This is a genomic window from Streptomyces sp. NPDC053755 (genome assembly GCF_040677675.1).
Classification (GTDB): Bacteria; Actinomycetota; Actinomycetes; order Streptomycetales; family Streptomycetaceae; genus Streptomyces.
In genome coordinates, this window is sequence record NZ_JBFASK010000031.1 from 21,923 (window position 1) to 78,809 (window position 56,887).

The 56,887-nt window shown below is 73.7% G+C and carries 48 protein-coding genes and 1 riboswitch (1 of these 49 only partly in view); of the genes, 12 read left to right on the forward strand and 36 right to left on the reverse strand.

The window, feature by feature from the left end:
• Positions 1-376: 376 nt before the first annotated feature.
• Together AB0K65_RS25440 and AB0K65_RS25445 are read left to right on the forward strand one after the other, a co-directional pair.
• Positions 377-2,254, forward strand: coding sequence for an NAD-binding protein (locus AB0K65_RS25440; RefSeq protein WP_365720299.1), 1,878 nt, complete (start codon positions 377-379; stop codon positions 2,252-2,254).
• A gap of 164 nt (positions 2,255-2,418) precedes the next feature.
• On the forward strand, positions 2,419-3,642 hold the full coding sequence (locus tag AB0K65_RS25445) for a cytochrome P450 (protein WP_365720301.1): 1,224 nt from the start codon (positions 2,419-2,421) through the stop codon (positions 3,640-3,642).
• Between the two features lie 50 nt (positions 3,643-3,692).
• On the opposite strand, the gene AB0K65_RS25450 is transcribed toward AB0K65_RS25445, so the two are convergent.
• The 6 genes from AB0K65_RS25450 to AB0K65_RS25475 form a co-directional block, all read right to left on the reverse strand.
• The gene (locus tag AB0K65_RS25450; RefSeq protein WP_365720303.1) at positions 3,693-3,938 is read right to left on the reverse strand and encodes a hypothetical protein; all 246 of its coding nucleotides are present in this window, start codon (positions 3,936-3,938) and stop codon (positions 3,693-3,695) included.
• Positions 3,939-3,993: 55 nt separating this feature from the next.
• Positions 3,994-4,476 carry an NUDIX domain-containing protein gene (locus tag AB0K65_RS25455; RefSeq protein WP_365720305.1) on the reverse strand — a complete coding sequence of 161 codons (483 nt, stop codon included), beginning with the start codon at positions 4,474-4,476 and terminating at the stop codon, positions 3,994-3,996.
• 23 nt (positions 4,477-4,499) lie between these two features.
• Positions 4,500-5,234 (reverse strand): D-Ala-D-Ala carboxypeptidase family metallohydrolase, encoded by a 735-nt coding sequence (locus AB0K65_RS25460; protein WP_365720307.1) that lies wholly within the window; start codon positions 5,232-5,234, stop codon positions 4,500-4,502.
• A 103-nt stretch (positions 5,235-5,337) separates the two neighbouring features.
• The gene (locus AB0K65_RS25465; protein WP_365720309.1) at positions 5,338-6,567 is read right to left on the reverse strand and encodes an FAD-dependent oxidoreductase; all 1,230 of its coding nucleotides are present in this window, start codon (positions 6,565-6,567) and stop codon (positions 5,338-5,340) included.
• Entirely contained in the window at positions 6,564-8,099 is a 1,536-nt protein-coding gene (locus AB0K65_RS25470) for an NAD(P)/FAD-dependent oxidoreductase (RefSeq protein ID WP_365720311.1), read from the reverse strand. The genes AB0K65_RS25465 and AB0K65_RS25470 overlap by 4 nt, the downstream gene beginning before the upstream one ends.
• A 68-nt stretch (positions 8,100-8,167) precedes the next feature.
• Positions 8,168-9,619 (reverse strand): FGGY family carbohydrate kinase, encoded by a 1,452-nt coding sequence (locus tag AB0K65_RS25475; RefSeq protein WP_365720313.1) that lies wholly within the window; start codon positions 9,617-9,619, stop codon positions 8,168-8,170.
• Positions 9,620-10,015: 396 nt separating this feature from the next.
• On the opposite strand from AB0K65_RS25475, the gene AB0K65_RS25480 reads away from it, so the two are divergent.
• A complete protein-coding gene (locus tag AB0K65_RS25480) occupies positions 10,016-11,005 on the forward strand; it encodes a hypothetical protein (protein WP_365720315.1) in 990 nt (329 codons plus the stop codon).
• 68 nt (positions 11,006-11,073) lie between these two features.
• On the forward strand, positions 11,074-12,603 hold the full coding sequence (locus AB0K65_RS25485) for an amino acid permease (RefSeq protein WP_365720317.1): 1,530 nt from the start codon (positions 11,074-11,076) through the stop codon (positions 12,601-12,603).
• Between the two features lie 12 nt (positions 12,604-12,615).
• Here AB0K65_RS25485 and AB0K65_RS25490 read toward each other — a convergent pair whose 3' ends face one another.
• Entirely contained in the window at positions 12,616-13,368 is a 753-nt protein-coding gene (locus AB0K65_RS25490) for a GntR family transcriptional regulator (protein ID WP_365720319.1), read from the reverse strand.
• A gap of 170 nt (positions 13,369-13,538) precedes the next feature.
• Between AB0K65_RS25490 and AB0K65_RS25495 the strand changes: the two genes are divergently transcribed.
• Positions 13,539-14,876, forward strand: coding sequence for a DUF2252 domain-containing protein (locus AB0K65_RS25495; RefSeq protein WP_365720321.1), 1,338 nt, complete (start codon positions 13,539-13,541; stop codon positions 14,874-14,876).
• 147 nt (positions 14,877-15,023) lie between these two features.
• Here the strand turns inward: AB0K65_RS25495 and AB0K65_RS25500 are convergent, their stop codons facing one another.
• Together AB0K65_RS25500 and AB0K65_RS25505 are read right to left on the reverse strand one after the other, a co-directional pair.
• Entirely contained in the window at positions 15,024-16,424 is a 1,401-nt protein-coding gene (locus AB0K65_RS25500; protein ID WP_365720323.1) for an FAD-dependent monooxygenase, read from the reverse strand.
• 24 nt (positions 16,425-16,448) lie between these two features.
• Positions 16,449-16,826 (reverse strand): metalloregulator ArsR/SmtB family transcription factor, encoded by a 378-nt coding sequence (locus AB0K65_RS25505; RefSeq protein WP_365720325.1) that lies wholly within the window; start codon positions 16,824-16,826, stop codon positions 16,449-16,451.
• A gap of 137 nt (positions 16,827-16,963) precedes the next feature.
• On the opposite strand from AB0K65_RS25505, the gene AB0K65_RS25510 reads away from it, so the two are divergent.
• The gene (locus AB0K65_RS25510; protein ID WP_365720327.1) at positions 16,964-18,889 is read left to right on the forward strand and encodes a heavy metal translocating P-type ATPase; all 1,926 of its coding nucleotides are present in this window, start codon (positions 16,964-16,966) and stop codon (positions 18,887-18,889) included.
• Between the two features lie 57 nt (positions 18,890-18,946).
• Here AB0K65_RS25510 and AB0K65_RS25515 read toward each other — a convergent pair whose 3' ends face one another.
• The 10 genes from AB0K65_RS25515 to AB0K65_RS25560 form a co-directional block, all read right to left on the reverse strand.
• Positions 18,947-19,480 carry a helix-turn-helix transcriptional regulator gene (locus AB0K65_RS25515; protein WP_365720328.1) on the reverse strand — a complete coding sequence of 178 codons (534 nt, stop codon included), beginning with the start codon at positions 19,478-19,480 and terminating at the stop codon, positions 18,947-18,949.
• 76 nt (positions 19,481-19,556) lie between these two features.
• Complete coding sequence (locus AB0K65_RS25520; protein ID WP_365720330.1) at positions 19,557-21,581, reverse strand: NADPH-dependent 2,4-dienoyl-CoA reductase; 2,025 nt, start codon at positions 21,579-21,581, stop codon at positions 19,557-19,559.
• Between the two features lie 422 nt (positions 21,582-22,003).
• Positions 22,004-22,849: an ATP-binding cassette domain-containing protein gene (locus AB0K65_RS25525; protein ID WP_365720332.1), complete on the reverse strand. Its 846-nt coding sequence runs from the start codon at positions 22,847-22,849 to the stop codon at positions 22,004-22,006.
• A complete protein-coding gene (gene cbiQ, locus AB0K65_RS25530) occupies positions 22,846-23,595 on the reverse strand; it encodes a cobalt ECF transporter T component CbiQ (RefSeq protein ID WP_365720335.1) in 750 nt (249 codons plus the stop codon). Before cbiQ ends, AB0K65_RS25525 begins: the two co-directional genes overlap by 4 nt.
• Positions 23,596-23,601: 6 nt before the next feature.
• Positions 23,602-23,943: an energy-coupling factor ABC transporter substrate-binding protein gene (locus AB0K65_RS25535; protein ID WP_365720337.1), complete on the reverse strand. Its 342-nt coding sequence runs from the start codon at positions 23,941-23,943 to the stop codon at positions 23,602-23,604.
• On the reverse strand, positions 23,943-24,641 hold the full coding sequence (locus AB0K65_RS25540; RefSeq protein ID WP_365720339.1) for an energy-coupling factor ABC transporter permease: 699 nt from the start codon (positions 24,639-24,641) through the stop codon (positions 23,943-23,945). The genes AB0K65_RS25535 and AB0K65_RS25540 overlap by 1 nt, the downstream gene beginning before the upstream one ends.
• 28 nt (positions 24,642-24,669) lie before the next feature.
• Positions 24,670-24,910: riboswitch (cobalamin riboswitch) on the reverse strand.
• Between the two features lie 43 nt (positions 24,911-24,953).
• Positions 24,954-25,361: a PTS fructose transporter subunit IIA gene (locus AB0K65_RS25545; protein ID WP_365720341.1), complete on the reverse strand. Its 408-nt coding sequence runs from the start codon at positions 25,359-25,361 to the stop codon at positions 24,954-24,956.
• Positions 25,358-25,933 carry a dihydroxyacetone kinase subunit DhaL gene (dhaL, locus tag AB0K65_RS25550; RefSeq protein ID WP_365720393.1) on the reverse strand — a complete coding sequence of 192 codons (576 nt, stop codon included), beginning with the start codon at positions 25,931-25,933 and terminating at the stop codon, positions 25,358-25,360. Before dhaL ends, AB0K65_RS25545 begins: the two co-directional genes overlap by 4 nt.
• Positions 25,934-26,094: 161 nt before the next feature.
• Entirely contained in the window at positions 26,095-27,087 is a 993-nt protein-coding gene (gene dhaK / locus AB0K65_RS25555; protein WP_365720343.1) for a dihydroxyacetone kinase subunit DhaK, read from the reverse strand.
• A 285-nt stretch (positions 27,088-27,372) separates the two neighbouring features.
• Positions 27,373-30,702, reverse strand: a complete 3,330-nt coding sequence (locus AB0K65_RS25560) for an ALF repeat-containing protein (RefSeq protein ID WP_365720345.1) — start codon at positions 30,700-30,702, stop codon at positions 27,373-27,375.
• 666 nt (positions 30,703-31,368) lie between these two features.
• Between AB0K65_RS25560 and AB0K65_RS25565 the strand changes: the two genes are divergently transcribed.
• Positions 31,369-31,890: a hypothetical protein gene (locus tag AB0K65_RS25565; protein WP_365720347.1), complete on the forward strand. Its 522-nt coding sequence runs from the start codon at positions 31,369-31,371 to the stop codon at positions 31,888-31,890.
• Positions 31,891-32,104: 214 nt separating this feature from the next.
• The gene (locus AB0K65_RS25570) at positions 32,105-33,937 is read left to right on the forward strand and encodes a trypsin-like serine protease (protein ID WP_365720349.1); all 1,833 of its coding nucleotides are present in this window, start codon (positions 32,105-32,107) and stop codon (positions 33,935-33,937) included.
• A gap of 150 nt (positions 33,938-34,087) precedes the next feature.
• Here the strand turns inward: AB0K65_RS25570 and AB0K65_RS25575 are convergent, their stop codons facing one another.
• From AB0K65_RS25575 to AB0K65_RS25610, 8 genes are all read right to left on the reverse strand, one after another.
• The gene (locus tag AB0K65_RS25575; RefSeq protein WP_365720351.1) at positions 34,088-35,437 is read right to left on the reverse strand and encodes a DUF6545 domain-containing protein; all 1,350 of its coding nucleotides are present in this window, start codon (positions 35,435-35,437) and stop codon (positions 34,088-34,090) included.
• Positions 35,434-35,946: a toxin-antitoxin system, toxin component gene (locus tag AB0K65_RS25580; protein ID WP_365720353.1), complete on the reverse strand. Its 513-nt coding sequence runs from the start codon at positions 35,944-35,946 to the stop codon at positions 35,434-35,436. Before AB0K65_RS25580 ends, AB0K65_RS25575 begins: the two co-directional genes overlap by 4 nt.
• Positions 35,947-36,070: 124 nt before the next feature.
• Entirely contained in the window at positions 36,071-36,796 is a 726-nt protein-coding gene (locus AB0K65_RS25585; RefSeq protein ID WP_365720355.1) for a hypothetical protein, read from the reverse strand.
• 117 nt (positions 36,797-36,913) lie between these two features.
• Positions 36,914-37,276: a DUF952 domain-containing protein gene (locus AB0K65_RS25590; protein WP_365720357.1), complete on the reverse strand. Its 363-nt coding sequence runs from the start codon at positions 37,274-37,276 to the stop codon at positions 36,914-36,916.
• Positions 37,277-37,385: 109 nt separating this feature from the next.
• Positions 37,386-37,856, reverse strand: coding sequence for a pyridoxamine 5'-phosphate oxidase family protein (locus AB0K65_RS25595; protein ID WP_365720359.1), 471 nt, complete (start codon positions 37,854-37,856; stop codon positions 37,386-37,388).
• A 95-nt stretch (positions 37,857-37,951) separates the two neighbouring features.
• Positions 37,952-38,587, reverse strand: a complete 636-nt coding sequence (locus AB0K65_RS25600) for a glyoxalase (protein WP_365720361.1) — start codon at positions 38,585-38,587, stop codon at positions 37,952-37,954.
• Between the two features lie 5 nt (positions 38,588-38,592).
• Complete coding sequence (locus AB0K65_RS25605; RefSeq protein WP_365720363.1) at positions 38,593-39,078, reverse strand: AraC family transcriptional regulator; 486 nt, start codon at positions 39,076-39,078, stop codon at positions 38,593-38,595.
• 103 nt (positions 39,079-39,181) lie between these two features.
• The gene (locus tag AB0K65_RS25610; protein WP_365720365.1) at positions 39,182-39,592 is read right to left on the reverse strand and encodes a VOC family protein; all 411 of its coding nucleotides are present in this window, start codon (positions 39,590-39,592) and stop codon (positions 39,182-39,184) included.
• A gap of 311 nt (positions 39,593-39,903) precedes the next feature.
• On the opposite strand from AB0K65_RS25610, the gene ctaD reads away from it, so the two are divergent.
• A complete protein-coding gene (gene ctaD / locus AB0K65_RS25615) occupies positions 39,904-41,643 on the forward strand; it encodes a cytochrome c oxidase subunit I (protein ID WP_365720367.1) in 1,740 nt (579 codons plus the stop codon).
• Between the two features lie 12 nt (positions 41,644-41,655).
• Positions 41,656-41,991: a hypothetical protein gene (locus AB0K65_RS25620; RefSeq protein ID WP_365720369.1), complete on the forward strand. Its 336-nt coding sequence runs from the start codon at positions 41,656-41,658 to the stop codon at positions 41,989-41,991.
• A gap of 204 nt (positions 41,992-42,195) precedes the next feature.
• On the opposite strand, the gene AB0K65_RS25625 is transcribed toward AB0K65_RS25620, so the two are convergent.
• From AB0K65_RS25625 to AB0K65_RS25635, 3 genes are all read right to left on the reverse strand, one after another.
• Entirely contained in the window at positions 42,196-42,501 is a 306-nt protein-coding gene (locus AB0K65_RS25625; RefSeq protein WP_365720371.1) for a hypothetical protein, read from the reverse strand.
• A 79-nt stretch (positions 42,502-42,580) separates the two neighbouring features.
• Positions 42,581-43,069: a DUF5709 domain-containing protein gene (locus tag AB0K65_RS25630; RefSeq protein WP_365720373.1), complete on the reverse strand. Its 489-nt coding sequence runs from the start codon at positions 43,067-43,069 to the stop codon at positions 42,581-42,583.
• Between the two features lie 235 nt (positions 43,070-43,304).
• Complete coding sequence (locus AB0K65_RS25635; protein ID WP_365720375.1) at positions 43,305-44,123, reverse strand: SDR family oxidoreductase; 819 nt, start codon at positions 44,121-44,123, stop codon at positions 43,305-43,307.
• A 101-nt stretch (positions 44,124-44,224) separates the two neighbouring features.
• On the opposite strand from AB0K65_RS25635, the gene AB0K65_RS25640 reads away from it, so the two are divergent.
• Positions 44,225-44,959: an SDR family oxidoreductase gene (locus AB0K65_RS25640; RefSeq protein ID WP_365720377.1), complete on the forward strand. Its 735-nt coding sequence runs from the start codon at positions 44,225-44,227 to the stop codon at positions 44,957-44,959.
• A gap of 133 nt (positions 44,960-45,092) precedes the next feature.
• Here the strand turns inward: AB0K65_RS25640 and AB0K65_RS25645 are convergent, their stop codons facing one another.
• The 6 genes from AB0K65_RS25645 to AB0K65_RS25670 all read right to left on the reverse strand — a co-directional run bounded on the left by AB0K65_RS25645 (position 45,093) and on the right by AB0K65_RS25670 (position 54,042).
• A complete protein-coding gene (locus tag AB0K65_RS25645; protein ID WP_365720379.1) occupies positions 45,093-46,304 on the reverse strand; it encodes a S8 family serine peptidase in 1,212 nt (403 codons plus the stop codon).
• 178 nt (positions 46,305-46,482) lie between these two features.
• Positions 46,483-49,407 (reverse strand): NHLP bacteriocin export ABC transporter permease/ATPase subunit, encoded by a 2,925-nt coding sequence (locus AB0K65_RS25650; protein WP_365720395.1) that lies wholly within the window; start codon positions 49,405-49,407, stop codon positions 46,483-46,485.
• Between the two features lie 88 nt (positions 49,408-49,495).
• Positions 49,496-51,778, reverse strand: a complete 2,283-nt coding sequence (locus AB0K65_RS25655) for an NHLP family bacteriocin export ABC transporter peptidase/permease/ATPase subunit (RefSeq protein ID WP_365720381.1) — start codon at positions 51,776-51,778, stop codon at positions 49,496-49,498.
• Positions 51,775-52,590, reverse strand: coding sequence for an HlyD family efflux transporter periplasmic adaptor subunit (locus AB0K65_RS25660; RefSeq protein WP_365720397.1), 816 nt, complete (start codon positions 52,588-52,590; stop codon positions 51,775-51,777). Before AB0K65_RS25660 ends, AB0K65_RS25655 begins: the two co-directional genes overlap by 4 nt.
• 180 nt (positions 52,591-52,770) lie before the next feature.
• Positions 52,771-53,001: a type A2 lantipeptide gene (locus AB0K65_RS25665; protein WP_365720383.1), complete on the reverse strand. Its 231-nt coding sequence runs from the start codon at positions 52,999-53,001 to the stop codon at positions 52,771-52,773.
• 579 nt (positions 53,002-53,580) lie between these two features.
• Positions 53,581-54,042: an Rrf2 family transcriptional regulator gene (locus AB0K65_RS25670; RefSeq protein WP_365720385.1), complete on the reverse strand. Its 462-nt coding sequence runs from the start codon at positions 54,040-54,042 to the stop codon at positions 53,581-53,583.
• 323 nt (positions 54,043-54,365) lie between these two features.
• Here AB0K65_RS25670 and AB0K65_RS25675 point away from each other — a divergent pair, with 323 nt between their 5' ends.
• Positions 54,366-56,887 carry the 5' portion of an FAD/NAD(P)-binding protein gene (locus AB0K65_RS25675; protein ID WP_365720387.1) on the forward strand. 175 nt of this gene lie beyond the right edge of the window, so only the first 2,522 of its 2,697 coding nucleotides appear in the window; it begins with the start codon at positions 54,366-54,368; its stop codon lies off the right edge, out of view.

The following is a 56,887-nucleotide window of genomic DNA, read 5'->3' on the forward strand; positions in this document are numbered from 1 at the left end:
TGTGTGGTGCGTGGGCCGTCCGCGATGCCGGCCTGTGTGGTGCGTGGGCCGTCCGCAACGCCGGCCCTTGTGGTGCGTGGGCCGTCCGCGATACCGCGGTATGCGCGCGGCCGCCACGGGGCCCGCGGCCGCTGTGGCGCCTGCGCCCTCTGCGGCCCCCTGGCACCCGGCCACCCGTGGTTCCCGAGGTGTCTGAGGAGCAAGGCATCCTGGTGACGTGTCCTCACACCCCTTTCCCCGCAGCCCCGTTCCCCCGGAGACCGCAGCTCCACGGGCCCCCGGTGCCCCCGTCGCCGCCGGTCCGGCCGGAGCGCCGTCAGGCGCGCCCGCGCCCCGGGCGGCGGACGGGCATCCCCGGTCCGCGCCGGCCGGTCACATGATCGTCTGTGGTGACGACGTGCTCGCCCACCGGCTCGCGGGGGAGCTCCACGACGTCTACGGTGAGCGGATCACCCTCCTGGTCCCCGCGCCCCGCGAGCCCGAGAGGCCGTCGGCCGGCCGGCCGGGGCTCGCCCAGGCGCTCTTCGGCAGGGTGACGGCGGCCGTCGTCCGGGGCACCGTGGGGGAGCAGCGGGGGGCCGCGCCGGCCCGCTCCGTCCGGGTCGTGGAGACCGCGGAGGTGGACGACGCCGTCCTCGTGGACGCGGGTGTCGAGCACGCGGCCGCGCTCGCCCTCGTGTACGACGACGACGAGACCAACATCCGCGCCGCGCTCGCCGCGCGCCGGCTCAATCCGCGGCTGCGGCTGGTGATCCGGCTCTACAACCGCAAGCTGGGCCAGCACCTGGAGACCCTCCTCGACCAGGCCGCGGCCGTCGCGGAGCCCTGCCTCGACCCCAGGCTCCTGGACGCGTCGACGACCGTCCTCTCCGACGCCGACACGGCCGCCCCGGCGCTCGCGGCCACCGCGATCGCCGGCACCAGCAAGGTGGTCCAGGCCGGGGGCCTCCTGCTCCACGCCGTGGAACGGACCCCGCCCGCCCGTGGCGAGGTCGCCGACCCGGGCCTGTGCACCCTCGCCCTGCTCTCGGCGACCACGAACGACCCGGCCGGCTGTGAGGGCTCCGAGCGCAGCGGCGACGAGGGACCCCAGCTCCTGCCCGACGACCAGGCCGTCGCGGCGGCTCCGGGCCGCGCCACGGTCGCCCTCGAAGCGGTCGCCTACGCCGGCCCCACGCTCTCCTCGAACCGCTTCGGCGCCTCCGCCCTGCCCGTCGCCTCGCTCTTCTCCCGCCGGCTGCGCTGGTCGCTGGCCGGCGTGACCGCCGCCGTCGCCGCGATCGCGCTCGCCACCTGGCTCACCACCGGCGACCACCCCCTGCACGCCGCCTATCTGACGCTGCTCGACCTCTTCGCCATCGGTGAGCCCGCCGTCGGCGAGACGACCAGCCGCCAGGTGCTGCAGCTCCTCGCCGGGCTGCTCGGGCTGCTCCTGCTGCCCGTCCTGATCGCCGGACTCCTCGAAGCCCTCGGCACGTTCCGTACGGCGACCTCGCTGCGCCGCCCGCCGCGGACACTGTCGGGCCATGTGGTGCTCCTGGGTCTCGGCAAGGTCGGTACGCGCGTCCTCGCGCGTCTGAGGCGGCTGAACATCCCCGTCGTCTGCGTCGAGTCCGACCCCGAGGCGCGCGGTGTGGCACTGGCCCGCCGGCTGCGCGTGCCGACGGTCATCGGCGACGTGACCGAGGAGGGAGTCCTGGAGGCGGCCCGCATCCACCGCGCCCATGCCCTGCTCGCCCTGACCAGTATCGACATCACCAATCTGGAGGCCGCGCTCTCGGCCCGCGCGGTCAAGGCCGACCTGCGCGTCGCCCTGCGCCTGTACGACGACGACTTCGCCACCGCCGTCTACCGCACTCTGCGCACCGCCCACCCGGACGCCCTCACCCGCAGCCGCAGCGTCTCGCACCTGGCGGCACCGGCCTTCGCCGGAGCCATGATGGGCCGCCGGATCCTGGGCGCCATCCCGGTGGAGCGCCGGGTGCTGCTCTTCGCGGCCGTGGAGGTGGCGGGCAACCCGCTCCTCGACGGCCGTACGGTGGCGGAGGCGTTCCGGCCGGGCGCCTGGCGGGTCATCGCCCTCGCCACCGGCTCAGCGCCGCTCGGGCGCCCGGGGGCGGGGCTCGTCTGGCAGCTCCACCCCGGCCAACTGCTCGCGCCCGGCGACCGGGTGGTGATCGCCGCGACCCGCCGCGGCCTGGCCGAGCTCCTGGGCCGGCGCCCCCGGCAGCCCGCCCCCGACACGATGGGCTGACGTGAGGCACGGGCGCGGGCCGCCCGGGCAGGCGACGTGACGGGAGGGGTCGGGCCGGTGCCGACCCCTCCCACCCTGGGCACGACGACCGTAGGATCCGACCGTTCAGCCGCTCTGACCGTTCCGTCGCCGATCCGGACCGCCTCGCCGTCAGGAGTGCACCCGTGAACGCCACGCCCCACCGTCTCGACCCCGCCGGGGGCTGCCCGCACGCCGCCAACGCCCGGCTGCTCGCCCGGGGCGCCGTGACCCCGGTTCTCCTGCCCGACGGCATCGAGGGAATGGCCGTCCTCGGCCACGACGCACTGCGCGAGTTCCTCTCCCACCCCGAAGTCGCCAAGGGGGCGCACCACTTCACGGCCCTCACCGAGGGGCGCGTCCCCGACGGCTGGCCGCTGCGCACCTTCGCCACCGTCCCCGGGATGACCACCGCCGACGACGCCGATCACCGGCGGCTGCGGTCCCTGGTCGGCACCGCGTTCACGCCCCGACGCGTCGAAGGGCTCCGTCCCCGGGTCGAGGCCGTCACCGCCGGGCTCCTGGACGGGCTCGCGGCGGCCGCCCGCGACGGCGACGGCGTCGCCGACCTGCGCCGCCACTACGCCCTGCCGTTGCCCCTCGGCGTGATCTGCGAACTCCTCGGCGTGGACGAGGAGTACCGGGACCGGCTGCACCACCTCTCCAACCAGGTCGTCGCCACCGACATCGGTCCCGAGCAGGCTCTTGCGGCCAACCGCGAACTCCTCGAGGTCATCGCCGCCGTCGTCGCCGCCCGCTCCGCGCGGCCGGGTGACGACCTCACCAGCGCCCTGATCGCCGCCCGCGACGAGGGCGGTGACCGGCTGAGCCCGCCCGAACTCATCGGCACCCTGATCCTGATGATCATCGCCGGGCACGAGACGACCCTGAACCTCATCACCAACGCCGTCCGCGCGCTCTGCGCGCACCGGGACCAGCTCACCCTCCTGCTGGACGGCCGGGTCCCCTGGCCGGACGCGGTCGAGGAGACCCTGCGGTGGGACAGCCCGGTGAGCTACTTCCCGTTCCGCTACCCCACCCGCGACCTCACGGTCGACGGCACGCTGATCCCGAAGGGCACCCCCGTCCTGGCGGGTTACTCGGCGGCGGGCCGCGACACGAAGGCCCACGGTCCGGACGCCGACCGCTTCGACCTCACTCGGAGACCGACGGCCAGGCATCTCTCCCTGGGCCACGGCCCCCACTACTGCCTGGGTGCCCCTCTCGCCCGCATGGAGGCCGCCATCGCCCTGGAGGCGCTCTTCACGCGCTTCCCGGACCTCACCCTCGCGACCCCCGAGTCCGGCCTTCCCCGCCACGCGAGTTTCGTCGGCAACAGCGTGCGCGTCCTCCCGGTCCGTACGGGCTGACCCGTCCCGATCCGCTCGCGTCGCCCCGCGGCCCGGCCCGGCGGCCGGGCCTACATCCGGCCGCGGTCCGCCGTCGTCGGGGAGGTGCGCAGGGCCGAGACGAGGTGGAGGAGGTGGGCCTCGTTGCCCGAGAACCCCGCGGCGCGGAGGGCCGCGTCGGCCTCGGCCATGGGGTGGGTGAGCATCGCCCCGGCGTACGGCGCGAGGTGCGGGTCGGTCAGGACCGCCTGGGTGGACTCCAGCAGACGGAGGTACGCCTGGGCGGCGGCGCGCTCACGGGCGGTGATCGTGGTCATGTCGGGCTCCCTCTCGACAGGTTGGCACTCCCACCCTCTCGTACGGGTCTGACAATCAGGGTTCGCCCCGCCCGTCCAGGTGTGTGGTGAGGCGGTCGAGGAAGACCCGCTGCCCCGCGACGAGCAGCGGAGCGGCCGCCACGGGGGTGAACCAGCCGACCCGGTCGATCTCCGGGAACTCCTGCTGGACGCCCGATCCGCGCGGCCACTCCATGGTGAACGTGCCCGGCACCACCCGCGTCGGGTCGAGGTCCGCCTCGACCGCCCAGATGACGACGGTCTTTCCGTTCCGCTGCCGTGCCTCACCGAGCGGGATGCGCTCGCCGTCCGGTGCCGGGAGTCCCAGCTCCTCCTCGAACTCGCGCCGGGCGGCGGCCTCCGGGGTCTCCTCGGGGCCGTACTCGCCCTTCGGGATCGACCAGGCCGAGACGTCCTTGGAGGACCAGAAGGGTCCACCCATATGGCCGATGAGTACCTCGGTGCCGCCGTCCGGTGTCCTGCGGAAGAGGAGGAGCCCAGCGCTGCGCTTGTCCGGCATGCCGTCCAGTGTCGCCGAGCCGGTCAGATTCCGCAGCTGCTCGCCGACCAGAAACGCGATGCCCGGGTGTCGACGTGGGCGTGGTCGCCGTGGCCCGGGTAGCCGGGGCCGAGGATCCCGTTGAACCCGTGGTTGCGCGCCTGCTTGGCCAGGGTGCACAGGGACGGCGATCCGGTGAGGTCGATGCCGTCGCCGTACAGATGGCGGCTGTCGGAGGCGCCGCCGACGGCGGAGTTGCAGGCGTAGGAGCGGAATCCGCTGCTCACGGAGATCGGTACGTCACCGAGCGCGTGGCGCAGGGCCTCCAGTTTCCACATCGCGCGCAGGGCGTTCGCCTTGGCGGTGGCCGCGCTGACGGCTCCGCCGGAGAAGTCGCCGTTGCACTTGTTGAGTTCGGCGTAGGTGAAGTGCGCGGGGGTGCAGTCGGCGTCCTGGAGCGCGTACAGCTTGGAGAAGGTGGCGGGGCCGGCGACGCCGTCCGCCGCCAGTCCGTACGCCTGCTGGAAGCGGGTCACGGCGGATTTCGTCGCCGGGCCGTAGGAACCGTCGACGGCGAGGACGGCGCCGTAGCCGGGGTAGCCGGCGACCCGGATCTGCAACTGGGTCACGTCCGCGCCGGACATGCCGGAGGACAGCGTGCGCCCCCAGGTGTAGCACTCGTCCGCGTGCGCCGTGCCCGCGGTCGCGACCGTGCCCGCGAGTGCGGCGACCACCAGCAGGAGCAGGGAGAGCAGGGATCTGATCGCGCGCCTGACCATGACACCTCCGTGTCGGAAGACGGAATTCCTGTCATGAGCATGAGGCCGACGGGAGGGGTGGTCAACGGCGCGTCGCACATGCCAGAGGACCAGGCCTCTGACGCTACGCGTCGAGGCTCACCACCACCGGACCGCCGGCCGGATCGACGTCCGCCGTCCACGCCGAGGGCAGCCGCACCGAACGGAACGGCCACACCGTGCCCGGCACGACGGCCCGGTGCAGGAGCCGGCCGTCCTGGACGACCTTGACCACCGGGCTCGTCAGCGGCGCGTCCGCACGCACCAGGACCGGTCCCGTCGGCACACCGTCCGCGATCCGGTTAGGGAGCGTCCACCGAAGCGGCCGCTCGGCCACCACCGGCGCCCCCGCCGGGGGCCAGGGTTCTCCCGCCAGCCGTCGCAGCACCGACTCCGCCGCCGCGCGCCCCTCCGCGGCGGCCGTGGCCGCCGACTCGACGCCCCGTAGGACGTCGCCCGCCGCGAAGACCCCCGCCGTGCCGGTACGGAGGAAGGCGTCGACCGCCGGCCCCCGGGTGCCGGCGTCCAGCGCCACCCCACCCGCGCGGGCCAGTTCGTGCTCGGGAATCCAGTCGCCGGTGAAGACCGCCGTGTCGCAGCGGATCGTCCCCCTGCGTCCGCCGCGGTCCAGCACCCCGATCCCGGTGAGGCGGCCCCGCCCCAGCAGCTCGGTCACCGTCGTGCCCGTGAGCAGGGGAGGAGGCGCCGTGCCGGAGGCCGCGGCGAGACGCCGGGGCCCGCGCACCCCGTCCGTCACCATCGCCACCACGTCGACACCGGCCCCGCGCAGCGTCCGCACCGCGTGGTGGGCGACGGGTTCGGCGCCGATCACCACCGCACGGCGCCCGAGCCGGTCCCCGCGTACTCCGTACCGCACCACCGACCGCTGGAGCTCCCCGGTCGTCAGGATCCCGGCCGGCCGGGTCCCCGGCACCAGCCGCGCGCTGCGCGGCCGCTCCCTGGCGCCCGTGGCGAGGACGACCGCCCTGGCCGTGATCCTCTCCAGCCCGGTGGGCGCGGTGACCTCCAGGGCCGACGGCCCGGCCCAGCCGGTGACCGATACGCCCGTGCGGATCGTCGCCCCGGCCCGTACCGCCGCCGCGACCGACCGGCGCGCGAACGCCGCTCCGTCCGTCGTCCGGCCCCACTCGCCCACGCCGAAGCCGCCGTGAGCGCAGAACCGCGGCACGCCGCCGGCCTCCTCGTCCCGTTCCAGGACCTCGACCCGGCCGGCGTCCGCCGCCGCCAGCCGGGCGGCCGCGGCGAGCCCGGCCGGACCGGCCCCGACGACCAGCACGTCGACCGACCGGATCACCGGCGCGCCTCCTCGAACATCGCCCGCACGGCCGGGCCGCAGGAGAACCCCTGGCAGCGCCCGCCGCAGGCCCGGGTCCGCCGCCGCAGCCCGTCGAGCGTGGCCGGCGCGATCGTGGACGAGAGCGCCTCCCGGATCTCGCCGCGGGTCACGCGCTCGCAGTGACAGACGACGGCCCCGAAGTCCGGCTCCCGGGCGATCCGATCGGCGTCGCGGTACGGACGGGGGAACGCCTCGCCGAGGTTCGGCATCCGGACCGGGGCGAGCGGCCGCCGCGCGCCGAGCTCCAGCCCTTCCCCGGCCAGCAGGCCCACGACGTGGTCGGCGAGCGCGAGGGAGGCGGTGAGCCCGGTGGACCGGATGCCGCCGACCGTGACGTACCGCTGCCCGGGATGGGCGGCCACCCGGAAGTCGTCGTCCTCGGTGGCGGCCCGCAGCCCGGCGTAGACGGCCGTCACCTCCTCGTCCAGGAGCGCCGGCAGGATCCGCCGGCCCTGGGCGCGAAGGGCGGCGAGCCCTTCGGCCGTCGAACCGGTGGCCGCCTTGTCGTCCACATCCTCCGCCGTCGGACCCAGCAGGACGTTCCCGTAGACCGTCGGGGCCACGAGCACCCCTTTGCCGAGCCGGCCCGGCACGGGCAGGAGGATGTGCCGGACGAGCCCGCGCGCGAACTTGTCGAAGACGATCAGCTGGCCCCGCCGGGGCGTCACGGTGAAGTCGTGCCGGCCGAACAGAGCGTCGAACTCGTCCGCGAACAGCCCGCAGGCGTTGACGACGTAGCGGGCCCGCAGCTCCCCGCGCCGGGTGACCAGCCGGTGCGGCCTCCCCGGACGGGCCGACTCGACCCGGCAGTGGAGGTGCAGGTCCACTCCGGAGCGGACCGCCTGGGTGGCGTACGCGAGCGTCGTCGTCCACGGGCAGACGACCGACTCCCCGGGCACCGCCAGCGCCCCGAGGGCGCCGGGTCCCAGGCGCGGCTCGCGCGCGGCGAGTTCGCCGGCCGCGATCACCCGCGTGGTCCGGTGACCGTTGCGGGCGGCCTTATCGGCGAGGGCGGGCAGGGCGGACAGCTGTTCGGCGTCCCAGGCGACCAGCAGCGCCCCGAGCGGCTCGACGGGAATGCCCGCCTCGTCCGCGTAGGCGAGGAGCCTCCGGCGCCCCTCCCGGACCAGCCTGCCTTCGAGCGAGCCCGGCACGGCGTCGAAACCGGTGTGCAGGATCGCGGTGTTCGCCTTGGACGTGCCGTCGCCGACATCTCCGGACGCCTCGACGAGCGCCACCCGCAGATCGTGGCACGCGAGTTCGCGCGCGAGGGCGCAGCCGACCACTCCGGCACCGACGACGGCCACGTCGTACTCCGCCCCCGGCGCGGAGGTGTCGGGAAGCGCGCCGGTGCGGGTCACCGTGCCGCGGGCCGGCGGCCCGCCCGCCGGGACGTTCCCGCGTGCCCCGGCCCCACCGGCCCCACCGGGCCCGGCCGGGACCGTCACGGACGTCCGCCCTCCCGCGCCGGTGCTTCCCGCACCTCGCATCCCGGCACCACGTCTCCCCGTGCCGCGCCCCTCCACGGCCCTTCTTCTCACGGCCCGTCTCTTCGCGGTCATGGGCGCGAGGGTCCGGGGGCGCCGTCGAGGAGCGCGCCCACCGCCGAGCGGAACCGGCCCATGCGCTCACTCGCCTCCGCGCCGCCGATCCGCGGCTCGTACACGGCCGACGGCTTCCACTCCGGTACGGCCTCGTCGACGCCGAGCGAGGGGTCGTGCCCCAGCCGGGCGACCGCCGCGACCCCCAGCGCGGTCGCGTCCGGCAAGGCCGAGACCTCGACGGGGCGCTGGAGGAGATCCGCCTGGGTCTGCATCAGCAGCGCGGACCGCGTGAGACCGCCGTCCACCCGCAGGGTGGCCGGCGGGGCGCCGAGGCCGACGGCCGCCGCGCCCGCCAGCTCGACCACCTGGGCCGCGATCCCCTCGCACAGGGCGCGGACCAGGTGGCCCGCCGTCGTGTCCAGGCCCAGACCGTGCAGGGAGCCGCGCACGTCCCCGCGCCACCAGGGCGCCGCGAGTCCGGCCAGGGCCGGTACGAAGGTCACGCCCCCGGCGTCCGGCACCGTCCCGCCCACGCGGTCCAGGTCCTCGGCGCCGGAGAGCACCCCGAGATCGGTCAGCCAGCGGACGGCCGACGCCGCCGTGAACACCTGGCCGTCCAGGCAGTAGCTCGTCCGGCCCCGCAGCCGCCACGCCACGCAGCTCACCAGACCGCCGTCGCCCCGGTGGGGGACCGGACCCGTCTGTGCGAGCAGGAACGCCCCCGTGCCGTAGGTGCACTTGGCGGCGCCCGGTTCGGTGACCCGCTGGGCGAGGAGCGCCGCCTGCTGGTCGACCAGGAGGCCGGTGACGGGCAACGGCGGTCCGAACGCGGTCGTCGTGCCGACCGGCGTGTCCGAGTCCACCAGCCGCGGCAGCCGTTCGCCGCCCAGCCCGAAGACGTCGAGGGCGGGCTCCGACCAGGACACCGTGTCCAGGTCGAGGAGTCCGGTGCGGCCCGCGGTGGAGGTGTCGGTGACGAACGCGCCGGTGAGCCGGTGTACCAGCCAGGCGTCGCTGGTGGTGACGACGCCCGCCCCGGTGAGACGGCGACGGATCCAGGCCATCTTGGGAGCGGCGAAGTAGGGGTCGAGGGGCAGTCCGGTCCAGCGACGCAACCGCTCGGCGTGGGCGGAGAGTTCGTCGCACAGCGCGGCGGCCCTGCGGTCCTGCCAGACCAGCGCGTCGGTCAGGGGGGCGCCGGTGGCGGGGTCCCAGGCGAGGACCGTCTCGCCCTGGTTGGCCAGACCCACGGCCACGACCGGAGTGTCCGCCGCCGCCAGTGCCGCGCGCCCGGCGGTGACCACGGAGGCGTACAGCTCCCGCGGATCGACCTCGACCAGGCCACCGGGCAGATGGCGGGGCCGCACGGGCGCCGCGCCGGTCCCGATGACGCCGCGGTCGGGGCAGACGACGAGCGCCTTGGTCCCCGAGGTGCCTTGGTCGACGGCGAGTACCGGCCCCGTCATCGTCGCGCTCCCGTCCTCGTGGCGGCGCACCCGGGCGTCCGGGTCGTCGCGCGTCGGCGCGTGCGCACACCGTCCACCGTGCCCCCCCGTGCGTCCGGTGGACCCGGGTGCACGCGCCGAGCCGGTGCCTCCGGTGCACCTGCCGCCCTTGATCACCGGAGCCGAAGCCTGGTGTACCCGCCTCGACGCGTCAAGCCGCGGCGGCCACCCTCGTCACCTTCGCCACCCTCGTTGACGCTTGGTCAAATTCAGTCTGTGGCTGGATAGTTACGATCGGAAGTGAAAGTGGACCGGGACGATCCAGCGGCCCTTATAGTGATCGCCGATCAACGGCCGGGATGTCCACCGGGGGCTGACCACCCCTCCACCCCACCGAGGACCCATGTCATCCACAGCATGCCCCGCCCCGTGAGAGGCGGGCACGGCTTCCGGCCCGTCTACCACCCGGCGGGCCACGACCACGCCCTGCGCCACGCCCTCCAGGACCTGCGGACGGGCCGCTGGGTGGCCATGGCCCGATTACTCGACGAGACGACGGGCTGGGCCGCCTGGACCCAGCGCACCCAGGTCCTGGCGGCCGTCGCCGCCGGTACCGACGTCGTCCAGGCGTGGCGCACCGAGCAGCCGGACAGCGCGCCCGCCACCGTGATGCACACCCGCGTCGCCGTCGAACGCGCCGTACGCGCCCACCGCGCGGGCCACCCCCGCTCCCGTGAACTGCGCCAGGAGGCACGGGCCGCCTGCCGCCACGCCGCCGGACGGTCCCCCGCCGACCCGGTGCCCTGGATCTGTCTGCTCGCCCTCGCCGCTCTCGACGACGCCTCGCACCGGGACGAGCACCGTCAGCGCCCGCCGGCGCCCATGCTCCCGCCCGGACCCTGGGCCCTCCTCGCCGAGGCCGAGAAGCGCGACCCGTACAACCGCGAGGCGCACCACCGCATGCTCCAGTTCTTCTACGCCCGCCGGCCGGGGCCGCTCTCCGAAGCCGTCAACTACGCCCAGTGGGCGGTCTCCGGCGCACCTCCCGGATCGGCGCTGCACGCCCTTCCGCTCTACGTCCGGGTCGAGCGCTACCGGCGCGAGCGGGGTCACGAGCACGCGCTCGACCTGCACTGGGTCGCCGAGGACGCCGTCCGGGACGCGCGGCGCGCCCTGGACGACTGGTTCCTCTTCTGCGCCACCGCCGAGGCGTCCCTCCTCGACCTGAACCATCTGGCCCATGCCCTCCACGGCGCCCTCCGCTTCGACGACGCCGCCCGGGTCTTCGACGCCCTCGGGCCCTACTACACGACGCTGCCCTGGGCGTACCGCACGGCGGACCCCGACGACCGCGCCCTCGCCGAAGAGGTGTTCCTGCGCGCCCGCGCCCGCTGTCTCGACCCCTGACCCGCTCGGCTTCCCCGCGCCCCGACCTGCGCATCCGCTCCCCCCACCCCTTCCGGAGGTAACCGGCCATGTCCCGCACCGTCCCCGTCGACGACATACGCGGCCCCGCCCAGGGCCAGGACGACGAGGCCCGGCTCAGAGAACTCGGCTACCAGCCGGTCCTGGCCCGCCGCATGGGCGGCTTCGGCAACTTCGCCATCAGCTTCTCCGTCATCTCCGTCCTCTCCGGATGCATGACCCTCTACGGCTTCGGCCTGGGCACCGGCGGCCCCGCCGTCATGATGTGGGGCTGGGCGGGCGTCGGCCTCTTCGTGCTCTGCGTGGGCATGGCGCTGGCCGAGGTCACCAGCGCCTATCCGACCTCCGGCGCGCTCTACTACATGGCCGACCGGCTCGGCGGACGCCGCTGGGGCTGGTACACCGGCTGGCTGAACCTGCTCGGGCTGCTCGGCGCCATCGCCGGCATCGACTACGGCGCCGCCCTCTTCACCGGCGCCTTCCTCAACCTCCAGTGGGGCATCGTGCCCACGGCCGGCTCCACCTTCCTGATCTTCCTCGCGATCCTGCTCCTGCACGCCGTGCTCAACCTCTTCGGCGTGCGCCTGGTCAGCGTGCTCAACTCGATCAGCGTCTGGTGGCACCTGACCGGTGTCGCCGTGATCGTCGGCGCTCTCGCCCTGGTTCCGGACCGCCACCAGTCCGCCGAGTTCGTCTTCACCGAGTTCGTGAACGACACCGGCTGGGCCAACCCGTTCTACGTCGCCGCCGTCGGTCTGCTCCTCGCGCAGTACACGTTCTCCGGCTACGACGCCTCCGCGCACCTCTCCGAGGAGACCTCCAACGCCTCCGTCAGCGCGGCCAAGGGCATCGTGCGCGCCATCTGGGTCTCCTGGATCGCCGGCTTCGCCCTGCTCGCCGGACTGACCTTCGCCATCCAGGACTACGCGGGCACGCAGAACAGCGCCACCGGCGTCCCGCCCGCCCAGATCCTGCTCGACGCGCTCGGCACCGGCGGTGCCACCGCGCTGCTCCTCGTGGTCATCGCCGCCCAGCTCTTCTGCGGCAACGCCGAGGTGGCCGCCGCCAGCCGGATGGTGTTCGCCTTCAGCCGCGACAACGCGCTGCCCGGCTCGGCGCTCTGGCGCAAGGTCAGCAGCCGCACCCAGACGCCGGTTCCGGCGGTCTGGCTCTCGGTGGCCGTCGCCGCCGTGCTGGCCGTGCCCTCGCTCTACTCGGCCACCGCCTATGGCGCGGTGACCGCCATCAACGTCATCGGCATCACCCCCGCCTACGCCATCCCGATCTACCTGCGCCTGCGGGCGGGCACGCGCTTCACCCCGGGGCCCTGGAACCTCGGCCGCTGGAGCCGGCCGATCGGCTGGACCGCCGTCGGCTGGGTGGCCGTGGTCACCGTCCTGTTCTGCCTGCCGCAGAAGTCGCCGGTGACCGTCGACTCCATGAACTACGCCGTCATCGCGCTCGCCGTGGTCCTGGTCCTCGCCACGCTCTGGTGGTACGTCGCCCGCCGTTCGTACGGGACCCCCTCGGCGTACGGCACCGCCCGCGAGGAGGCGGAGATCGCCGAGGGGATCGTGTAGGGAGCCCCGTGCTCAGGCGCTGAACTCGTACGTCCAGGCCGCCGCCTGGGCCGCGAAGTCGATGTCGGTGATCTCCAGCGCGTGGCCGTGCTGGTCGCTCACCACCCGGTGGACGATCAGCCGCGCCGCGCCGGCCCCGACTCCCGTGCCGGGGCCCGCCGGCACGCCGATCGACTCCCGTCTGGTCAGCCGCAGCCCGGCCTGGTGCATCCAGTGGTAGAGCAGCCGCAGGTCCGGCTGCTGGGCCGCGTCCTTGCCCCGGCGGTAGCGGGAGAGCTGGGGTATCTCCGTGAGCGCCTGCCGGGAGAACCAGGACACCGACCGTTGCAGGGGCGTCCCGGCCGGGCTCATCACCACGTGCCGGTGCACGAGCGTGGGCTCGCCCGGCACGAGCGACAGCCGGCTCGCGAGCGCCGCCGGGGGCGCCTCCCAGGCGAGGGCCGCCCGGACGAGCGCGTCCGCCGCCTCCGTACCGCCGGGGAAGGACTGCCGGCGTGCCGTCAGCAGCGGGACGTGCGCCTGCGGGCCACCGTCGACGGCGAACGTGCCGCGCCGGTCGGTCACCACCCGCCCCTCGTCGCGCAGCAGCTGGAGGGCGCTGCGCACGGTCTGGCGGTTGACGTGGTAGCGATGGGCGAGCGAGCGCTCGGAGGGCAGCCGGCTGCCGGGTGCGAGGCGTCGGTCGGCGAGGTCGTCCCGCAGGGCGGCGGCGACCCGGAGGTAGAGCGGTACCGCCGCCACCTGCTCGGGATCGGGCTCAGCCATGTTCGGACCCTTCTTTGCTCAGCGTGATCGTGTGGGCCGTGTGAGTGATCATTCCTATCATTGGTCTAAACCATTGGGGAAGGGGGTCCCCGTGAGAGTGGCCGAAACGAGCGAGTGCGCCTCTAATGAGTTCAACCGGTAGCGACGCTGGAAGAGGCGGGTGAGGCCGGATGCTGACACCGTACGAGCGAGCCGAAACGGGCCGGGCGGCCCGCAAGCGCGTCCCCCGGTCCTCGCACGGCCGCTGGATACCCTCCTCCCAGCGCCCCGATCCGCTGACCGTCCTGCAGAGACAGTCCGTCGACCGCGTGGCCGAACTCCTGCCCCTCCGGTACGGACGGATGGCCGTCTCGCCGTTCGCCTTCCTGCGGGGAGCCGCCGGCGTCATGGCCGCCGACCTGGCCGCCCAGCCCCACACCGGACTCACCGTCCAGCTCTGCGGGGACGCCCATCTGCTCAACTTCGGGGTCTACGCCTCACCCGAACGGACGCTTCTGTTCGACGTCAACGACTTCGACGAGACGCTGCCCGGCCCCTTCGAATGGGACGTCAAGCGGCTCGCCGCCAGCGTCGCCGTCGCCGCCCTCCAGAACGGCACCAGCAAGGCCAAGGCCCACCGCTCCGCGCTCGTCGCCACCGCGTCCTACCGCACGTCCCTGCGCCGCCTCGCGGGACTCGGCGAGCTCGCCGTCTGGTACGAGAGGATCGACGCCGAAGAGCTGGCGCCGCTGCTGCGGCACGGCCGTGCCCGCGTCGAGAACGCCCTCGCCCGCGCCCGCCGCCGCACCAGTCTCCAGGCCATCGCCCGCCTCACCGAGCGGGACGAGACCGGGGCCCGGCGCTTCGTCGACGCCCCGCCCCTCCTGCACCGCACCGCCGACCTCGACCGGGTGAACCTCGGGAAGGTCTTCAGCGACTACCGCAGCTCCCTCTCCGAGGAGCGGCGGGTACTCCTGGACCGGTACCGCTTCGTCGACGCGGCCCGCAAGGTCGTCGGTGTCGGCAGCGTCGGCACCCGCTGCTTCGTCCTCCTGCTCGAAGGACGCGACGAGAACGACCCGCTGGTCCTCCAGATCAAGGAGGCGGGCCGCTCGGTCCTGGAGGAGTACCTGGAGCCCAGCGCGTACGCCCACCAGGGGCGCCGGGTCGTCGCGGGCCAGCGCCTCGTCCAGGCCGCCGGCGACATCTTCCTCGGCTGGATGACGGGCCCCGAACAGCGCCACTTCTACTGGCGCCAGCTGCGCGACATGAAGGGCTCCGCGGAGGTCGAGACCATGTCGCCGTCCCTCCTGCGCGAGTACGCCGCTCTCTGCGGGCGCGCGCTGGCCCGCGCCCACGCCCGCTCGGGCGACCGCGTCGCCATCGCCGCCTACCTCGGCGGCTCGGACGTCTTCGACCGGGCGGTCGCGGACTTCGCGGTCCGTTACGCCGCCCAGAACGCGGACGACTACGCCCGTCTGAGCGCGGCGATCGCGGCCGGGGTCGTGGCGGCCTCCCCGGACGCGTGACGTCGGAAGCCCGCCCGCCCCGGCCCCCCGGGAGGGGGCGGGGAGAAGGCGTGAGCGGGGCGCGGCGGAGGAGAGGGGCGCCACCGGGCCCCGGGGTGCGCGCAGCGCCCGGCCTGGGCCCGGAGCCGCCGGGCCGCTACGGCCCGTTCACCCCTCGCGTCGCAGCGGCGGCTCGGGCGGTGTCCACGGGACCGGGCCGAAGAGGACGGACCGCGCCACCGCGGGGGCGAACAACGACGTCATGGGCGCCGTGAGCGTGAGGACGGACCGGAACGCCCGCCCGACCACCGGATCTCCGCCGTACCGCTGCTGCAACCGGCGGAGGTACCAGCCCACCGGCCTGTCCACGGCGCGGGTGCCCGTCGCGTTGCCGGTCGCGCCCGGCATCTTCTTGTCGGACCCGGCGGAGATGTCCCACGCCTGCCGGGAGGCGTCGAGCAGCGCCTTCTGCACCACCCGGGTGGTCGCCGTGCGACGGCGGTCGCCGAGCGCCTCGCGCAGCGCGACCGCGCTCATCGCGGCGACCGCCATGCCCTGGCCGTAGATCGGGTTGAAGGTGCACAGCGCGTCGCCGGTGGCCAGGAAGCCGGCCGGGCGACGACCCGGACGGTCGTACCTGCGACGGACGTTGGCGGTCCTGCGGAAGCCGAAGACCGGGGACACGGGCTCGGCCCGGGCCAGCCATTCGCCGATCACCGGGTGCGGCAGCCGGTTCGCGTACGCCTCGAAGCCGGCCTCGTCCGTGGGCGGTTCGTCGCCGCGCAGTCCGGACAGCGTCACCAGGTGCCGGCCGTCCCCGAGCGGGACCACCACCCCGCCGTACACCTGTTCCGGATTGGGGACGATGAAGTACCCGAGGGCGTCCGTCTTGTCGTTCTCCGGGGCCCGGTAGGTGCGGGTGGCGTAGGCGAGGCCGGTGTCGATGGTCTCCTCGTGCGGCGCCTCCGCGCCGATCGCGGCGAGCCAGTCGGGCGCGCGCGTCCCGCGGCCCGAGGCGTCGACCACCAGATCGGCCTCCAGACGGCGGGGCTCCCCGCCTTCGCCCGTCCCGGAGCCCACGCCGCGATCGCGCAGCAGCACGCCCCGGACGCGGGCGGAGTCGCCGATCAGGCCGACCGCCTCGACGCCTTGCGCGGTCTCGATCCGGGGGTCGGCCAGCACCCGTCGGCGCACCAGGGCTTCGAGCTTGGCGCGGTCGCCGGTGTAGAACGCGGTCGTGGCCGGGATCCGCCGGAACCACTGGCCGTTCTGCCACTGCACCATGTCCTGGGGCATGCCCACCCGGGGCGCCCCCTGCTCCGTGAGTTCGTCCATGAATCCGGGCAGCAGCTCGTCGAGCGCCCGCTGTCCGCCTTCGAGCAGGACGTGCGTGTGCCGGCTCTGCGGGACCCCGGGCCGGGCGTCCGGGCCCTCCGGGAAGCGGTCGCGCTCGACGACCGTGACCCTCTCCGCGTGCTCGCTCAGCACCCGCGCGGCCAGCAGTCCCGCGAGACTTCCCCCGATGACCACCGCGTGACGTGTCCCGCGGTGCCCCAAGTCGTCGGCCATCCCCGCCCTTTCCCGTCGATGGGTCTACGACTGCCCAGTATCCACGGTCTCCTGGGGTACGTCGCGGGTGCCGAGGCGCAGGTGCTCGATGTGGTAGACGGCCTCGTCGAGGAGTTGGGCCACGTGGTTGTCGTAGAGGCTGTACTCGATCCGGCGGCCCTGCCGGACGCCGGTGACCAGGCCCAGGGCGCGCAGCAGCCGCAGCTGGTGCGAGACGGCGGACTGCTCCATCTCGACGGCCGCGGCGAGCTGGGTGACGCCGCAGGGGCCCTGGCGGAGCTTGGTGAGGATCATCAGCCGGGAGGGCGTGGCGAGCGCCTGGAGGGTGGCGGCGATGGCGGCGGCCGAGTCCGCGTCCAGGTGGGTCGCGGGGGTCGTCCCGCCGTGCGCTCCGTGTCCCATGGGCTCATCGTAGCGGCGCTCATATGTAGATAGATGAAGACCTCTTCATGTGTTCGGGTATGGTGGGTCCGCTGCTGTGGCCGCACCCCTATCCGCTCGTCCCCGCACCCCCGTGCCGTCCGAAGAGGTGGACTCCCATGGCTTCCCCGGTGCTCGACAGCCCGGCCGCCCAGGCCGCGCCGGCCCCGCCGGCCCGCAGGACCCGTGTGACCGACCTGCCCGAGGTCCGCTGGGCGGCGCTCTCCGCCCTCGCCTTCCTCTGCGCGCTGCCGCTCGACCTGGCCGGTGCCCCGGCCTGGGCCTGGGGACCGCTCTACGCCGTCTGCTACGCCGCCGGGGGTTGGGAGCCGGGCTGGGCGGGGCTGCGGGCGCTGCGCGAGCGCTCCCTGGACGTCGACCTGCTCATGGTCGTCGCGGCCCTCGGCGCCGCGGCGATCGGCCAGTACCTCGACGGCGGACTGCTGATCGTCATCTTCGCCTGCTCCGGCGCCCTGGAGGCGCTCGCCACCCGACGCACCGCCGACTCCGTACGGGGCCTGCTCGACCTCGCCCCCGAGAAGGCCGTCCGGCTCACCGGCGGCGGGCCCGACGGCCGCGCCGCGACCGAGGAGCCGGTGGACGTGGCCGAGCTGCGGATCGGTGACACCGTGCTCGTACGGCCGGGGGAGCGGCTGCCCGCCGACGGGACGGTGCTCCACGGCGTGAGCGACGTCGACCAGGCCACCATCACCGGCGAGTCGCTGCCCGCCGCCAAGATTCCCGGCGACGAGGTCTTCGCCGGCACTTTGAACGGCACGGGCGCCCTGCGCGTGCGCGTCGACAGGGACGCGCGGGACTCCGTCATCGCCCGCATCGTCGCCCTCGTCGCCGAGGCCAGCGCCACCAAGGCGCCCACCCAGCTGTTCATCGAGAAGGTCGAACAGCGCTACTCGGTCGGCGTCGTGGTGGCCACCCTCGCGCTCTTCGCCGTCCCGCTCGCCTTCGGGGCCGACGTCACCACCACCCTGCTGCGTGCCATGACCTTCATGATCGTGGCATCGCCCTGCGCGGTCGTCCTCGCCACCATGCCGCCGCTCCTCTCCGCCATCGCCACCGCCGGACGCCACGGCGTCCTCGTCAAGTCCGCGGTGGTCATGGAACGCCTCGGCGCCGTCGACCGGGTCGCCCTCGACAAGACGGGCACGCTGACCGAGGGCGCGCCCCGCCTCCTCGACGTGCGGGGCGACGAGAGCGCGCTGGCGTGGGCCGCGGCGGCCGAACTGCCCAGCGAACACCCCCTGGCGCGCGCCGTGGTGGCCGCGGCGCGCGAACGCGGCCTGCGGATCCCCGCGGCGAGCGACTTCGCCTCCGTACCGGGGGAGGGCGTGCGGGCGACGGTGGAAGGCCGCGAGGTGAGGGTCCGCCGGGCCGCGGGCGCGCACACCGACACGGCGGTCGAGGTCGTGGCCGACGGGAGGCCGGTCGCGGTCCTCACCTTCGCCGACCGGATCCGCGACGGCGCCCCGGAGGCGGTCGCCGCCCTGACCCGGCTCACCGGCACCGCCCCCACCCTTCTGACCGGCGACAACGCGGGCGCCGCCGCCCGGGTCGCCGAAGGGACCGGCATCACGGACGTGCGTTCCGGGCTGCTGCCCGCGGACAAGGTGGCGGCCGTGCGCGCCTGGGAGCGGGCCGGGGCCACGGTGCTCGTCGTCGGGGACGGCGTCAACGACGCCCCGGCCCTGGCCGCCGCGCACACCGGCATCGCCATGGGCCGGGCCGGTTCGGATCTGGCCCTGGAGACCGCCGACGCCGTCGTCGTACGCGACGAACTGGCCACCGTCCCCGCCGTTGTGGCCCTGTCCCGCCGCGCCCGCCGGCTGGTCGTCCAGAACCTGGTGATCGCCGGCACCTGCATCGGCGCCCTGGTGGTCTGGGACCTGGCGGGCCACCTGCCGCTGCCGCTCGGCGTGGCGGGCCACGAGGGCTCCACGGTCCTGGTCGGGCTCAACGGGCTGCGGCTGCTGCGCGACGCGGCCTGGCGCAGGGCCACGGAGGAGGGGAGCACCGGGCGTTCGCGGTGAGGCGGAGGGCGGAGGGGGGAACGCCGTCCGCTCCCGTGCCCGGCGCCGTCCTGCGTGCTACCGCTCCAGCTCCGCCAGGGCGTGGGTCAGCCACTCCACCCAGAACCGCTCCAGATCGATCCCGCCGCGCAGCACGAGGTGCCGCAGCCGGTCGGGCTCGCTCTCCCGGCGCGCCGGCGGGAAGTCGCGCGCCTCGATGTCGAGGTACTCCTCCAACTGGCCTCGGTGCAGGTCGAGATGGCGACTCAGCTCGTCGGCCATCCCGGGGGCCCCGACGACCGCGGCGGCCCGCATCCGCAGCAGCAGCGCGGAGCGCAGGGGTTTGGGGTCCTCGGTCCTGGCCACCCAGTCGGTCAGCTCGGCGCGGCCCGCGGGCAGGACCTCGTACTCCTTCTTCTGCCCGCGGGCCGGAGACCGGGCGGGCAGGGCACGGATGTGCCCCGCCTGCTCCAGCTTGCCCAGCTCGCGGTAGATCTGCTGATGCGTGGCCGACCAGAAATAGCCGATCGACTTGTCGAAGCGGCGCGTCAGCTCGAGGCCGGAGGACGGCTTCTCGAGCAGCGCGGTCAGGATCGCGTGCGGCAGGGACATGCGCGCAATGTTAGGGAGGGCCCGGAAGGTGTCGGCGCCCGCCCGGAGGGCGTTGCCGACACGAGCCGGATGCGGGTCACAGAGCCGCCGCCAGGCGGGTGCCCTGGTCGATCGCGCGCTTGGCGTCCAGCTCGGCGGCGACGTCGGCGCCGCCGATGAGGTGCGCGGTACGGCCCGCGGCGATCAGCTCCTCGTACAGGCCGCGGCGCGGCTCCTGCCCGGTGCACAGGACGATCGTGTCGACGGGGACGGTCCGCGGCTCGCCGTCGACGGTGAGGTGGAGGCCCTCGTCGTCGATCCGCTCGTACGAGGCGCCGGCGACCATGGTCACGCCCCGGTGCTTCATCTCGGCGCGGTGGATCCAGCCCGTCGTCTTGCCCAGGCCGGCGCCGACCTTGGTCGACTTGCGCTGGAGCAGGTGCACCTGGCGCGGGGGCCGGGGGCGCTCGGGAGCGCGCAGCCCGCCACGGTCCGCGTAGCCGGTGTCGACGCCCCACTGGCGGAAGTACGTCTCCGCGTCCTGGCTCGCGCCCTCGCCCCCGTCGGTGAGGAACTCCGCGACGTCGAAGCCGATTCCGCCGGCGCCGATGATCGCGACCCGCTCGCCGACGGGCGCGCCGTCGCGCAGGACGTCGAGGTAGCTGACGACGCTGGGGTGGTCGATGCCCGGGATCTCGGGGGTGCGCGGGGTGACGCCGGTGGCGACGACCACCTCGTCGTACGCGGCGAGGAGGTCGGGCGTGGCCGTGGTGTCCAGCCTGACGTCGACGCCCCGGGCGTCGAGCTGGACGCGGAAGTAGCGGAGCGTCTCGTTGAACTCCTCCTTGCCCGGCACTCGCTTGGCGACGTTCAGCTGACCGCCGATCTCGGCGGCGCTGTCGAACAGGGTGACCGTGTGTCCCCGCTCGGCGGCCGAGACCGCGCAGGCGAGCCCGGCGGGCCCCGCGCCGACGACGGCGATCCGCTTGGCCCGGCGGGTGGGGGAGAGGACCAGTTCGGTCTCGTGGCAGGCGCGCGGGTTCACCAGGCAGGAGGTGATCTTGAGGCTGAACGTGTGGTCGAGGCAGGCCTGGTTGCAGCCGATGCAGGTGTTGATCGTGTCGGCGCGGTCGGCCGCGGCCTTGGCGACGAAGTCGGGGTCCGCGAGGAACGGCCGGGCCATGGAGACGATGTCCGCGCGTCCCTCGGCGAGGATCTGCTCGGCTACCTCGGGGGTGTTGATGCGGTTGCTGGTGACGAGGGGGATGCTCACCGCCCCCATCAGCTTCTTGGTGACCCAGGTGTAGGCGCCGCGGGGCACGGAGGTGGCGATGGTGGGGATGCGGGCCTCGTGCCAGCCGATGCCCGTGTTGATGATGGTGGCGCCGGCCGCCTCGATCTCCTTGGCGAGCGCGACGACCTCCTCCAGCGTCGAGCCGCCGGGGACGAGGTCGAGCATCGAGAGCCGGTAGACGAGGATGAAGTCCTCGCCGACGCGCTCGCGGATGCGTCGGACGATCTCCAGGGGGAAGCGGACCCGGTTCTCGTAAGGGCCGCCCCACCGGTCGGTGCGCCGGTTGGTGGCGGCCGCGATGAACTCGTTGATGAGGTAGCCCTCGGAGCCCATGACCTCGACGCCGTCGTATCCGGCGGCCTTGGCCAGCTCGGCGCAGCGGGCGTAGTCCTCGATCGTCTGCTCGACCTCGGCATCGGTCAGCTCGTTCGGTACGAAGGGGCTGATCGGCGCCTGGATCGGGCTGGGCGCGACGAGGGCGGGGTGGTAGGCGTACCGCCCGAAGTGCAGGATCTGCATCGCGATCCTGCCGCCGGCCTCGTGCACGGCGTCGGTGATGAGCCGGTGCTCGGCGACCTCCTCGTCGGTGCTGAGCTTGGCGCCGCCGTCCCAGGGGCGACCGGCCTCGTTCGGGGCGATGCCGCCGGTCACGATGAGGCCGACTCCGCCGCGGGCACGCTCGGCGTAGAAGGCGGCCATCCGCGCGAAGCCGTTCTCGGTCTCCTCGAGCCCGACGTGCATGGACCCCATGAGCACCCGGTTGGGAAGGGTGGTGAAGCCGAGGTCGAGCGGGCTCAGCAGGTGCGGGTACGGGGTGGTCGGGGCCATCGGGGCGCCTCCTCGCGCAGGATCGTCACGCCCTGTTGTAGACGACCCGAGGCGACTTGTGCAACAAGTTGCATAACGGTGGGGGCGTGATCTGCGCTACGTCCGGGCACGGACCCGGCCCGCCCCACGGACTGGGGGAGCCGACCCGCCCCGCCCCCACGAACGGACGGAGTCCACCCGCCCCGCCCCACGGACGGATGGCCCGCGGGCGGGTCCCCCAGCGACGGACGGGGGCCGGTGCGGGCCGGCCGCGGGCGGAAGGGCTCCGGGTCCCCACCGCCAGGGGTGGACGGACACGACCCCGTGCCGGCCGCCGCACACGGGCGGCGGGCGGGGTGGGACCCGTACCGGTCCCCCCGCCCGCTGAGGCGCTCGGACGGGCGCCCGTCCCGCTCAGCCCCGGCTCGGTCGGCGTCCGCCCGCTACGGCCTGCCCGCCCCCGCCCAGGCGTCCAGCTCCTCCGCCGTGCGGGGACCGTCGGCGTCGGCGGACAGCAGGCCGTGGGCGCGCAGCAGCCGGGCGACGGCCATGCCCCACGGCCGGCGGAGCCGTGCCGAGGAGAGCAGCGCGTCGTCCGCGAGGAGGTCGGTCACCGGCCCGGTCCGCAGGCCGTCCGGGGCGAGGACCGCCGCCTCGTCCGCCCAGCGCAGGGCCAGATCCACGTCATGGGTCGCCATGACCACCGTCGTCCCCGCGTCCCGCAGCCGCACCAGCACGTCGAGCAGCCGCTCCTGACCGTGCGGATCAAGCCCGGCCGTCGGCTCGTCCATGATCAGCACGCGCGGACGCATCGCCACCGCTCCCGCGATCGCCGCCCGCTTGCGCTGCCCGTACGACAGCAGATGCGTCGGCCGGTCCTCCAGGGCCGCGATGTCCAGCGCCTCCAGGGCCTCGCGCACCCGGAGCCGTACCTCCTCCTCCGGCAGCCCCAGGTTCATCGGCCCGAACGACACGTCCTGACCCACCGAGGCCGCGAACAGCTGGTCGTCCGGGTCCTGCACGACCAGCTGGACCGTCGTCCGCAGCCGGGTCAGCCCCTTGCGGTCGTACGACACCTCCTCGCCGTCCAGCCGCAGGGCGCCGCTCGCGCACCGCAGACCACCGCTGAGCAGGCGCAGCAGCGTCGTCTTGCCGCTGCCGTTCCTGCCGAGCAGGGCCAGCGACCGCCCCTCCGGCACGGCGAAGTCGATCCCGTCGAGGACCGCGGGCCCGTCCTCGTAGGCGAAGCCCGCCCTCACCAGCTCCACGACAGGGGAACGAAGACTCACGGCAGGGACCTTTCCAGTACGAGGGTGAGCGCGACGAGACCGACGAGCAGCCCGGCCGTAGCCGCCAGGAAGCGGCGCGAGACGGGGGCGGCGGGCACCAGGACCCGCAGGGTCCCGTCGTACCCGCGCCCCGCCAGCCCGGTCTGCAGGCGCTGCGCCCGGTCGAAGCTGCGCACGAACGCCGTCGCCCCGAGTCCGGCGAGCGAGCGCCAGGTCGCCGCCCGCGTGGTCAGCCCCAGTCGGGCCGTCTGCGCCTGGCGGATCTTCGCCATCGCGTCGAGGAGCAGGAAGCTGATCCGGTACATCACCAGGGCGACGTCCACGACGGGGGCCGGCACCCCCGCCCGGACCAGCCGGGGAAGCACGTCCGAGACGGGCGTGGTGAACGCGAACAGCAGCACCCCCAGGGAGGCGGCCGCGGTCCGCAGCAGCAGCTCGCCCGCGTGCGCGGGACCGTCCGGTGCCAGGGCGACGACACCGCGCGGACCGCCCACCTCGAACAGCAGCGGAACCGCGCCCGTCACGCAGAAGCCCAGCGGAACGCGGAACGCCCGCCACAGCCGGCGTCCCGGGACACCGGCCGGACCGAGGAGCACCGAGAGGGTGGCCGCGGCGACGAGCACGGCCCCCGGCCACGGCGGCAGGCACACCGCGCACAGCGTCAGGCCGAAACCCAGAGCCGCCTTCTCGCACGGATGACGGCGGCGCCAGCGACTGCTGTGCGCCGCCGCGTCGATCGGCAGCATCCGCGCCTACTCGTCGCCGGACGGCGTCGCCGGCGGCTTGGCCCCGGCCCGGGCCTCGCCCTGCCTGCGGCCCTTGCGCAGCCCGAAGTAGTAGGCGAGGACACCGGCGCCGAGGGCGGCCTGGAGCGAGAACAGCGCCGACTCGATCTCGCCGGACGGGGGCTCGTAGAGCGGGCTGAACCACGGCTCGTAGTCGGGAGCGATCTCCGTGATCGCCGCCTCCGCCTCGCCGTCGGCCCCGGCGAAGGGCTCCTCCTTGTGGTCCCCGAGCCCCAGCACCAGCGGGAGCACGGCCAGGGCGGCCACGACGAGCAGCAGCAGCGTGTTGATCTTCGCGTTACGGCTCATCACGCGCTCGCCTCCGCCTTCTCGGTCTTCCGGTCGCCCGGGAGCAGCACCCCGAGCCGGGTCAGGTCGCTCTTGCTCGACTGCGTCAGCAGCCGCATCACGAGCACCGTCAGCAGGCCCTCGCTGACCGCCAGCGGCAACTGCGTGACGGCGAAGATGGAGCCGAACTTGGCGAGCGCGCCCACGACGCCGCTTCCCGGGTCCGGGAAGGCCAGCGCGAGCTGCACGCTGGTAACGCAGTACGTGGACAGGTCGGCGACGAACGCTCCGAAGAAGACGCTCACCATCAGCGGCACGTCGAACCGCCGCAGCAGCCGGTACACCCCGTACCCGGCCCAGGGTCCGACGATCGCCATCGAGAAGACGTTGGCGCCGAGCGTGGTGAGCCCGCCGTGCGCGAGCAGCAGGGCCTGGAACAGCAGGGTGATCGTGCCGAGGACCGCCATCACCGGCGGCCGGAACAGGATCGCCCCCAGCCCCGTGCCGGTGGGGTGGGAGCAACTCCCCGTCACCGAGGGGAGCTTGAGAGCGGACAGAACGAAGGTGAACGCACCGGACGCACCCAGCAGCAGGGTGGACTCGGGATTGGCCTTGACCTCGCGGGTCAGGGCACGGACGCCGTGGACGACGAAGGGGGCGGACGCGACGCCCCAGGCGGCCGCGTGCACGGGGGGTAGATAGCCCTCGGCTATATGCATGATCGGGAGACCCTCTCCAGCACCTCGTGGATGGACAACGCACCTTGGCCGGTCTCCTGGCTGACGGGTCATGCCGTCGCGGCTCCGCCTTCCCACACCGCAACGGTCTCCCGCGGTGGTGCAGTGGCTCCCCTGAAGGGTCTTGCCCCCCAGAGGGTGGAGCCGGACTTCCCGATCACAGTGGCGAGGGCCGCACCGGTACCGCACCGGTTTCCCGTACACCAAGGCGCTGTGACATTAGTGGGTTGACCAGGCGCATCACAACACGGAGGCCCGTGCGGACGGTGTGTGACGAGTCTCTCGCGCCCTCTCTCACTCCTTTCGGTACGTGTACGCCTCCGCGGCCGCCGCCTCCACGGCGGCCAGATCCCCGCCGGCCGTGGCCGTGACGAGCGCGGCGATCGCCCCCTCGACGAAGGGCGCGTCCACGAGCCGCGCCCCCTCCGGAAGTTCGTCGCCGTCGGCGAGGAGCGCCTTGACGGTCAGCACGGCGCTGCCCAGGTCGACCAGCAGGGCGACACCGGCGCCCTGGTCGACCGCCTTCGCGGCCTCGGCGATCAGCGCGGAGCTGGTGCCGAGACCGCCGTCCGGGGTCCCTCCTGCGGGCAGGATCGGCGCGGTGGCGCCGCCACCGGAGAGTCCCCTGGCGAGTTCGGCGACGGCCGAGGCCACGGCGGCGCTGTGCGAGACGAGGACGATGCCGACCCGGCCGCCGGTCACGGGGCCACCTCCGCGAGGGCGGCGACCAGCAGCGCGGACGAGGCGGCACCCGGGTCCTGGTGCCCGATCGAGCGCTCGCCCAGATAGCCGGCGCGGCCTTTGCGCGCCCGGAGGGGCACGGTGGCCAGCGCGCCCTCCTCGGCCGCCGTCCGGGCCGCCTCGAAGGACTCGCGCAGGGCCTCGGCCGCCGGGACGAGCGCGTCCAGCATCGTCTTGTCGCCGACGTGCGCCCCACCGAGCTGCGCGACGGCGGCGACCCCGGCCGCCAGCGCTTCGGCGAACGCCTCGCGCGTCACGGTCGGGGCCTCGCCGAGCGCCTTGCCGGTACGGCGCAGGAGCGTCCCGTACAGCGGCCCCGAGGCGCCGCCGACGGTGGAGATCAGCTGTCGCCCCGCGGTGGTGAGCACGCCTCCCGGCGTCGCGGGGGGTTCCTTCTCCAGGAGGTCCGTCACGGCGGCGAAACCCCGCCTGAGGTTGGCTCCGTGGTCGGCGTCGCCGATCGCGGAGTCGAGATCGGTCAGTCGGTCCGCCTCCCGGTCGACGGCGGCCGCGGCGATCGCCAGCCACTGCAGGAAGAACGCGGCGTCGAGCGCGTCGGCCCCGTGGGCCGCCGGCGGTCGGGCGGCGTCGGCCGACGCGCGTGCCGCGGCGGCGCTGCCGGGGCCGGTCGGTGCGTTCGGTACGGGTCCAGCGGTCGGCTCGGTCGGTCCGGTCACTTCGGGCACTCTCCTTCTCACCGGCCCCAGCGCAGGGCAGCCGTCCGCACGGGCGCGTCCCACAGGCGTAGCAGTTCCTCGTCGGCCTCGCAGAGCGTCACCGAGCAGCCGGCCATGTCGAGGGAGGTCACGTAGTTCCCGACGAGGGTCCGGGCGACCGGGATCCGGCGCTCGCCGAGCACCCGCTGCACCTCGGCGTTGAACCCGTACAGCTCGAGCAGCGGCGTGGCCCCCATGCCGTTGACCAGCGCGAGGACGGGACCCGACGGCCGCAGGTCGTCCAGTACGGCATCGACGGCGAAGTCCGCGATCTCCCGCGAGGTCATCATCGCGCGCCGCTCCCGCCCCGGCTCGCCGTGGATGCCGATCCCCAACTCCAGCTCGCCCTGCGGCAGGTCGAAGGTGGGGCTGCCCTTCGCGGGTGTCGTGCAGGAGCTCAGCGCCACGCCGAAGGAGCGCGACCGCCCGTTCACCCGCCGGGCGAGGGCCTCGACGCGCTCCAGCGGAGCGCCCTCCTCGGCGGCGGCTCCCGCGATCTTCTCCACGAAGAGCGTCGCACCCGTCCCGCGCCGCCCGGCGGTGGAGAGGCCGTCCGTCACGGCCACGTCGTCGTCGACCAGGACCCGGGCGACCTGGATGCCCTCGTCCTCGGCGAGCTCGGCGGCCATCTCGAAGTTGAGCACGTCCCCGGTGTAGTTCTTGACGACGAACAGCACCCCCGCCCCGCTGTCCACCGCGGCGGCGGCCCGCACCATCTGGTCCGGCACGGGTGACGTGAAGACCTCGCCCGGGCACGCCGCCGCCAGCATCCCCGGCCCCACGAAACCCGCGTGCAACGGCTCGTGCCCGGACCCGCCCCCGGACACCAGGGCGACCTGCCCGGCGACCGGCGCGTCCCGCCGCAGGACCACACGGTTCTCGACGTCCACGACGAGCTCGGGATGCGCGGCCGCCATGCCCCGCAGCGCGTCGGCGACCACGGTCTCCGGGACGTTGATCAGCATTCTCATGGCTCTCTCCTGGCAGCGCTCGACGGTGCGGTTCCGGCTGTGTCCTTCCCCCGTCACCCTTCCCCAGGCGCGCGGCCCCCATCACCTGCCGTACCGCCTCGTGCCTGCCTCCGAGGCCCGTCGCCGCACCACCCCGGGGGACGACCCGCGTCCCGTCTCCCGTGACCGGGCGCGGTGCCGTGTCCTTCCCGGAAACCGGGTGCCGGGCATGCCGGAAAGGCGCCTGACCCGGGCACGTGCCGGATCAGGCGCCTTCCGCGCGAGCCGCCGCCCGCGCTCGGAGCGTCAGTGCTTCTTCTTCTTGCCGCTCAGCCAGCTGACGATCGGCGACACCGCCTCCTGCGCCACCTGGGAGACCTCGTGGAGCGCGTGGGCGCCCTTCTTGGAGAGGTGCGCGGCGCCGTGGATCCACCGGGACTGGCCGAGCATCAGGGCGCTCAGACCCGCGATCGCGGCCTGCTTCTTGAACTCCTTGCTCTTCCAGCCGTAGCCGACCCCGTAGAAGACCGCGCTGGTCACGTCGAGGATGGCGGCGCCGACACCGATCCCGAAGCCCGCGGCCACGATGAGCGCGCCGGCCGGAGGGTGGAAGAGGCCGACGCCGATACCGATGAGCCCCACGCCGACGCCCGCGAAGCCGGCGACCACGGCGGCCGAGTGGGTGTACTCGGCCCACCACTTCGCGCTGCCCAACTCCGGTTCGCTCTTGACGGAGTCGTAGTCGGCGACGTTGCACTGGTTGACCCCGGCCTGCTTGGCCGCCTGGGCCTCGACGGCGGCCTCCCGGGCCCTCGCGGCGACCTCGGCCTTTCGCTTCTCGCCCTCGATCTGCCAGGCCTGGCTCGCGGCCGTCGCCGCGGCCTCGGCGTTCTGGTTGGCCTGCCACTCCGAGGCACGGGCGCGGGCGGCCGAGGCCTGAGCGGAGTTGGCGGACGCGATCGCGCTGCGGGCCGAGGCGAGCGCACGGCTGGCCGCGAAGTTCGCCGAGCGTGCGGCGATGCGCGCGTTGGAGGCCGCGTACCTGGCCTTGTCGGCGGAGGCCTGCGCCTCCTTCGCGGACTGCTCGGCGTTGTTCGCCAGTACGTTCGCCTGCTGCGCCGCGGTAGCCGCCTGCGCCGCAGACTGCTGGGCCCTGTCGGCCCACTGCAACGCCTCGGCGGCCGCGTTTCGGGCCTTGGCCGCCGCCTCCTGGGCACGGGCGGCGTCCTCCTGCGCCTTGTGCGCGATCTTGGCCGCCGCGGCGATCGCGCCCTGCATGGCGGCGATGTGCGAGGAGGAGTCGTGATCGAGCTCGGCGGAGTCGTACTGCGCCGTGGCGACGAAGTTGCGACGCATCCACGCCGGGCCCTCCATCGCGACCTGGGCATGGGCCTTGGTGTAGTTCCCACCGGTGTGCAGGAGGGTGGAGGTGGCCACCGCGTCGTCCTCGCGCAGCGCCTTCTCGAGCTCCACGGCGAGGAAGTCGTACAGCGCCTGCGCGGTCCCGGCGTCCAGCGCCGCGTGCGCCGCCGCCGTCACCGCGCGCCCGGGATTCTCGGCCAGGACGCGGTTGACCGCGACGCGGTTGTCCGTCGCGGCGGCCTGCATCGCTCCGGTGGCGAGGAACGTCGCCACGGCATCCGGGTCGGTGCTCTCCAGCGCCGCGGTCGCGGCGAAGGCGACCGCCGGGGGAGAGGTCCTGGCGATGTAGAGGGTGGTCTCCCGGTCGTCCTGCCGCTGAGCGATCCGGCGGTCGACCTCGATCCACGCGTGCACCTCGGAGTCCGTGCCCGCCAGGGCGAACCGGGCGGCCTCCTGGGACCAGCTGCCCTTGGACTCCATCAGGGCGAGGGCGGCCTTGCGCCCGAGCGCGGCGGCGCCGGTGGCGTCCCCGGCCTTCAGCGCGGCCTCGGCCTGGGCGACGAGGTCCTTCGTGGCCTGGACGGTCTGCTCCGCCTGGGTCCGCTTCCGCTCCGTCTCGGCCCTCTCCTCGGCCTCGATCTGCGCGAGAAGGCGGACCTCCTCGATCGCGCGCTGCATGTCCTCGTCCAGCCGCTGCCACTCGGCCTCGCGCGCGGCCTTCTCCACCTCGACCGCCTTGACGACCGCTTCGGTGGCGTTGTTCGCGGCCGTGGTGGCCTCGTTGGCGAACTGCGTGGACTTGTTGGCGTAGTCCACGGCCTGGCCCGCGTACTGCACGGCCCACTCGGCGGCGTCCGCGGCCTTCTCGGCATGCGCGGCCGCGCTGTTGGCGGCGTCGCGCGCGGTCCGGGCGGCCGCCGCCGACGCGTTGGCCAGAGCCTGCGCCGTGCCGGCGGCGTTGGTGGCGATCGTGGCGTTCGTGGAGGCGATCTGCGCCTGCCGCTTGGCCTCCGCGGCCTGCGACTGGGCGGCGCCCGACGCCGCGGCGGCATCCGTCGAGGCCTTGGCGGCGGCCGCGGCGTTCCGTGCCGCGGACGCGGCGGCGGCCCCCGCTCCCGCAGAGGCCCGCGAGGCGTTGGCGGCGTGGTCGGCGGCCGCGGCCGCGTCGCGCGCCCTGGCCGCGGCGTTCCGGGCGGCGACGGCGGCTTCCTTGGCCCAGCCCGACTGGGTCGCGTCCCTGGAAGCGGCGATGGCGGCCTGGTAGGCGCGGGCGGCGGCGGATCCCGCGTTGGCGGCGGCCTGACTCGCGGCCGCGGCGGCGTACGAGGCGCGGCGCGACGCCTGGACGGCGGCGTGCGAGGCGTTGATCGCGACTCGGGCGGCGTCGGCCGCTCCCCTGGCCGCGTCCCCGGCCCTGCGCGCCGCCTTGCCGGCCTTGGCGACGTCGTCCTGCGCCTGCTGGGCCTCGGAGGCCGCCTTCTCGGCGGCCTCCCGGGCCTTGCTCGCGGCTTCGACGGCACGTGCGGAGGCCTCCTCGGCCTCCTTCGTCTTCGCGTCGGCCTTGTTGCCCTCGCGGGTGACGACGGCGACGAGCTCCTCGATCGTCGCGCGTTCCTGGTCACGGGCACGGGCGATGTGCTGCCCGGTCTCGAGGAACCACTCGACGTCGGACTCGGTGCCGGACAGCGCGCGGTCGGCGTACTTCTGCACCTCCGGACCCGCCTGCACCAGCATCCGGGAGACCTCGACGCGCATGTCCTGCAGCCGCGCGCTGTACTGGCCCTCCGTCAGGAACTTCTCGAGGGCCGCCTGGGAGCCGTCGTTCAGGGCGGCGTCGCCCGCGCGGTTCACTCCCTTGCCGCCCCGGCCCATCACCGTGGCGGTGGCCACCCTGAGGTCTTCCATGATGGCGGCTCTGAAGCCGCCCGCGAGATACGCGGAGATGGCGGCGTCGCCGCCGTTGATCGCCGCCGTGGCCTCTCGCCTGGTGCCCTTGCCACCCACCGCGAGGCCGCTCATGACGGTCGCGCGGTTATCCTCGGCGGTCTCGATGGCGAGCCTGACGTTCAGGAAGTTCTGTACGTCGGCGTCGGAGCCGGTCAGCGCCGCGGCGGCGGCGGCACGTACGGCCTGGCCGCCGAGCATCCACTCCTTGACGACCTTCGCCCGGTCGGTGTCCGGCAGCAGGAACGGGTCGCCGTCGTCGTCGCCGACGGGCGGCGTATCGGCCCACGCGGCCACGGGATTGAGGACGAGGCTGGACGTGGTGACCACGGCAGTCGTGGCCGCAATGGCGCCGAGAACGCGCCGTCTACTCCAATAGGTGGTGTCCAAAACGGTCCTTCGCTTTCGACGCCTGGCACGCCCGCAAAACAGTGCGGCCCGAGCCAGGACAGCAAGTGTGAATCGCGTTCTTATTCGTCGGGCCATGGCAGACATGCAAGACCCGAGGGGCGCGCGGCATGACCTTACGTGGCACGCGCGGCAATGACCAGACGCTAGTTGATGAGCAATCAACTTCCGTTTATTACCGGCGCTTGAACAAGCCACCTCATGGCTGAAACATGACTCGCGAATCGGGCGATAAAGCGGCAAGTCGCAGTGAAACGAACGGCGTTACCTCGGGGTGGATGTGAGGCAGGTCACGCGTGGCGGGTTCTCTGATCGCGTCATCGAGGGGCGCGTAACCGCCCTCCTGGCACGCTTCGGCCTCCGCACTTCGCGTGAGCCGGAAGTTCCCGCATTCCATTGACGGCACGTCATGCTTGTTTTCGCGGACTTGATTTGCGGGCCCGGTGTTCGGTTAGGATCCGGCTCGAAGTCGGGGGCTTTACGCCATCGAGATGCCATGGGCGCGTCTCCGGTTGGCTGGACACGAGCCTTCACATCAGTACGGCACACCTCTTCCGGGCAGGACCGGAACCGACGACTGGAACAGGCATGAAGGCACTCAGAACACTCGTCCGCACAGTGGCCGTGGCCACCGCCGCGGGCGCCCTGGCTTGGCTGGCGACCGCCGGCGGACCCACCGCGAACGCGGACGCCACGGACGCCGTCGCGATGAAGGCCGTCGCCGAGGAAGGCCCGGGCTACGCCGTCGAGGACTTCGGCTACCCGAACGCCGACAAGATCCTTGCCGAGAAGAACATCGTCCTGAAGCGCGGCGACGGTCACATCCTCCTCGCCGAGTGCGGCAGCGCCGCCGACCTGCTGGAGGTCTGGACGCGGCAGGACGAGGAGCGGTTCTGCTTCAAGGTCACGGGCACCCGGGGCTACCTCGCCCTGGAGCTCCCGTCCGTCTACTCGATCAAGGGCAACACCTACTCCACGGAAGTCGACATGACCGTCGGCGACGAGGAGAAGTCCTTCGACATCAGGAAGAACACCTGGACCCCGGTCGGTGAGAGCGTCGACCCGCAGGCCCGCGACTTCATGCTCATGGAGATCCGCACCACCAAGTAGGCGTCGACACCGCCCAGAAGGCGACCCGCGCCCGGAGGACGGCGACACGCCGATGCCGCCGCGGAACCGGCCGCCGGCCCCGCCGCGGAACCGGCCGCCGGCCCCGCCGCGGGACAGGACCGCCGGACCGGCCGCCGAGCCGGCCCGCCCGCCCCCGGCCCGGACGCGAGACGTCCCCGCCCCACAGCTCCCAGCCCTGCTTCCAGGAAGTGACATGAAGCGTCAGCACACCGCAAGACCCTCCATACGCGCCGCCCTCGGCGCGGCCCTCCTCTCCGCCCCCCTCGCGGTCACCGGCCTCGCCGGCACCGCTCAGGCCGCCGTCGGCGCCCCCGCCACCGCCGCCACGCTCGCGCACACCGTCCAGCTGACGGTCGGCGAGTGGCCCGACAACCGCGGCTGCACCGCGACCCTGGTGGACGAGCTCTGGCTGGCCACCGCCGCCAGCTGCTTCGCCGAACAGCCCGGCGAGGCCGTGCCCGCCGGAAAGCCCGCCCGCCCGACCACCGCCACCCTCGGCGGCGCCACGGTCCGCACCGTCGTCGAGCTGGCCCCGCGTACGGACCGGGACCTGGTCCTGGCCCGTCTGGACCGCTCGGTGCGGGACATCGCGCCGGTGAAGCTCGCCACGGCCGCTCCCGCCGCCGGGACCGCCCTGACGGCCTCCGGCTTCGGCCGCACCAAGACCGAGTGGGTCCCGGACAAGCTCCACACCGGCGCCTTCACCGTCACCAACGTCACCGCCGGCGACCTCGCCCTCGACTCCGCCAACGGCACCGACGTCCTGTGCAAGGGCGACACCGGCGGCCCGGTGCTCGACGCGGCCGGCAGGCTGGTCGCCGTCAACAGCCGTTCGTGGCAGGGCGGCTGCTTCGCCGCGCCGGCCACGGAGACCCGCAAGGGGGCCGTCGCCGCCCGCGCCGACGACCTCGCCTCGTGGATCGGGTCCGTCAAGCAGCGCCCCGTCGTCCTCAAGGCAGGCGACACGCTGCGGTCCGGTGAGACGATCTCGACGACGAACGCCAAGCTCGTCATGCAGTCCAACGGCGACCTGGTCCTCTACCACCGCGCCGGAGGCGAGAACCAGGGCGGCGCGCTCTGGATCTCCGGCACCAGCGGCAACCCCGGCGCGTACGCCAAGATGCAGGCCGACGGTAACTTCGTCGTCTACAAGAAGGACGCTCAGGAGACCGACCCCGCCGGCGCGTTGTGGTCGTCCAGGACGAACGGCAACCCCGGCGCGCGGCTGGCGCTGCAGCCCGACGCCAACCTCGTCCTGTCCACCGTCACCACCACGACCGGTGGCACGGGAGTCGTCAAGCTCCTGTGGCAGAGTGACACCTCCCCGCGCGGGGACAAGCTGACCCCCGGCGCCAAGCTGATGCCCGGCTCCTGGCTCACCAACGGCCAGACCGTGCTGATCATGGACATCCAGGGCAACGCCCTCGTCCGCGAGGCGGCCTCCGGCCGCGAGCTGTGGGGGAAGTACAGCTGGAGCTGGTACTCGTACCTGCACATGCAGGACGACGGCAACCTCGTCCTCTACCGTGCCGACGGTGGCCAGGGCCGCGGCGGCGACCTCTGGGTCACCGAGACCTGGAACGGCGCAGGCGCCTACGCCGCCCTCGAGGGAAACTCCCTCGTCGTCCACGCCCAGGACCACGGCACCCGCTGGGCCAGCTCCGTCCTGCGCGGCGCGCAGTCGAACCGCTGCCTGGACTGGAACGGCACCACCGGCGCGATGATCTGGGACTGCTGGGGCGGTGCCAACCAGCAGTGGGACGCCACCGCGGCCAAGGAACTGCGCGTGGGCGGCGACAAGTGCCTCACCGCCGACAAGGGCGCGAACCAGGGTGCCCGCGTCTCGGTCCAGCCGTGTGACGGCAGCGCCGAGCAGAAGTGGAACGTGAACGGCGACGCCACCATCACCGCCCAGCTCAACCCCGGCCAGTGCATGAACGTCTGGGGCCAGGCCACGGCCAACGGCTCCGGTCTCGGCCTGTGGGGTTGCGACGGCGGCGCCAACACCAAGTGGTTCCGTCCCTGACCCTCCACCGAGGGGCGGCCCGGCCGCCGGGCCGCCCCTCAAGCCGGCCCGCGGCCGGCCGGCTCGGTCAGGGCCGGTCCTGACCGAGCCGCGGCCAACCCGGCGGCCGCGGCGGCCCGGGGCCGGAGACGGCCTCGGGCCCGCTGCGCCTCAGCCGGTCACCGGCGTGCCGGGCGGCGGCTCCACGACCTCCCTGCCATCGGGCCCCGCGGGGGAGCGCCCGGGGGAGTGCCGCTCCGGCCCGGCAGCGAAGTCGGCCCGGACGGGAAGCCCTGCCGGCCGGGCCGTCGGCCCGGCCGGCAGGCCCGCCGGATCGCCAAGGGCCCGGGAGATGCCGACCAGGAGGTCATGGTGCTCGGCTTCGGCGGCGCGCAGCGCCCGGATCGCCGCCGCGCCCTGCGCAGGGTCGGCGCGCACGCCACGGGCACGCGCGTCGGTCGCGGCCGTGACCATGGCGGCCAGGCCGGTCGCCACGCTCTCGCTCTCGGTCCGGCCGGCCCGGCGTGCCCGGGCGTAGGCGTGGGCGCGTACCTCCTCGGAGCAGTAGGCCCCGAGCTCCAGCATCCGGTCGTGGATGTCGGTCATCCGGTCCGTGAGCCGCCGACCGGGCCCGGCGTACCACGGAGTGGTGAGCCGCATCCGGCCGTCGCGGTCACAGCCGGCGCGCACGGCCCGACGCAGCGGGCCCAGCGCACGCAGCATGCACAGGGGCCCGAACACGCGGGCGGTGAGCCAGGGGACGACGAGCGGGATCAGGAAGCCGGCGGCGACGAGAACGGTGCCGAGACAGGCGAAGGCCATGCCCACCTGGTTGATCGCCTCCCAGTCGTGGCCCGCCCATGCGCCCGCGACGGCGACGAGCTTCGCGACCCCGTAGGTCACGTTGGTCAGGAAACCCAGGGTCAGGACGGAGAGACCGATGTGCAGCGCCCCTCCCGCCGGTGACTTCCGCTCGGGACACTTCCGGCGGATGTCGCGCGCCCACTTCCGGCACGCGGCGGCGGCCGCGGCGGCCGCGGCGGTGCAGGCGAGCAGGCAGAGCAGTACCATCTCGCGGATGAACGGCGTGTTGGCGTAGTACGTCTCGAAGTCACGCTGCCGTTCGACCGGCGCCTCGCCCAGAGTGAAGCAGACCACCAGCAGGACGGCCACGACGACGTGGCCCCAGATCCAGCGTCTGACCCGGCGGCGCGTGCGGGGCGCGACCCGCGCGTCCTCGCGCCAGTTCTCCATGAGCACGCGGCAGGCGCACGCGTAGGCGGAGAGAAGGCAGTAGACCATCAGCGCCGAGAAGTTGGCGATTCCGGTCACGCGGTTGACGAACACGATGGTGGAAGGTGCGGAGAAGAAGAACGCCGCGGCCTGGAAGAAGATCACCGCGTTGACGCTGCAGACCATGGGGGTGCGCCAACGCCGCACCAGGGACGGCAGTTTGACCAGCAGGACGACGCCCAGCGCGGCGGCCGGCAGGTAGAGGTTCACGCTCTCCTGCGGCGTCATCCTCTGAACGACGCCCAGATACGGCCGGCCACGCCGGCGGACGGCGAGGCGGCGCGCCGGCCCTCCAGGAAGGGCCTGCACCGGTCGGCCAGCATCCGGCCGAACTTCTCGGCACGCCGCTCCTCCTCGTGGTCCGGCTCCGTACGCGCGGCGACATGGGTGACCGCGTCGGCGAGGCTCCACCGGTCCCCCAGCATGCGGGCCGCCGCCTTCGCGCCGGCCCCGCCGCCATGGCCGCAGTGCCCCTCCTTGAGGTGCCACAACTCGTGGCCCAGGATCACGACTTGATGCAGGGGCGAGGTGTTCGCCTCCACGGCGATCAGGTGGTGGTCGCCCAGATCGAGCCAGAGGCCCGTCACCGTGTCCGGCGGGAACTCCTCCAGCATGAGGCGGACTTCCCGGCCGCTGCTCTTCGCCGCACCCCCGCAGATGGCCTTCATCAACTCCACCGGTTCATGTGGAACCGGCTGCGGCAGACCCGCGATCAGCTCGTCACGATGCCGCTTCATCTCGCGCGAGACCCCCACGACCTGCCACCCGTCCTTCGTACCGGATGCACAGCCCCCCATGCATCGCCCGTTGCGCGTTACCGCTGGTGGGGCGCGGTTTGAGCCCGACGCGACCACCCGAGGGTCATTGTGCCCCACTGGCTTCGAGAGCCGCACGCGCCTCCCGGGCACGCTCCTCGCGGGAGCGCCGGGCGACGGATTCGATGAGGGCGATCAAGGGCTGGGCGGTGTCGTCCGGCACGTCGGCGAGGGCGCGTGCGGCGTACCCGACCACACCGAGCGAGGGATCGACCTCCCCGGCCGATCCGGCGTTCCTCAGCCGTCGCAGGTCCTGGTCCTGGCGCTCCACGGTCCGCTCCAGCAGGTCCTTGTGGATCTGCTGGAGGACCCGGTCCAGCGCCTCGGCGGGCTCGGCGACCAGGAACTCGATCTTCTCTCCGAAGAATCCGGCGATGCCCGCCGCGTGATCGAGGTTGGGCGCCCGGCCCGTCTTGATCATCTTGTCGAGCCACTGCGCGCTGGTCCCCGCGCCGACCGCGATCTCGGCCAGCGTGTACGGCCGCCGGCTGCCGTCCGCCGCCGCGCGCAGCCGCGTCGCGCGCAGGAAGAGGATCCGCTCGACCACGCGCCGGTGACGCTCCTCGACCACGTCCCCGGCCTGCCGGGGCACGGGGTGCGGCTCGCCGCGCAGCATCTCCCGTACCTCCTGCGCCGGGACGCCGGAGGCGTGGGAGAGTCCGCCCTCGCCCTCGACCCGCAGCACGTCCTCGCGGTTCAATCCCATGCGGTCGAGCAGCGAGTCGATACGACGCACCGTACCCACCAGGTCACGAGCCGGCCCATCACTCACGCGAACTCCAACGGTTGTCGTACGAGGCGGTCCCAGGCTAGCAACCGCCGCTGATCCGCGATCAACGCTCGGCCCCGCTTTCGGAGGTACACGGCAGGACCGGACGTGCGGGGACGGTCAGCCGGACTGCTCCGTGCCGGTGGCCCGGCCGTCGTCGTCCCAGGTGACGCGCAGGACGCCGACGACGGCCCGGCGGTCGAGGGGCCCGAACACGTGGGGGAAACGTGTGCCTTCGGCGACGCCCGGCGGTGGGGCCGGAATCGCTTCCTCCCACTCCGTCCTGGCGATCAGGCGGCTCTCGTCGAGGACGAGCACGAGGAGGGGCCGCGCGGCGGTCCGGTAGAAGGCGTTGACGACGGCGAGGGTGGTCGACTCGTCGGGTGAACAGTGGACGAAGCCCTCCTCGGCGAGGGAGGCGGGGGCGTAGGGCTCGTCCGGGGACGCCGTCCAGTCGCCGGCGGTGACCACGTGGTAGATCATGGTCCGGTTATATCGCAGGGTGTGTCGCGGGCGGCGAGGGCTCCCGGTCCGGCCGTTCGGGCCGGCGGCCCCGGCGCGGCCGCCTCCGCAGGGTCGGGGCGGAAGGGCCTCAGCCGAGCCAGCGGCCGTCGCGCATGAGGTGGCGCCCCCGCAGCTCGTTCGCCTCGCGCCAGGCTTGGACCCGGCGCGGCCGGATCAGGAAGTACTGGTAGGGCTCGTCCAGTTCGCGCGGGTCGAAGCCGGTCTTGGCCTCGAAGGCGTCACCCGTGCCCGGGGCGAGGTCGGCGAGGTCCACCGGTTCGGCCGTGCCGTCCACGACGACGACATCGCGCGTCGGGCCGAGGGCGAGCCGCACCCGGCCGTCCGCCAGGAGATTGCGGCCGGTGACGGAGGAGCGGGGGGTCGAGACGAGGAACGCGGTCCCGTCCCAGAGGAAGGACAGCGGGACGAGATGGGCTCCCGCCGAACCGGTCGGGCCGGCGTGGCCCGCGGTCGCGACCCAGACGTCGATGTCGTCCTCCAGGCGCGCACGGGTGTCCCGCAGCCGCTCGTCGATCCCTCGTGGTGGCGCGCTCGTCATCGTCTTCCTCCGGTCACGTCGTTCCTCAGGCGGCTTCGCCGCTCGATGCGGTGTGATCCCCGGGGCCCCGCCGCGGTGGGGGCGCCCGGGCTCGGTCAGGGCGTGGGGGTCAGCGAGGCGGCCTCCCAGAGGAACCCGTCGGGGTCGCCGAAGGGCCCGGGGACGTCCCCGCCGGCGCCGAGCACGAGCCGGTGCGAGCCGGTGCCGTCGGCGGGGACGCCGACGTCCTTGGCCAGGGCGCGGCGGCCGTACAGCGCGAGCTTCACGGGGCCGGGCCCCGCCTCGAACTCGACGTACTTGCGGCCGAAGCTCCTGGCGACGCCGAGGCCGCGCCCGACGTAGAACTGCTTGGTGGCGATCACGTCCGCGGCTCCCAGCAGGAGCACGACGTCGTCGATCCGCCGCGTGGCCGGGCCCGTGTCCTTCCTCGCCGACGTGGCGATCTTCCAGATGGTCCCGTCGGGGGCCCGTACGACACCGCCGAAGCCCCAGAACGACTTCGCGGCGGGCTTCAGCGACGTGGCCCCGGCGTCGAGCGCGGCGTCGACCAGGTTCCTGACGGTGCCCGGCTGGGACACCGTGAGCGCGAGGGCGAAGCCGCGGAATCCGGTCGTCGGGGTTTCACAGGCGCGCAGCCGCAGCCACGTGTCCAGGCCGAAGGCGGCGGTGTAGAAGCGGTCGGCGGCCGTGGGGTCGGCCACCTCGAGGGTGACGGATGCGAGGGAGTTCATGTCCGTCACGCTAGTCTCGGCGCGGTCGCCGGGGCTTCTCGATTCCTGACCGGTCTCGGCACCCGTGGCGGCGCCTCGCCCGGCCCGGCCGGCGCGGAGGCGCCCGACGCGCTCGTCGCGCTCGTCGCGGGGCCCGGGCCGGCGCTCGGCGGCACGCCGACCAGCTCGGTGAAGCGGGCGCGGAAGATGCCCGGCGACGGGCAGCCGACGGCGGAGCGGACCTCGGGGACGGTGAGGCCGCCACCCCGCAGCAGAGCGGCCGCGCGCTCGATACGACGCTTCGTCAGATACCCGTACGGGGAGTCGCCGTAGGCCAGCCGGAACTGCCGGGCGAGCTGTCCGGCCGGCATGCCTATGTCGCGGCCGAGAGCCTCCACGTCCAGCGGCCGCGCGTACTCCCGGTCGATCCGGTCGCGTACGCGGCGCAGTCGCGCGAGGCCGCTCAGATGGTGCGCGGCGACGAGCGCGCGCGCCCAAGCGGGATGACACATGAGGGTGATCTCCTATCGTCCGTGCGCGGGTCCAGGCGCGCCGGGCGCCTCACGGGTGGGTCGGCCCGCCCGGCGGCCGGCGGGGCCGGTCACACCCGACGGCTCAGCGCAGCTCCTGGATGCGGATCAGGTTGCCCGCCGGGTCGCGGAAGGCGCAGTCACGGATGCCGTACGGCTGCTCGGTCGGCTCCTGGACGACCTCGGCGTCACGGGCCTGCACCTTCTCGAAGGTGCCGTCGAGGTCGGGGGTGGCCAGCAGGATCCATCCGTAGGTCCCCTTCGCCATCATCTCGACGATCGTGCGGCGCTCGGCCTCGGTGATCCCGGGGTCCGCGGCAGGGGGCGCCAGGAGGATGGACGTCTCGGGCCGGCCGGCGGGGCCGACCGTGATCCAGCGCATCCTGCCCTGGCCGACGTCGCTGCGGACTTCGAAGCCGAGGGCGTCGCGGTAGAAGGCCAGGGAGGCGTCCGGGTCGTCGTGCGGGAGGACGGTCGTGTGAATGGTGAGGTCCATGGCCGTCACGTTAGACGCGGGTCGGTGACCGGCGCTTCTCGATTCCCGACCGGCACGCCGTCTCGCGTGCCGGGCGACGCGTACCCGCCCCCGGCCCCGCCACGCCGCGCGTTCCCGGACCCGCCCCGCCGCGCGCTCCGGGCCGTGCCCCGTCCGGCCGAGCGGGGGGACCTCAGCCGTGTCGAAACGTCACCCCATATGGGGATTCACCCGTACGCGCATGTGCCGCGCGGGCGCGGCAGGGGCGTTTGTCGTAGAAGTGGTGAGTCACCCCCGCGCGCATCCGGTGCCCGTTTCTGCGAGAGGTCTCCATGGCGACGTCGACCGAGCCGGTAACCCCCCTGCCCGTGCGTCGCCGAAGCCGCGGTGCGGCCGTCATCTCCTGGGTGACCACGACCGATCACAAGATGATCGGACACCTCTATCTGATCACGTCGTTCGTGTTCTTCCTGGCCGGCGGAGTGATGGCGTTGCTCATCCGGGCCGAGCTGGCGCGGCCCGGAATCCAGATCATGTCCCCGGAGCAGTACAACCAGGCGTTCACGATGCACGGCACGGTGATGCTGCTGCTGTTCGCGACACCGACCTTCGCGGGATTCGCCAACGCGATCATGCCACTCCAGATCGGCTCTCCCGATGTGGCGTTCCCCCGCCTGAACATGTTCTCCTACTGGCTCTTCCTCTTCGGCGGCCTCATCGCCTTCGGCGCCATCCTCACGCCGCAGGGCATGGCCGACTTCGGATGGACCGCCTACGCACCTCTCAACAACGCCGAACACACGCCGTACGTGGGCGGCGACCTCTGGATCATGGGGCTGGCGTTCGCCGGGTTCGGGACGATCCTGGGCGCCGTCAACTTCATCACGACGATCATCTGCATGCGGGCCCCGGGCATGACGATGTTCCGGATGCCCATCTTCACGTGGAACATCCTGCTGACGTCCGTCCTGGTGCTGCTGGCCTTCCCGGTCCTGGCCGCGGCGCTGCTGGTGCTGGAGGCGGACCGGCGGTTCGGTTCGCAGGTCTTCGACGCGGCCAACGGCGGCGCGCTGCTGTGGCAGCACCTCTTCTGGTTCTTCGGGCATCCCGAGGTCTACATCATCGCCCTGCCGTTCTTCGGGATCGTCACCGAGATCTTCCCGGTGTTCTCGCGCAAGCCGATCTTCGGCTACATCGGCCTGGTCGCCGCGACGATCGCCATCGCGGGTCTCTCGGCGACGGTGTGGGCCCACCACATGTTCGCGACCGGCGCGGTGCTGCTGCCGTTCTTCTCGTTCATGACGTTCCTGATCGCGGTCCCCACCGGCGTGAAGTTCTTCAACTGGATCGGCACCATGTGGAAGGGATCGCTGTCCTTCGAGACACCGATGCTGTGGTCGATCGGGTTCCTGGTGACGTTCCTGTTCGGCGGCCTGACCGGCATCATCCTGGCCTCGCCCCCCATGGACTTCCACGTCACCGACTCCTACTTCGTCGTGGCGCACTTCCATTACGTCGTCTTCGGCACCGTCGTCTTCGCCACGTTCGCCGGCTTCTACTTCTGGTGGCCGAAGATGACCGGGAAGATGCTCGACGAACGCCTCGGGAAGGTCCACTTCTGGACGCTGTTCATCGGCTTCCACACCACGTTCCTCGTCCAGCACTGGCTGGGAGCCGAGGGAATGCCCCGGCGCTACGCCGACTATCTGGACGCCGACGGCTTCACCGCCCTCAACACGGTGTCCAGCATCGGGGCCTTCCTGCTCGGACTGTCCAGTCTGCCCTTCTTCTACAACGTCTGGCGGACCGCCAGATACGCGCCGCGGGTCACGGTCGACGACCCGTGGGGGTTCGGCCGCTCCCTGGAATGGGCGACCTCCTGCCCGCCGCCGCGGCACAACTTCGTCACGCTGCCGAGGATCCGCTCGGAGTCCCCCGCCTTCGACCTCTCGTTCCCCGAGGTGGCCGCGCTGGACCAGGGCAAGAGCGACAAGCGCGACGTGTTCGACGACTCCTCCGCCGCGACCCACCAGGGGCCCGACGCCGGCCGTGACGGCCAGGCGCCGCACTGAGGCGAGCGCGCGATGGACCGCGACGACACGGCCGCCGGCATGGCCCGCCTCGAGGGCTATCTCATGAGCCAGGCCGCCCGCCAGGAGGCGAGGCGGGCGGGCGAGGACTTCGCCCGCGGACTGTCCTGGCTCGGCCCCCTCGAACGCGACGAGATCGCCCGCCGCTTCGCCGACGAGCACCTCGCGCTGCGCAGGGAGATGCTCGGTGCCGTCGCCGTACGCATCGCCGAACTCCGTACCGAGTACGGCGACCGCTACGCGTACCTCCGTCGCCGCACCCTCGCCCTCGCGCTGGCCGCCGTGGCGCTCGTCGGCGCGGCGGCGGGATGGATCGTGACGCCGGGGTGAGGCCCGGCGGCCCGAAAGCCCACCCGGAAGCGGTCGCGGCGGAAGGCGGGACGACCGGCCGGCTCTCGGGCGAGCCCGGTTCCGGGGGAGGGGAAGCCCGGAGCCGCTTCCGGGAAGGCCGCCGGGACGGGGAAGGCCGTGCCTGCCTCGGGGGGCCCGCGCCGGACCGGGGTGCCACGGGCCGTTCGCCGGTGAGGCGGCGGCTCAGGGCCTGGGGTCGATGCGATCCCACTGGGGGTGCCCGCCGCGTGCTCGGCCGCCCACCGCCGCGCTGCAGCGCGGGCACACCCGCCGCACACGGTCCGCCGCGCCCCCCGATTCGGGAAACGTCTCCGGCCACGCCACGTGGGGGAACCGCCCGAGCTGCGAGCGGCTGAGGGACAGACCGCAGACGGTCGCGTTCCTGCCCTGTTCCCAGGCGTGGACCTCCCCGGCCGGCCGGCGCTGGTTGGCGTCCTCGTCCCACCACTGCCCGGAGGCGGCCACGGCGTAGCGCTGTGTCACGCCCATCGGGAACTCCCCGTCACCGCGGTGGCCGCCGCCTTGGGCGCCGTCCGTGGCACCCGGGAAGCGGGCCGGGGCAGCCGGGTCATGCGCCCCGTCCCTCCGGGGCGTCCAGTTCCTCCTCGGGTACGACGTGCATGGCCGCCTCCTCGGAGCCGGCCGCACCCGCGTCGATGCCCACGTCGGTGGCGAAGAGCTCCTTGTCGGTGTCCTCGTGCGCGCCCTCGTCCGGAGCCACGAGCCGTCCCGCCCGCTCGCCGCCGGCCTCCGGGTCGAGCGGTTCGCCCTCGCCGCCGGGCAGGTCCCCGATGCCGTCCGCGCCGTCCTCGCCCGCCTCCGGCACCTCCTGCGCCAAGCGCTGGTCGAGCGTCTCGCCGTCCCGTTGCTCCGCCGCGGTGGTGCCCACCTTGGTCACCCCGAGCGGCTTCTCCGGCGGCGAGTACCCCTCGTCCAGGACGTCGTCGTAGTCGCGCTCGTCCACCGCGTCCTGGAGGTCGAGCGGCGCGGCGTCCTCCTGCTCCTCGTTGCCGCCCGTGGGCTGGTAGACGTCGTCCGCCATGCTCTCGTCCGTCATGAGTCTCGCCTCTCCTCGGTGCCGCTCCGCCCCGTTCCCGGCGGGGCGCGTCCCTTCCGGCCTGGGCGTCTACCCGGTCCCTCCGGGTCGAAAAGCGCCGTCACCCTCCGGCCGCCACCGTCGGGCGGGCGGCGCACGGCGTGCGGGTGCCCGCACCGGGCGGGCGCAATCCTCCGGGCGCCGGGGGCACTCCTCCCTGCGGCGGAGGGACGGAGCGTCCGGCCGGCGGGCGGAGTCAGGCGCGGGGTGCCCGGGGCTCGATGCGGTAGTCGAAGGCGAGCGTGCCCGGGTCGAGGGCGGTCACGCCGCCGTCGACGGTCAGCACGGCACCGTTGACGAAGGAGGAGGCGGGAGACAGCAGCCACGCGACGGCCTCGGCCACCTCACGCGGCTCCCCGGGGCGCCCGGCGGGCAGGACCCGCGTGACCTCCTCGTACGCCGCGTCGACGCCGCCCGAACCCAGCCCCGCCTCATCCGCGAACCGGCTCATACGGCGATCCGCCATGTCGGTGCGCACCCAGCTCGGGCACACCGTGTTGGCACGCAGGCCCGCGGCCCCGTAGTCGACCGCGAGCGAACGGCAGAGCTGGAGCAGCGCCGCCTTGGAGGTCGCGTAAGCGGCGTTGCCCACGCCGTTGCGCAGGGCGGAGACGGAGGCGACCGCCACGACCGCGCCACGGGCGTCGAGCAGGTGCGGGAGAGCGGCGCGCAGGAGGTGGAAGGGGCCGGTGACGTTTGTGCGCATCACGGCCTCCCAGTCCTCCGGGGTCACCTCGCCGACGCCGCCGCCGCGGCCGATTCCGGCGTTGAGGACGAGCCCGTCGAGACGGCCGTAGGCGGCGACGGCCGCTTCGACGAGAGCGCGAACCGCGTCGGGGTCGCCGATGTCGGAGGGGACGGCCAGCGCCCCGGTCTCCTGGGCGACCAGCCGCAGGGGTTCCGGCCGGCGCCCGGAGACGACCACGGGGTGCCCCGCCCCGCGCAACAGCCGGGCGGTCGCGGCGCCGATGCCCGTGCCGCCGCCGGTCACGAGGTACACGCGCTGGTCCGCCATGGGTCGACCTCCGTCGTAGCTGCCGTACGTCTCCCCGATCATAGGGAGCGCGACGGCGGCCCGCACCGACGGACGGGCCCGCGCGACGGAGAAGGGGCGGCATGTCGACGCAGCAGAGGCTCACGGTGGTGACGGGCGGAAGCCGGGGGATCGGGGCGGCCGTCTGCCGGCGGCTGGCCGAGGAGGGGCACGACCTCGTGATCGGCTACCGCTCCGACGAGGCGGCGGCGCGAGCGGTGGCGGACGCCGTCGAAGCCGCCGGCCGACGGTGTCTGACCGTACGGGTGGACACGGCGGCCGAGGCCGATGTCGACGGCCTGTTCGACGCGGCGGCCCGGCTCGGGCCGGTGACCGGCCTCGTGAACAACGCCGGTGTCAGCGGGCCCAACGGCCGCCTGGCGGACGCCGATGCCGAGGGGATGCGGCGCGCGCTGGAGGTCAACGTCCTGGGCTACCTGCTGTGCGCCCGGCGCGCGGTGCGGGACATGTCCGCGCACGGCGGAGGGGCGATCGTCAACGTCTCCTCCGCGGCGGCGACGCTCGGCAGCCCGGGGCGGTACGTGCACTACGCCGCGGCCAAGGCCGCCGTCGACGCGATGACGGTGGGCCTCGCCAAGGAGGTGGCGGGGGAGGGGATCCGCGTGAACTGCGTGGCGCCGGGCACGGTGTGGACCGACTTCCACGAGGATCCGCAGCGTCCGGCGCACGTGGCGCCGGCGATCCCGATGGGCCGCGCGGGCCGTCCGGACGAGATCTCCGGCGCCGTCGCCTGGCTCCTCTCGGACGACGCCTCCTACGCGACCGGCGCGGTCCTGCGCGTGGCGGGAGGGATGTAGGGGACGGGCGCACCGCCGGCAGCCGACGCGCCCCGATGTCTCCTCGCACACGGTCACCCGGGGCCACCCCGTGCGCGCCCGACGGTGGTCCGAGGAAGGGCCGACGCCGGTCCGAGGGCGGTCCTACGGCGGGTCAGGAGCCGCCGGTGAAGAGGAGCTTGTCGGGGCTGGCCGGGCTGAGGTTCTTCAGGACGTCCTTGGTGGACTGCTTCTCGAGCCAGACGGCGACCTCCTCGGCACTCGCCTCCGGGTGCGCCTGCTTGTAGAGGGCGGCCACTCCCGCCACGTGCGGGGAGGCCATCGACGTACCGTCCTCGGCGACGCTGCCGCCACCGAGCTTCGCCGAGACGATCGCCTCGCCGGGAGCGTAGAGCCACAGGCACTCGCCCCAGTTGGAGAAGCTCGTCTCCTCGTCCCGCCGGTTGGTCGCGCCGACCGTCACCACGCCCTCCGCCCCGGCGGGGGAGATGTCGCAGGCGTCGACGGCGGAGTTGCCCGCGGCCACCACCGGGAGGACGCCGGCCGCGGCCATCGAGGCGGCCGCGTGGTCCACGGCGTCGGACTCCGGGCCTCCGAGCGACGCGTTCACGACGGCCGGCTGCCTGGCGTTCTTCGCGACCCAGTCCATGCCCGCGAGGATGCCCGACCACCTGCCCGTCCCGTCGCAGCCGAGGACGCGGACGCTGAACAGGTTGGCGTTGCGGGCCACGCCGAACGTCTTGCCGCCGATCGTCCCGGCCACATGGGTCCCGTGCCCCTGACAGTCCGCGCCGGCGCGCCCGTCGCCGATGGCGTCGAAGCCCAGGGCGGCACGTCCGCCGAACTCCGCGTGCGTGTAGTCGATCCCGGTGTCGATGACGTACGCGTTGACCCCCGTGCCGTCCGCGGCGACGGTGAAGCCGTCGTCGAGGGGAAGCGCCTTCTGGTCGATGCGGTCCAGACCCCAGGAGGCGGCCGGTGCGCGGCGGCCACCGAGAGCCCCCGCGGGTGCGGCCACCGACACCTCGGCGTCCTCCTCCACCGCCGACACCCCGAGGGCGTTGCGGACGGACTTGAGCTGGGACAGCGTCAACGGCACCGCGAACCCGTTCAGCGCCTTGGTGTAGAGGAACGTCGGCTTCAGCTTCAGCCGCTCCGCGAACGTCCCCGCGTCGAGCCGCTTGTCGAGCGTCACGATGTACCGGCCGGGAACGGCGCGGGGCGAGGTGCGCAGCGGGGCGGGGGCCGACGCCGTGGCCACGACGGAGGCCGGTCCCTCGGCGGGCGCGGTCGTGGACGGCGTGGCGGCGGCCAGTGGTGCGGCCGGCGCGAGCGCGGCGACGGCGGCGGCCGCGGTGAACCTCATGCGAATGATCATGCGGCGCAGGCCATCACGCGGAAACGATCACCGTCCAGGACCCCGTCCGGTGGTTCACGCTCCGGTGGAGATACTGCCGCACGCGCTCCTCCGAAGGGCGCAAGCCGCTCCTCCCGCCAAGGGGGGACTCGCTCCGCCACGCAGAGCGGCGCCCCGGCCGCCCCCGTCACGCCATCTGCCGCCGTACGAGGTCGTGCAGGAACCCGCCGGGAGCGGCCAGCAGTGCGGCCGGCGGGCCCTGTTCGACGACGCGGCCCTCCGACATGACGATCACCCGGTCGGCGCCCATGACCGTGGACAGCCGGTGGGCGATCACGAGACGGCTGGATTCCAGGCCGCGCGTGCTCTCCATCACGGTGCGCTGGGTCTCGTTGTCGAGCGCGCTGGTGGCCTCGTCGAAGAAGAGGACGCGGGGCCGCCGCACGAGGGCCTGAGCGATCATCAGGCGCTGGCGCTGACCTCCCGAGATGGCTCCGCCCCCCGCGATCAGGGTGTGCAGGCCCATCGGCATCCGCCGGATGTCCTCGGCGAGCCCCGCCATCGCGGCCGCCTCCCACACCTCCTCGTGCGAGAAGGACTCGGCCCCGCAGATGCAGTCCAGGATCGAACCGGTCAGCGGCTGGGCGTTCTGCAGGACCACCCCGCACTGCCGGCGCACGGCCGCCTGGTCCAGGGCCGCCAGGTCCTGGCCGTCGTAGAGCACGCTGCCGGAGGTCGGCCGGTCGAAGCCGATGAGCAGGCGCAGGAGCGTCGACTTCCCGCAGCCGCTCGGCCCGACGACCGCCACGAACTCACCCGGGCGCACCTCCAGGGACACGTCGTCGAGCACCAGCGGGCCGTCGTCGGTGTAGCGGAAGGAGAGGCGGCGCGCCTCGATGGCACCGGTCAGCGTGCCGGGCTGAGCGCCTGCGCCGCGCACCTCCGGCTCCGCGTCCAGCAGGGGCTTGACCTGCTCGAAGAGGGGCGTCACGGCGGCTGCCGAGACCATCGCCCCGGTGATCTGCGTGACCGAGGTCAGGAGCATGGTCAGGGCGGTGCTGAAGGTCAGGAAGGCGGCCGCCGACATGGTGCCGCGGGCCGGGCCGGCGAGCAGCACGAACATGATGAGCGAGCAGAGCGGCAGGCAGACCGCGTCGAGGACGGTGGTCAGGTTCCGGACCCGGCCCGCCCGCTGCTGGAGTTCCCTGGAGCGGGCGAACTCGCGGGCCCAGGCGGCGTACGCGAAGCTCTCCGCCGCCGCGACCCGCAGCTTGGGCAGACCGCGCAGGGTCTGGTACGCCTGGTTGTTGAGCTTGTTGCCCAGCTCCACGAGCCGGCGCTGCCATCGCAGCTGCCACAGCCCCATCCCGAGGAACACCGCCCCCACGACGGCGAGCATCGCCAGCGCGACCAGCGCCAGCGGCACGCTGTAGCAGAACAGCAGGACGACGTTCATCGCGCCGACCGTGCCGGCCTGGACGACCACAGGACCGACGCCCGTCATCACCCGGCGGATCGCACTGATGCCCATCGCCGCACTCGCCAGCTCCCCGGTGGACCGCTCGGCGAAGAACGACGTCGGCAGCCGCAGCAGCCGGTCCCACACCGCGGGTTGCAGGACGCTCTCGACCCGCCCCTCCAGACGCAGGAGGGTCAGGTTCTGCACCAGCGTGAACACCGCGGTGACCACGCTGGTGACCATGAGGGCGACCGAGACCTGGACGATGAGACCGCTCTCGGCCTTCGGTACGTAGACGCCGAGCACCCGGCCGGTGGCGATCGGCACGAGGGCGCCCAGGCCGACCGTCACCAGACCGGCCGCCAGCAGGTTCCGCAGGTCCTTCCGGGTGCCGCGCACGCTGAAGCGGAGCAGCCGCCAGGGGGTCATCGGCCGGTCCGGCAGGGGACGGTAGAACATCACCGCCCGCGGCTCGAACTCCTCGGCGTTGTCCCGGCCGACGCGCTGCCGCCGCCCGGTGACCGCGTTGACCGCCTCGTAACGTCCTCGACGCCACACCAGCGCGACGGGCGCTCCCGACGCGGCGCGGTGCCCCACCAGGGGACCGCTGTCCGTGCGCCACCACTCGCCGTCGAGCCGGACGGCGCGCGTACGGATCCGGGCTGCCGACGCGATCCGCTCGACCGGCGTGACCCGCTCATTCGCGGTGGAGCCCCTCGGAGGCTGCTCGGCGAGGGTGATCCCGGCTTCGGCGGCGACGAGCCGGCAGACCGCGAACACCGCGTCGTCCGCCGCGCCGGTGCCGCCGACGCCGTCCGCCCTGGCGGCGCCGCGGCGGCCCCGGTCCGGCCCGCCGATCGAGGCCAGCAACGCCTGGTCCGCACGGGCCCGCTCGGCCGCGCCCGCCCTGATGCCCTCGGCCGTCCTGTCCTCGTGAGCGCGCTCCAGGCCGTCGATCCAGCGGTCCACGGCGGACAGCAGGCGGTGCTGCTGGTTCAGCATGCCCTGCCACATCGCGCCGTCGATCAGCAGGTCGCCCGCCGTCTCCGTGCCGAGCGAAGCCCCGTACCGGACGCTGCCGGGCTCGACCGACATCCACAGGACGTCGTCGTCGGCCAGGGAGTCGTCGGCGCCCGGACGCCCGTCCGACGGCGCCTCGAAGAGCACGGCCAGGCCGCGGCCGATCCCGAGGGCGAAGGCGTGCTCCAGCGGCGTATGCGGGACGGACTGCCCGTACTGCTGGTACTGCCCGTACCGGTCGTCGTATCCGTGGATCCCGTCGGTCCCGTACCCGCCGCCGTGTTCGGCGTACGCACCCTGACCGCCGTATCCGCCGTATCCGCCGTACTCGCCGTACGTCCCGTCCGAATCCGGCCGGTACAGCTCCCGCAGCCCGATCCGCCGCATCAGGCATCCCTGGGACGGCCGGCCGAGCAGGGTGTGCTGCGGGCCCTCGACCGGTCCGAGGAGCAGGCTTCCCGCCTCCAGGCGGCCGAGGAAGTGCCACTGGCCCCGCTGGACGGGGTCGTACGCGAAGAGGTCCAGGGATCCGGCCACGACCAGCCACAACACCTGCGGGCCCTCGAGGGGGAGGGTGCGCAGGCCCGCACAGTCGACGGGCGCGCCGAGACCGCCGAGGGCGTGCAGGACCACGTCCGTCCCGCCGGGTCCACCGGTCGACGGCGTACTCCCCGGAGCGCGTCCGGACGCGTCGGCGGGCTGCCGGTACGGCGATGCCACGTCAGCGCTCCCTGACCAGTTCGGCGTACGGCCCACCGGCCGCGGCCAACTCCTCGTGCCGGCCGCGCTCGACGATCGCGCCGTGGTCGAGCACCAGGATCTCGTCACTGTCGCGGACCGTGCTCAGCCGGTGCGCGATCACCACGCACGCGCAGCCGCGCCGTCGCAGGTTGTCGATGATGACGCGCTCCGTCTCCGCGTCCAGAGCGCTCGTGACCTCGTCGAGGACGAGAATGCTCGGCCGGCGCACCAGCGCCCTGGCGATCTCCAGACGCTGCCGCTGTCCGCCGGAGAAGTTGCGGCCGTCCTGTTCGACCCGGCTGTGGATCCCCTGGGGGCGTCGCGCGACCACCTCGTACAGCGCCGCGTCCCTGAGGGCGGTCACCACCGCCTCGTCCGGTATCGACGGGTCCCACAGCGCCACGTTGTCGCGGACCGTGCCCTCGAAGAGGAAGACGTCCTGGTCGACGAAGGAGACGGAGGCGGCCAGCGCGCCGCGGGGGATGTCCTCCAGCGGCCGGTCGTCGATCCGGATGGTCCCCTCCCACGGGCTGTAGAGGCCGGAGATGAGCCTCGAGACGGTGGACTTGCCGCTGCCTGAGCCGCCGACGAGCGCGATCTGCTGTCCCGGGCCCACGGTGAGCGAGAAGCCGGTGAGCAGCGGTTTGTCGAGCGGGCTGTACCCGAACGTGATGTTCTCCAGCGCCACGTGGCCACGGAGCCTGCGGGTGCTCGTGCCGGTCTCGCGGCCCCGGTACACCGCGTCGACGGGGAAGTTCTCGACGTCCTTCAGCCGGGCCACGTCCGCGGCGAAGTCCTGGATCCTGCCCGCCACCCCGTTCAGCCGGGTGACCGGTGCCGTGAAGCGGGTGACGAGGGCCTGGAAGGCGACGAGAAGGCCGATCGAGATGTGGCCCTCCACCGCCCGCAGCCCGCCGATCCAGAGGATCAGGGCGCTGTTCAGGGTGGCGAGGGCGGGCGCGACGACGGCGAGGACCGCGCTCGGCACGCCGAGGCGCTGCTGCACCTCCAGCGTGGTGGCGTGCTGCCCCGCCCAACGGCGGAAGAAGCCGTTCTCCCCGCCGGTGGCCTTCATCGTCTCGATGAGCTGCAGACCGGTGTACGACGTCGTCGTCAGCCGGGCGTTGTCCGCGCGCAGCCTCTGGGTGTCGTTGGCGCGCAGGCGGATCACGATCCGCATCGCCACCACGTTGAGGAGCGCGATCAGGACCCCGACGAGGGTCAGCTGGGGGTCGTACGTCCACAGCAGGACGGCGTAGAGGATCACCACCACCCCGTCCACGCCCGCGGCGGCGAGATCCCTGGCGAGGGTCTCGGCGACGGCGTCGTTGGACTGGAGGCGCTGGACGAGGTCGGCGGGGCTGCGCTGGGCGAAGAAGGTGACGGGCAGTCTCATCAGGTGCCGCAGGAACCGGGCGCTGCCGAGCGTGGAGGAGATGATGCGGCCGCGCAGCAGGTTCGCCTGCTGAAGTCCCGTCAGGACGGCGGTGAGCGCCACCAGCGAGGCCGTCGACGCGAAGAGCGGTCCGAGCAGGGACGTTTGTCCGCCGATCAGGAAGAGGTCGATGTACGTACGGCTCAGCGCGGGCAGCGCGGCGCCGACGGCGACCAGCAGCAGACTGGCGAGCAGGGTGGCCAGGAGCGTGCCGGTGGTGCCGCGCAGCCGTGCGGGCAGGGCGCCCAGGATGCCCGGCTTGCGTCCGCCGGGACGGAAGGCGGCGGTCGGTTCGAAGAGCAGGGCGACGCCGGTGAAGCTGGTGTCGAAGTCCTCCATCGGCACGAAGCGGCGGCCCTTGCCGGGGTCGTTGACGTGCACGCCGCGCCGCCGCCGCAGCCCCCGTCCCATGCCGTCGTACACGACGTAGTGGTTGAACTCCCAGAAGAGGATGGCGGGCGGCCGCACCCCGGCCAGCGCGGCCGGTTCCATCTGCATGCCCTTGGCCTGGAGGCCGTAGCCGCGTGCCGCCTTCAGGACGTTGCCGGCCCGCGAGCCGTCACGGGACACCCCGCAGGCGATCCGCAGCTCCTCCAGTGGCACGTGCCGGCCGTAGTGGGCGAGCACCATGGCCAGGGCGGCGGCGCCGCACTCGACGGCTTCCATCTGGAGGACGGTGGGTGTGCGTACGGCCTTCTGTCTCTTCGCCCCGGCCTTCGCCGAGCCCTTCCGCCCGGCTGTGCCGCGCTGGGCTCGCCGGCCGGCGGGCGCCCCTTCCGGACGATTCCGGCGGTGGCCCGCGGGGGGAAGCCGCTGCTCGGTGCTCATGGCAGGAGCCAATCGATCGGGTGCTGTTCGGCCAGGTGTACGGCGCCGTCGGCCGGCGTCATGGAGGAGAGCCGGAACGGCGGGCCTTCGGCGGACGACCAGGCGTGGCCGGAGGCGGTGCCCGGGGCGTCGACGAGGCGGATGCGGACCGGTACGGCCAGGCCCTGCCCGTGCTCCGCGAGTCGTTCGCCCAGCCGGGCGCTGCCCAGGAAGGCCGCGATCTGCTGAGCCGACTGCGCGGTGCGGCCGACGGACGTCACGCGGCCGCGCAGCACTCCGTACTGCCCGGGGGCCACCGACTGGACGGTCAGGTCCACCGCCGCTCCGACGGGGACGGCCGATCCGCTGTCGGCCGGTACGTACACCACGGCCATCAGGGGGTCGTCCGGCCGGGCGACGCGTTCCACCGCCGCCACGTCGGATCCGACGGTGACCACGGAGCCGATGCCGGTGGCCAGGGCCGTCAGCCGGCCGGCGGCGAGGCTGCGGACGGCGACGCTCGTGCCCTGCGGGGTGCGGACCCGGAGCAGGGGGACGTCGGCGGCGACCCGGGCCCCTTCCTCGGCGAGTACGTCGGTGACCTGTCCGGCGACGGGACTCTGCAGGACGTAGCTGCCCTGACCGTGGGTCAGGATGCCGGGGGCGTCGAGGGTCGTCGCGACGGTGCCGGTCACCGCCCAGAGGCTCGCGGCGATCATGACGATGACGGTGACGCAGAGTACGAGCCGGCCCTGCGGGCGGGCGAAGCGGACCGGCAGGTCGATCTCGTCGGCCGACTGCAGCTTGGAAAGGGCTTGTTGGCGGAACTGCACGACACTCATCCCTCAACTGCGGTGTGGCTGCTCGGTATCGCGTGGTGTTGCGGATCGCTGCTGGTGGGGCGCCACGTGGGTGGCCGGGTGCTTGGGTCGGCCGCTCGCGTGGTGGCCACGCGGTGTGTGCCCCGGATCCTGAGCGGATCCGGGGCACACGACGATGCGGACGTCCTGGGATCAGACGCCGGCGATCGTCGAGGTGGCGATGCCCGTGATCGGCGCGGTGTTCAGGCCGGTCGCACCCTCGACGGTGCCGATGACCGAGCCGGCGAGGGGGGCGATGGCCGGGGCGAGGCCGTCGAGCGCGATGGTGGAGTTGGCGACGACGCCACCGAGCAGACCGCCGGACACGTTGTCCAGGTCGGCGTCGGAGATTTCCTGGGTCTCGACCTGGGGGACGAAGTTCATGAGGTGAGTTTCCCTTCACATGGGGACGTATCGAGAACAACCGTGGAGGTCATTGCCGGACCGGTGGCGCCGATCCGGAGGGGAAACTTCCGCGGTGTGCTGGATCAAAGCACGTCAGCCTGACGGCCAGCCAATCGAACAACGCCTTCAACCTGCGTGAATGGGGCGGCAATTGCGGGGGCGTGGATTTTCGTCCATCAGTCGGTGGCACCTTCTTCACGAGATCACCGACTGCTGCGCGGGGTGACGGCCGCCCCGACGTGCCGGAATGCGACATTCCGGATCAGCCGGGCCGGTGGCAGGGGCGCGTCGGCGGACGCCCCGGGAGGGCTTCGGCAGAAGATGTGTCCCCTGCGCATTCGGTGTGCAGATTGAGCGACCGTCGCGGGACGTCGCTTTTCTCCCGGAGTTCCCGGACCAGCCGGGAGTTCCGGCGGTTGCCGGAATATGCCCCGTCGGGGGAAAGGACCGAAGGCCGCACAACGTCGTCGTGCGGCCTTCGGTCCCGGCTGCGGGTGCAGGTCGAGGGGTGGCCCCTCATCACCGGTGGGTCGTCGTGCGCCCGCCGGGATGAGGGACTCAGGGATACGTGCGCACGTCGTCGTTGTATTCGCGGGCCCGCTCCCGCACCAGCTCGGGCAGCGTGCCCGACGCGAGGTCGGCGAGCGTCGTCCCTTCGAGGACATGGCGCAGGCTGGCGCGCACGGCTCGCCACACGTCCGGCATCGGCGCCGCGGCGCCCTGGTACTCCAGGCCCGTCAGCTTCAGGTCGCGCACGCTGACGAGCGGACCGTCCATCGCCCGGATCACGTCGGCGAGTGTGATCTCCGCGGGCGGCCTGGCCAGCACGTAGCCCCCCTCGGGCCCGCGCACGCTCCGCACCAGCCGCGCCTGGCGCAGCTCGCTGAGGACGACGAAGAGGAAGCGGACGGGAATGTCCTGACGGCCCGCGATGTCCTCCGCCTTCAACGGGCGGTCCGTCGAGCAGGCCAGCTCCGCCATGGCCCGGACCGCGTAGTCCGTTCTCGCTGAGATCCTCACCGACTCAATGTCTCATGCCTGGCGCGAAATCGATCCGGCACGGTCGCCCGCGCACGGCGGGCTTGTCACTTCACATTGTTCATCGACATAGTGAACTTCGCGCGGGCCGCGAGCGGCGCACACCGACCGTCCCACCCGCCTCGCACGCCCCGTACGACGCGATCCGCCTGACCCGCCCCGACCAGCGCCGACCCGGCACGGCCCGCCGACCCGGCACGACCAGTCCGATCCCCGTCCGAACAGCTCGGACCAAGTCCTACCAATGTCTGATCAATCGCCTGGAGCCGGAGGTATCCGTGGTGTCCGCTGTACCGCGATCAACCGTGGCAGTCGTCGGAGCAGGCGCGGCCGGGGCGCTCGTCGCCGTCCAGCTGTGCGAGACGGCGGCGCGACGCCGCATCCCGCTCGACCTGGTCCTGATCGATCCGGCGGCGGAGGCGGGCCGCGGCACCGCCTACGCCACCGAGGTGCCCGAGCACCGGCTCAACGTGCCGGTCGGCGGGATGAGCTGTTATCCGGACGACCCCGGCCACTTCCAGCGCTGGCTCTGCCGCCACGGCGAACCCACCGTCCACCACGGCGACTTCGCCTCCCGCCACCGCTTCGGCTCCTACCTCGCCGACACCCTCGGCCGCGCGATCATCACCGCGCACGGCACGGTCGCCGTAAGCCGCCTGCGTACACGGGCGACGAGCTGCGCCGACACGGCCGACGGCCGCCTCGCGCTCCGGCTCTCCGACGGAGCGACGGTCACCGCCGACAGCGTGGTCCTGGCCACCGGACCCGCGTCCGGCGGGTCGGCCTGGGCGCCGGCGGAGCTGCGCGCCTCCGACCGGTTCCTCGCGAACCCCTGGGCGCCTGGCGCGCTCGACGCCGTGGGGGAGGAGCACGACGTCCTGCTGGTCGGCACGGGGCTCACCGCCATCGACCTCGCACTCGTGCTCGACCGCCCCGGGCGCACCGTCCACGCCCTGTCCCGCACCGGCCTGCTGCCCCAGCCGCACGCCGTCTCCCCGCTGCCGCCCGTCCCACCGCCTCCGGCCCTGGCCGGACTGCCCCTCCGCCGGCTCCGCACCGCCGTGCGCCGCCATCTGGCCACGACCTTCCGCGACCACGGCGACTGGCGGCCCGCCCTCGACGGGCTGCGCCCCCGCGTCGCCGAACTTTGGCAGGGCCTGAACCCCGACGAGAAGGCCGAGTTCCTCGGCCGCGACGCGACCCGGTGGAACGTCCACCGGCACCGTATGGCGCCGGTCACCGCCGAGGCGGTCGCCCGCGCCCGGGCCGCCCGCCGACTGCGCGTGCACGTCGGCCGGATCCTCGCCACCGAGCCGTGCGAGGACGGCCGCCTCGCCGTGGCGCTGGCGGACGGCCGGCGGCTCACCGTCGGGTGGGTCGTGGACTGCACCGGGCCCGGGCTCCGGCTCGACGCGGCCGCCGACCCGCTGTGGGGCGGCCTGCTCGCCGCGGGGCTCGCGGTGCCGGGACCGCTGGGCATCGGGGTCGCCACCGACGGGGGCCGTCTCCTCGACGCCGGAGGGGAGGCGCGGCGTGCCCTGTTCACGCTCGGGGCTCCCCGCCGCGGTGAGCTGTGGGAGACCACGGCGATCCCGGAGATCCGCTCCCAGGCGCGGGACGTCGCCGAGGCCCTTCTCGCTCCGCTCACCCGCACCCCACGGACCAACCGGCGCCGCCCGACCGACCAGTTCGGTCTCCCGCTCACCACCCACGCGGCGGCCGCCGCCTCCTTCCGCACCGGACTCGCCCGGGTGATCACCGTGCGGGCCAAGGCCGCCGAGGCGTTCACCCGCGCCACCGAACTGGATCCGGGCTTCGCACTCGGCCACGCCGCGCTCGCCCTGCTCGGGCACGAGTGCGGCGCGGAGGTCGATGTGGCCCGGAGGCTCGCCGACGCCCAGCGCGGGGTACGGGAGCGGGGCGACGAGCGGGAACGCTCCTTCGTCGACGTCGTCACCCGCCGGATCGAGACGCGGCACGGCCCTCAGCCGACCGCCCCGGGCCGGGACCGGCGGGCTTCGGACGGCGACACGGCGCTGATCGACCATCTCGACCGCTTCCCCGGCGACGCCCTCGCGCTCAGCGTCGCGGTCCCCACGATCGCCTTCTCCGGCGTCGGCGACCTCGACGGCACCTTGGCGCGGCGGCTGGTGGACCGCACCGCGCCCGTCTACGACGGTCACTGGTTCCACACCTCGCTCGTCGCCTTCCTGCGCCAGGAGGAGGGGTACGTCGACGAGGCGGGCGCCCTCGCCCGCGTGGCGCTGGCCGCGGAGCCCGCGTCCGGGCACGCGGTGCACGCCCTCGCCCACGTCCACTACGAGTCCGGTGATCACCGGACGGGCCGTGACTGGCTCGACGACTGGATCGGCGGCCAGGGCCGGGGCGCGGTCCACCGGGCGCACTTCTCCTGGCACGTGGCCCTGCACGAACTCGCCCTGGACGACGCCGCCGCGGTGCGCCGCCGCTGGTTCGCCCAGCTCGCCCCGTGCCGGGTGAACGGCGTCCGCGCCCTCGTCGACTCCGGGTCGCTCCTGTGGCGGGCCCGGATGTCACGGAACTGGACGGGCCGCGTGCCCGCCGACGGCGTGCTCGACGCGGTCGCCGTCGATCTCGTCGAGCGGCCTGCGACGGCGTTCACGGCGCTGCACAGCGCCGTGGCGCTCACCGCGGCCGGAGACCTTCCCGCGCTCCGGCGGCTGCGCCGGCACGCGTCCCAGGCCGACGCCGTCCAGCGGGAGGTCGTGGAGCCGCTGTGCCGGGCGCTGGAGGCCGTCCTGGAGGAGCGGTGGACGACCGCCGTGCGCGTGCTGCGGGAGCTGCTGCC

Excerpts from the sequence above, each read along its gene's own strand:
- AB0K65_RS25495 (WP_365720321.1), top strand. The coding sequence starts at position 13,539 with ATGCTGACACCGTACGAGCGAGCCGAAACGGGCCGGGCGGCCCGCAAG.
- AB0K65_RS25440 (WP_365720299.1), top strand. The coding sequence starts at position 377 with ATGATCGTCTGTGGTGACGACGTGCTCGCCCACCGGCTCGCGGGGGAG.
- AB0K65_RS25475 (WP_365720313.1), bottom strand. The coding sequence starts at position 9,619 with ATGACGGGGCCGGTACTCGCCGTCGACCAAGGCACCTCGGGGACCAAG.
- AB0K65_RS25485 (WP_365720317.1), top strand. The coding sequence starts at position 11,074 with ATGTCCCGCACCGTCCCCGTCGACGACATACGCGGCCCCGCCCAGGGC.
- AB0K65_RS25565 (WP_365720347.1), top strand. The coding sequence starts at position 31,369 with ATGAAGGCACTCAGAACACTCGTCCGCACAGTGGCCGTGGCCACCGCC.
- AB0K65_RS25450 (WP_365720303.1), bottom strand. The coding sequence starts at position 3,938 with ATGACCACGATCACCGCCCGTGAGCGCGCCGCCGCCCAGGCGTACCTC.
- AB0K65_RS25515 (WP_365720328.1), bottom strand. The coding sequence starts at position 19,480 with ATGTCCCTGCCGCACGCGATCCTGACCGCGCTGCTCGAGAAGCCGTCC.
- AB0K65_RS25520 (WP_365720330.1), bottom strand. The coding sequence starts at position 21,581 with ATGGCCCCGACCACCCCGTACCCGCACCTGCTGAGCCCGCTCGACCTC.
- AB0K65_RS25610 (WP_365720365.1), bottom strand. The coding sequence starts at position 39,592 with ATGGACCTCACCATTCACACGACCGTCCTCCCGCACGACGACCCGGAC.
- AB0K65_RS25580 (WP_365720353.1), bottom strand. The coding sequence starts at position 35,946 with ATGAAGCGGCATCGTGACGAGCTGATCGCGGGTCTGCCGCAGCCGGTT.
- dhaK (WP_365720343.1), bottom strand. The coding sequence starts at position 27,087 with ATGAGAATGCTGATCAACGTCCCGGAGACCGTGGTCGCCGACGCGCTG.
- AB0K65_RS25645 (WP_365720379.1), bottom strand. The coding sequence starts at position 46,304 with ATGAGGTTCACCGCGGCCGCCGCCGTCGCCGCGCTCGCGCCGGCCGCA.
- AB0K65_RS25655 (WP_365720381.1), bottom strand. The coding sequence starts at position 51,778 with ATGAGCACCGAGCAGCGGCTTCCCCCCGCGGGCCACCGCCGGAATCGT.
- AB0K65_RS25480 (WP_365720315.1), top strand. The coding sequence starts at position 10,016 with ATGCCCCGCCCCGTGAGAGGCGGGCACGGCTTCCGGCCCGTCTACCAC.
- AB0K65_RS25540 (WP_365720339.1), bottom strand. The coding sequence starts at position 24,641 with ATGCATATAGCCGAGGGCTATCTACCCCCCGTGCACGCGGCCGCCTGG.
- AB0K65_RS25625 (WP_365720371.1), bottom strand. The coding sequence starts at position 42,501 with ATGGGCGTGACACAGCGCTACGCCGTGGCCGCCTCCGGGCAGTGGTGG.
- AB0K65_RS25460 (WP_365720307.1), bottom strand. The coding sequence starts at position 5,234 with ATGGTCAGGCGCGCGATCAGATCCCTGCTCTCCCTGCTCCTGCTGGTG.
- ctaD (WP_365720367.1), top strand. The coding sequence starts at position 39,904 with ATGGCGACGTCGACCGAGCCGGTAACCCCCCTGCCCGTGCGTCGCCGA.
- cbiQ (WP_365720335.1), bottom strand. The coding sequence starts at position 23,595 with ATGCTGCCGATCGACGCGGCGGCGCACAGCAGTCGCTGGCGCCGCCGT.
- AB0K65_RS25590 (WP_365720357.1), bottom strand. The coding sequence starts at position 37,276 with ATGATCTACCACGTGGTCACCGCCGGCGACTGGACGGCGTCCCCGGAC.
- AB0K65_RS25490 (WP_365720319.1), bottom strand. The coding sequence starts at position 13,368 with ATGGCTGAGCCCGATCCCGAGCAGGTGGCGGCGGTACCGCTCTACCTC.
- AB0K65_RS25535 (WP_365720337.1), bottom strand. The coding sequence starts at position 23,943 with ATGAGCCGTAACGCGAAGATCAACACGCTGCTGCTGCTCGTCGTGGCC.
- AB0K65_RS25500 (WP_365720323.1), bottom strand. The coding sequence starts at position 16,424 with ATGGCCGACGACTTGGGGCACCGCGGGACACGTCACGCGGTGGTCATC.
- AB0K65_RS25600 (WP_365720361.1), bottom strand. The coding sequence starts at position 38,587 with ATGAACTCCCTCGCATCCGTCACCCTCGAGGTGGCCGACCCCACGGCC.
- AB0K65_RS25505 (WP_365720325.1), bottom strand. The coding sequence starts at position 16,826 with ATGGGACACGGAGCGCACGGCGGGACGACCCCCGCGACCCACCTGGAC.
- AB0K65_RS25635 (WP_365720375.1), bottom strand. The coding sequence starts at position 44,123 with ATGGCGGACCAGCGCGTGTACCTCGTGACCGGCGGCGGCACGGGCATC.
- AB0K65_RS25510 (WP_365720327.1), top strand. The coding sequence starts at position 16,964 with ATGGCTTCCCCGGTGCTCGACAGCCCGGCCGCCCAGGCCGCGCCGGCC.
- AB0K65_RS25570 (WP_365720349.1), top strand. The coding sequence starts at position 32,105 with ATGAAGCGTCAGCACACCGCAAGACCCTCCATACGCGCCGCCCTCGGC.
- AB0K65_RS25605 (WP_365720363.1), bottom strand. The coding sequence starts at position 39,078 with ATGTGTCATCCCGCTTGGGCGCGCGCGCTCGTCGCCGCGCACCATCTG.
- AB0K65_RS25630 (WP_365720373.1), bottom strand. The coding sequence starts at position 43,069 with ATGACGGACGAGAGCATGGCGGACGACGTCTACCAGCCCACGGGCGGC.
- AB0K65_RS25620 (WP_365720369.1), top strand. The coding sequence starts at position 41,656 with ATGGACCGCGACGACACGGCCGCCGGCATGGCCCGCCTCGAGGGCTAT.
- AB0K65_RS25455 (WP_365720305.1), bottom strand. The coding sequence starts at position 4,476 with ATGCCGGACAAGCGCAGCGCTGGGCTCCTCCTCTTCCGCAGGACACCG.
- AB0K65_RS25595 (WP_365720359.1), bottom strand. The coding sequence starts at position 37,856 with ATGACGAGCGCGCCACCACGAGGGATCGACGAGCGGCTGCGGGACACC.
- AB0K65_RS25665 (WP_365720383.1), bottom strand. The coding sequence starts at position 53,001 with ATGAACTTCGTCCCCCAGGTCGAGACCCAGGAAATCTCCGACGCCGAC.
- AB0K65_RS25575 (WP_365720351.1), bottom strand. The coding sequence starts at position 35,437 with ATGACGCCGCAGGAGAGCGTGAACCTCTACCTGCCGGCCGCCGCGCTG.
- AB0K65_RS25470 (WP_365720311.1), bottom strand. The coding sequence starts at position 8,099 with ATGCGAGGTGCGGGAAGCACCGGCGCGGGAGGGCGGACGTCCGTGACG.
- AB0K65_RS25640 (WP_365720377.1), top strand. The coding sequence starts at position 44,225 with ATGTCGACGCAGCAGAGGCTCACGGTGGTGACGGGCGGAAGCCGGGGG.